We start from the raw sequence: 56420 nt of genomic DNA, 5'->3' as shown, positions 1-56420 counted from the left end.
GCGCTCGCCCATCCGCACCGCCAGTCGCAGCAGCTCACCGCGCTGACGCGGGTCGAGCGAGCGGTCGAAGCCATCGGCGAGGACGGTGAGCGTCTGCATCGCCGCGGGTACCTCGCCGGCGGGGTCCACCTCCAGGACGCCCGGCCCGGTCAGCAGGACCAGCGCGAGCGCCAGATACCGCAACTCGCCGTCGCCCAGGCGCCGTAGAGCCGTGTGGTGGCCGTCGCCGCGGTCCAGCAGGGCCTGGACGGTGCCGTCGCCCAGCGGCCGGGCGAGCACGTCGGCCACCGGCCCCGGGCAGCCGGCACGCACCGCGTCGACGAGCAGGGCGTGCCGTCGCCCGCACTCGGCGCGGGTGCGCCACAGGACGTCGGCGAGGTTGTCGCAGCTCCCCAGGAGCCGGCCGGAGCCGATCGGCACGGGGGCCCGCATCCGGCCGGGGCGCGGGTCGCAGGCGTAGACGGACCGCAGGGCGACGACCATCTGCTCGGCGGCGGCGAGCACCCGGCGCTGTCCGTCGGTCTTGCCGGCCACCCGCAGGGGCAGCAGCGCGGTGCCGAGCCGGTCGTCGGGCAGCGGTCCGCGTGTCACGGACGCCGAACCGGCGGTGTGCCAGACCGCCTGCACCGTACGGCGGGAGGGGTCGCGCAGGGCGGTCTCCAGGAGGACCAGCCCGCCGGACGTCAACCGCTCGCCCACGATGCGCAGTTCGGGCTCGGCCTGCACGGCGACGTCGAGCCGGACCGGCCCCTCGGGTCCGTCGGCGGTGCAGCCGATGCGGAACCCGCGCCGCCGTTGCACGTCGGGGCGCGCCCGGTCCGGCACCCAGGCCCGCGCGTCGGGGAACACCTCCCCGGCCTCTGCGCCCGCGCCGAGCCTGGCCAGTGCCTCGTAGGCGTGCAGGGCGGTCGTCTTCCCGCATCCGCTCCTGCCGGTGAGCAAGGTCACCGCGCCCAGCCCGAACGCCACCCCCCGGTGCCCGGCGAAGGCGGACAGCCGCAGTTCGGTGAGACAGGGGCGGACCGAGCGGGGGCGGTCCGCCCCGATGCGGTCCAGGGACGGCGCTTCAGCAGGTGACAGGGTCATATCCGGACCGTAGGACCGGGTCCGTGCGGCGAACCGTTACGGCTTCGGGAGCTTCCTACGATCGGGGGACCGGGTCAGCCGCCGGACAGGCCGGCGCTCTCCATGAGGTCGGTGACCTCGGTGTCGGCCGGGGTGAGCAGGAAGACATTGCGGTCGACGCGGTGCATCCCGCTCGCCAGGCCGAAGACGACGCCGGTGCTGAAGTCCAGGACGCGCTTGGCGACTTCGCTCTCCGCGCCGGTGAGGTCGAGGAGGACGGGGACGCCGGCCATCAGGGTCTCGGCGACCTCGCGGGCGTCGGCGAAGACATTGACCCGCAGGACCACGAAGCGGCGGCGCAGCTCCGTCTCGGCGTCCGGGAGCGAGCGGTGGTCCACCGCCGACGGCCAGGCGTCGCGTCCACGCAGCGGTACGACCTGGGCCAGGCCCTCCCACTGTTCATCGGTGACGTCGTGGCTGTTCACCGGCTCCCCCCGAACTGACTCGTGACTCCGTGCCTGCATCACTCATGCCTGCATCGGCCATTCTTACGCCACGTCACCCGTTCGGCCCAATCGCGACACGCTCCGCGACCGTCCCGGCCGTTTCCCCGGGCAGCGGACCGCAGCGTCGGACTCGTCGGAAATCACCGGTTCCTGCCCGATCGAGGCTTCTTACTGCCCTCACACCGGACTCTTCACCGCCCGCCACGCCCCGCTCACCGGGCGCGACTAGCGTTCGCGGACGTGCACTTGGCAGAGACCCAGCTGGTGGCACCCGGGCGGCGGACGCAGTCGGTGGTGTCCGCCCCTCCGGAACCGCCCGCCCAGTGGCACCGCGTCCTGACGCTGCTGGCGGACGTGAGTCTTTTCATCGGTACGCGCTCGGTGTGGACGCAGGGGGCGAGCCACCGGCTGCCCGTGGCCGCGGTGGTCTCGCTCTGCTACGCCTCGATCCTGATGTGCGGAGTCCTGACCCTGGTGGTGCGCCGGGCCCGGTCGCTGGCGCGGCTGGACCTGTGCGTCCTGATCACCGCCGTGACGCTGGCGGTGTGCGCCTGGGTCATGAACCACGGCGGCTCCGACGAGGCGGTCCTGACCACCCAGGCGGCCCGGCAGCTGGTCGCGGGGCATCCCGTCTACGGACAGCCGTGGCCCTGGCTGTTCGGGCACGGCGTCGCCCTCACCCCGACGGTGAGCGGCGGCTACGACTTCACGTACGGCTATCCGCCCCTCGTCCCGCTGCTGGCCGCCCCGCTGCTGTGGCTGGGTCACGGCGGCGCCCCGGCGACGGCGGTGAGCACCGGCGCGCTGGTCGTCGGCACGGTGGTGCTGTGGCGGATGCTGCCCACCCCGTGGCGTTCCGCGGCCACCATGGCGTGCCTGGGCTTCGGCCTGCTCCCGATGTACGCGCGGCTCGGCTATCCGGCGATCACGGCGCTGGCCCTGCTGATCCCGGTGGTGGTGCGCTGGCCGCGGATCGGCAGTGGCGGGCGGCTCGGTCCGTCCGGAGTGGCGCGGGCCATGTGCCTGGGCGCCGCCTGCGCCGCGCAGCAACTGCCGTGGTTCCTCGCGCCGTTCCTGCTGGCCGGGATCTACGCGGTGCGCCGGGGCGAGCTGGGCGGGCGCGCGGCGGCGGCGGCGGTGGTCCTGCGGATCACCGGCGTCGCCGCCACCGTGTGGCTGCTGGTCAACACGTACTTCGTGGTGAGCGAACCGGGCACCTGGATCACCGGCATCGCGCTGCCGCTGACGCAGGGGGCCACCCTGCACGGACAGGGTCTCGGGGACGTCTCCCTGTACTTCACCGACGGCAGCGACCGGCTGGACTGGTACGGGTACGCGAGTGTGCTGCTGGCCGCGGCCCTGCTCGCGCTGCTGGTGCTGTTCATGCGCCGTCTGGGACCGGCGGCGACCGTCCTGCCCTGGTGTGCCTTCTATCTGGCGACCCGCTCCCAGGACGGCTACTACCTTCTGATGACCCCGCTGTGGCTGGCGGCCGCGGTCACCGCTCCCCCGTCGGAGTTCGCCCGCGCCTGGCAGCCGCGCCCGCGTGCGCTGTCCGGCCCGCACCGGCGTACGGCGCTGGTCGCGGCGTCCGCGCTGCTGGTCGCCCCGGCGTTGGTGAGCGCCGCCGTGGCGGTCACCGGCACGGCGCCGCTGAAGCTGCGGGTCGCCGCGGTGCGGCGGGTGTCCGCGGACGCCGTGTCCCGGCTGACCGTGCGGGTCACGAACGTGGACGGCACCGCCCTGACGCCCCACTTCATGCTCACCACGAACCAGGGCTCCGGCAGGTACTGGTCGCTGGTGCGGGGTCCGGCCACCGTGCCCGCCCACGGGACCGTACGGATGGAGATCAGACCGGCCTCCGGGACGTACGCCCTGCCCATCAGGCCGGGCACCCGTATACGCCTGCGGGCCTTCACGGCGGCCCCGCAGACGCTGTCGAGCGCGTACGTCCGGCTGGCGGACCGGAACTCCCGCACACAGCAGGCGGGTTGAGCGGCCGTCAGTTCGCCGTGCTGCGTACGAAACGGAGCGTGGCCGTGACCGTGGTCAGGCCGCGGAGCATGCCCAGCTGGTTCCAGCCGAGGCCGAACTCGGCGCGGTCCACGGTGAATTCGGTGTCCAGGGTGAGGGCGTCGGCGTCCGCGGCGGCCAGGCGTGCGGTCAGGTTCTGCGGGCGGCTGACGCCGCGCACGGTCAGCTGACCGGAGACCTCGACGGTGTCGCCGGCCCCGGCCTTGGCGCTGCGCACGGCGAAGGTGATCTCGGGGTGGTTGGCGACGTCGAAGAAGTCGGCGGAGCGCAGGTGGTCGTCGCGCTTCTTGTTCTTGGTGTCGAGGGTGGCGGCGTCCAGGGTCAGGGTGCCGGTGGCGGTGCCGTCGGGCCCGACCTCGCCCTGTCCGCCGACGGCCCCGAAGCTGCCCTTGACGGTGACGAGGCCCCACATCGTCTTGTGACGCACGGAGACGGTGGAGGCGGTGGCGTCGAGCTGCCACACACCGGTGTCGACGGCGACGGTCATGGTCTTCTCCAGGGGGTCCGAGCGGATGGTTCAAATTTGGATGACCACACGCTAGCCCGTTATCCAAATCTGGACAACCGTCTCGTCCAAAAATGGACGACCGTTACACTCGACACCATGGCCGACCCCGAGGAGCACCCCGCCGAGCTGCCCGAATGCCCGTCCGCGCAGGGCGCCGGACTGCTGCCCAAGGAGCTGCGGGCGTGGATGGTGCTGCTCGCGGCCATGGGCGCGGTGGAGCAGGAGCTGCGCTCCGTCGTCAAGGACCGGATGGACGTCTCGCACGACGAGTTCCTGATCCTGTGCCTGCTCGCCGAGCAGCCCGAAGGTCTGCGCATGACCCGCGTCGCGGAGCTCCTCGGCCGCCCCAAGACCCGGCTCACCTACCAGATCGCCTGCCTGCAGCACGCCGGCCTGGTCAACCGGAAGTCGGTCTGCGGCGACCGGCGCGGCATCGAGGTCGCCCTCACCGACAAGGCCCGCCGCCTCCTGGAGGAGGCCTCCGGCACGCTCGCCACGACGGTCACCGGGGCCCTGTCCCGCGTCATGGGCCCGGACCAGCACGAGGCGATGTGTGGCCTGCTGCCGGAGCTCGCCGAGGAGTCCGGGGCGCCGTAGCCGACCGGGCGGATGCCCCTCGCGCACCTGGGTACCCGGCGCTCCCCTGCCCTTGCCGCGTCGGCGACCGAAGGAGAGCTCCATGGGTGCGCTGGATCTGCCCGAACCCGTCGTCCGGGGCGGAACGGCGCCCCCCGTGGACGTGGCGCGCCTGGAGGCCGCGCTGCGCGAACGGGTCGACGGCGAGATCCGTTTCGACGCCGGGAGCCGGGCCGCGTACTCCACCGACGCCTCGAACTTCCGGCAGACCCCGATCGGCGTGGTCGTGCCCCGCACCCCCGAGGCGGCAGCGGAGGCGGTGGCCGTGGCGCGCGAGCACGACGTGCCCGTCCTCTCGCGCGGCGGCGGGACCAGCCTGGCCGGGCAGTGCACCAACGCGGGCGTGGTGATCGACTGGTCGAAGTACTGCCACCGCGTCGAGTCCGTGGACGCACAGGCCCGCACCTGTGTCGTCCAGCCCGGCATCGTCCTCGACGAGCTCAACCGGCAGCTCGCGCCGACCGGCCTGCGCTACGGCCCCGAGCCCGCCACGCACGCCAACTGCTGCATCGGCGGCATGATCGGCAACAACTCCTGCGGCGCCACCGCCCAGGCGCACGGCAAGGTCGTCGACAACATCGCCCGCCTGGAGGTGCTGCTCTACGACGGCACCCGCTTCTGGTGCGGTGAGACCAGCGACGAGGAGTACGCCGAGATCGAGCGGCAGGGCGACCTGCGGGCCGCGCTCTACCGGCAGTTGCGCGCCCTGAGGGACCGCTACGGCGACGAGGTGCGCCGCCGCTACCCCGACATCCCGCGCCGGGTCTCCGGCTACAACCTGGACTCGCTGCTGCCGGAGCACGGCTTCGACGTCGCGGGCCTCCTCGTCGGCAGCGAGTCGACGCTGGTCACCGTGTTGCGGGCGGAGCTGGAGCTGGTGCCCGTGGTGAAGGAGCGGACGCTCGTGGTCCTCGGGTTCCCCGAGATCGCGGTGGCCGCCGACGCCGTACCGGCGATCCTGCCGTACGAGCCGATCGCGCTGGAGGGTCTCGACGCGCGGCTGCTGCGGGACGAGCGGATCAAGGGGCTCAACCCCAAGGCGCGCGAGCAGATGCCCGCGGGGAACGCCTTTTTGATGGTGCAGTTCGGCGGGGACACCCTCGACGAGTCCGACGAGCGGGCGCACCGGATGCTGGCGGGCCTGCGCGAGTCCGAGCACGACGCCGAGGTCGCCTTCCTCGACGAGCCCGCCCACGAGGACGAGTTGTGGCAGGTGCGCGAGGCCGGACTCGGCGCCACCGCGCACATCCCACAGCACGCCGACACCTTCGAGGGCTGGGAGGACTCGGCGGTGGCACCGGAGAGACTCGGCGCCTATCTGCGCCGACTGCGCAAGCTGTACGAGGAGTTCGGGTACCTCGACGACACCGGGCCCAGCCTCTACGGCCACTTCGGGCAGGGCTGTGTGCACACCCGTATCCCCTTCGACCTGTACACGGCCGACGGGGTGAGCGCCTACCGGCGGTTCATGGAGCGGGCGGCGGACCTGGTCGCCGAGTTCGGCGGGTCCTTCTCCGGTGAGCACGGGGACGGGCAGAGCCGGGGCGAGCTGCTGCCGCGCATGTTCGGGGACGAACTCGTCGAGGCCTTCGGGCGGTTGAAGGCGGTCTTCGACCCGCTGGACCGGATGAACCCGGGCAAGGTCGTGGCGCCCTACCGGCTGGACGAGAATCTGCGCCTGGGCGGCGACTGGGCCCCCTACGCTCCGCGTGACCTGCATTTCCAGTTCCCCGACGACGGCGGGTCGTTCGCCGAGGCCGCCAACCGGTGCGTGGGCGTGGGCAAGTGCCGGCAGCTCACCACGGACGGCGGTTCGGTGATGTGCCCCTCGTACCAGGTGACGCGCGAGGAGGAGGACTCCACGCGCGGGCGGGCCCGGCTGCTGTTCGAGATGCTCGACGGGCACGGTGACAGCGCGGTGCGGGACGGCTGGCGGTCCGAGGCGGTGCGCGACGCGCTCGATCTGTGCCTGTCCTGCAAGGGGTGCAAGAAGGACTGCCCGGCCGATGTCGACATGGCCACCTACAAGGCGGAGTTCCTCTCCCACCACTACGAGGGACGGCCCTGGCGCAGGCCCCGTTCCGACTTCTCCATGGGCTGGCTGCCGCTTCTCGCCCAGGCCGTCGGCCGCTCCCGACTCGGCCCGCTCGTCAACACCCTCACGCACACCCCGCCGCTGTCGAGGGCGGCCCGCGCGCTCGCGGGCGTCGAGGACCGCGAGGTGCCGCTGTTCGCCGAGCAGACGCTGCAGCAGTGGTTCGCCGGACGCCGTGAGACCTACGGCGACGGGTCCCGCGGCAGCGTCCTGCTGTGGCCGGACACCTTCACCAACTTCTTCCACCCGCACGTCGGACGCGCCGCCGTGGAGGTCCTTGAACACGCGGGCTGGCGGGTCGAGCTGCCGCAGGAACCGCTGTGCTGCGGTCTCACCTGGCTCTCCACCGGCCAACTGGACGTCGCGGAACGGGTGTTGAGCAGGACCGTGCGCCATCTCGCCGGGCATGTGCGGGCGGGCGGCCTGGTGGTGGGGCTCGAACCGAGCTGCACCACCGTGTTCCGCTCGGACATGGGCGACCTCTTCCCCGGCGACCGCGACGTGCGCAGGCTGGCCGAGCAGACGGTGACGCTCGCGGAGCTGCTCACCGAGCACTCCCCCGGCTACGAGCCGCCGCAGGTGCCGGACCGTTCGGCGCGGGCGCTGGCCCAGGTGCACTGCCATCAGCACGCGGTGCTCGGCTGGAACGCCGATCAGGAACTGCTGAAGCGAGCCGGCGTCGACGCCGAGCAACTGGAGTCCGGGTGCTGCGGCCTGGCCGGGAACTTCGGCTTCGAGCGCGGCCATCTGGAGGTCAGCGAGGCCTGCGCGGAGCGGGTGCTGCTGCCCCGGCTGCGCGAGGAGGACGCGGGCACCGTCCTCCTCGCCGACGGCTTCAGCTGCCGTACCCAGGTCCACGAGTTCGACAGCGGCGGCCACGAGGGAGTCCACCTGGCCGAGTTGCTGGCCTCGGGGCTGCCCAGGGGCGCGCACGGCAGCGCGTACGCCGTGGGTCCGGGTGCGCGGCCCACCCCGCCGGGACGGCGCGCCAGGACACTGGCCCTGGCCGGGGCCGGGCTGAGCGCGGCCGCCGTCGCGGCGGGAGTGGTACGCGGGCTGCGGCGGTGAGCGCCGCCGCGGTCAGGAGGCCTTCTGGGAGCGGCCGTTGCGCAGGAGCGCGAACGCCGCCGCCGCGAGACCCAGCACGCCCACGACGAGCCCGGCGATGCCGAGGCCGCGGGCGGTGCCGTCGGAGGAGGCCGAGTCGGTGCTGCCGGCCGCCTTGGACTCCTTCGCCGGGGCGGCCGGTGCGCTGTCGTCGCCGGCCGCCTTCGCGGTCAGCTTGAGGACCGGTGCCGGGTTCTCCGGCTCCTCCTGGCCGGCCTGCGCCTGCTCGATCCAGCGGACGGTCTTGCCGTCGGAGTAGGTCTGCAGCGTCTTGAAGGCCAACTGGCCGGTGTCGTCCGGCAGTTGACCGAAGGCGACATTGAAGTCCTGGTACTGCCCCGGACCGATCTTGCCGCCGGTCCAGGTGATCTCGGAGACGGCGTCGGTGATGGTGCCGTCGTCGGTCTTGACCGGCTTCTTCAGCTTGGTGTTCGTGACCTTGGCCGTCCAGCCGTCCTGCGGCGGCGAGACGAGCACCCCGAGGACGGGGTGGTCGGTGGGCAGGAAGACCTGCACCTTGGTGGTGTTCGCCGTGTCCTCCTCGTTGGGGACGCGGAAGCTCAGGACGCCGTCCGTGGCGCCCTTGGCGTAGCTGTCGGGGTGGACGGTGACATGCGCGGAGGCGATGCCCGCGGCGGCCAGGACTCCGGCCGCGGCCAGGGCGGTGACGGCCCCGGCACGGCCGAGGTCGGTGCGTGCGATGGACATGACTGGGTGGATCTCCGTACTGGAAAAGGGATGTCGGTCAGTTCGCGTACGACATCCCGTGCGGCGGACCGCGCCGCTGCACCACGTGCCTCAGCAACAGCCGCCGCAGCGGCCGCACGCCCTCGACGCCCGGGCGTACGGGGTCCGGCGCGGCCGGCACCCGCCACGTCCCGGCGCACACCTGCCACCAGGCCGCGAGACCGGGCACGAGCGCGACGGCCCGGCGCAGCAGCGACCACACCGCGGCCTCCCCGCGCCGCAGCCACCCCGTCAGCACCACGGCCGCCGCGACATGGGCGATCGTGGCGTGCGGTGTCAGGGCGTGGGCGTGGGCCATGTGCATGCCGTGCAGGGCGGCCATCCCGGGCAGGGCGCTCATCCCGGGCATGGCGGCCATCCCGTGCAGGGCGGCCGTGACATGTACGGGAGCCGTCCCAGGCATCCCGTGCATGCCCTGCATCCCGTGCATGCCGTGCGCCCCGCCCATGAGCATTCCGGTGTGCGGGTGTACGGCGTCGAAACCGAGGTGCAGTCCGCCCTGGGCCGTGAGCGTCGCCGCGCCGATGGCGGCCAACGACCGCTCCCGGCCGCCCAGCAGGAACCCGGCCACGAAGACCGGCACGAACCCGGCTGCCTGCGTCCAGACGGGCGGCGCCGTGCCGGTCGCCAGGGCGTGGCCCCCGGCGGCGAGCAGCACGCACAGCGCGGCGAACACCGCCGCGCGCAGCGCGCGTACCGAAGGAGCCGCTGTCATGGCGCCCGATCCTGCCACGCCCGCGGACCGCCCCGCCCGGCGGCTGCCCGCGCCCGCGGGTGCACACTGGGGACCGACAGAGCCGGCGGCCGAGGCGGTGAGGGGTTGACGTCCGAGGTGCGCATCCGAATCGACGGCGTGGACCTGCCCGGCCGCGCGTGCGGGCCCGACGACGGCATCCCGTCGTACGCGAACGTCCATGTGGCCGTGCAGCGCCGGGACCGGCCGGCCGAGCTGCTCGACCCGCAGCCCGGCGACGCCGCCCGTGCGAGCTGGACGCTTGAGTGCACGGTCACCGGTACGGACGTCAAGGGGCCCTTTGTTCAAGGGCGTCCGGGAAATCGCTTCGTCTATCTGTCGTGGGGCTCGGTGGACGGCTCCGGTGCCTTCACCATGTTCCGGCGGGCCAAGCTGGTGCTCGACGCGGTACCCACCGACGTGCTCGAAGCCGCCGTGCGCGACGGGCAGTTGACCGGGCGGCTCGCGCTGACCGACGACCGCGGCCACCCGCTGTGCGCCCGGGTGGTGCCGCCGCGCATCACCTGGACCGCCGGGGCCGCCGAATCCGCCGCGTCCGCCGGTCAGTTGTGACGGTCGTGTGCTGCGTCCCGGCGGGCTACTCGTCCGCACCGTCAACACCGTACGCACCGTCAGCGGGTGTGGCTCACCCCTCGGAGCGCGCGTACCCCCCGTCGACCCGGATCGCCCTGATCCCGCTGATGTAGCGGGCCCCGCACCGGTCCTGGGGCAGCACCAGCTGGGAGCCGGCCAGGTCGAGCGGGGTGTCGTCGATGCTCGTGGCCAGCAGCACCGGAGCGTGGGCGAAGTCGGGGTCGATCTCGGCCCAGGACAGCAGGGCGTGGTGGCCGTCCGTGCCGGTGATCGCGATCAGGAAACGCAGCCGGTCCTTGCGCCGGAGGGGATCGAAGCCGGGCCCCGCGTCGGACAGCACGTCGTACAGGAGCGGCCCGGCGAAGCTGTGGTGCTGCACCCCGCTGGTGCGGCACTCGAAGGCGACCCGCACCTCGTGCTGCGGCCAGCCGAGCAGATCGGGCACGGTCAGCCGGGCGGGGCGGGCGAGGTCACCGCTCAGGGCGAACTCGGCGACCGGCGGCGTCAGGGTCTGGCTCACGGGCTACCACCTCCCGCAAGACCGTACCCGGCAGGCCACTTCCAGCAAACGCACATGCACGCCAAAATGAGAGTGTGACCACGCTTGTGCGACGCGGCAGCGGATCAGTGCCTTGCATTTGCCGTCAGCGCACCAGCGAGGTCAGGACCTCCGCGCAGATGGCCATGGCGGTCTCCGCCGGGGTACGGGCGCCGATGTCCAGGCCGATCGGGCCGTGGATGCGCGAGAGCAGCTCCTCGCCGAGGCCCGCCTCGACCAGTCCGGCGGCGCGACGCTCCTGCGTATGGCGCGATCCCAGAGCACCCACATAGGCGGTGCCCGCGGTCAGCGCCGCGCGGAGTGTGGGCACGTCGACGTCGGGCTCATGGCTGAGCAGGACCAGACAGGCGGCCGCGGGGCGTTCGGCGAGCAGCTCGGCGGCGTCCTTCGCGGCCGCTGTGACCGTGGCCTGCCAGCCCAGCAGGGAGGCCTGGGCGACGAGCAGTTCGGCGAGTTCGCCGCCGCCCACGATCACGAGGTGGGGGACGCAGGGACAGGCCTCGATCAGGACGAGCCCGGCGTCGGTGGCCTGCACCTCGCGCCCCGCACGATGACGGGCGAGCAGGTCACGGGCGCGGGCGGCGGCCTGCGGTGGCAGATCCGCGTCGTCCGGCTCCGGGCCCGTGGTCACGACGGTGCTGACGGCGTGGACGCGCCGCTCGTCGAGCCAGGTGATCAGGGCGGCGTCGGCGCCCGCGGCGAGCAGCTCCCACCAGCGGGGCGGGACGGCGAGCAGCGGCTGCAGCAGGACCTCGGCCTGTCCGCCGCAGGTCAGCCCCGCCTCGCTCACCCCGTCGTCGTGGACGGCCACCGGGCACACGCGGGCGGTGTGTCCGGGCGCGAGCAGGGCCGCCTGCTCGGCCAACTGCCGGTCGAAGGCGCCCTGGTAGAGGGTGCCGTGACAGGTCCCGTCCGCGTCGATGAGCAGGGCGTCGGCCGGGTGCCGGGGCCCGAAGCCCCGCTCGGTGACGGGCCGCGCGAGGACCGCCGTACCGCGGCCGTGCGCCGCCCACTGCCGTGCCGTGTCCGCCAGTTCCCTCATGCTTCGACCCTAGGCGCCCTAGCGAGCACGGGGAACCGCGCGACCAGCCACGACATACGGTCCCGCGCCCGCCTGCGACGGGCGCGCCCTCAGCTGCCGACCCCGAGGGCGGCGAGCAGCACCAGTACGAGGGTGGTGGCGCCGAGCAGGCCGTGGGCGGCGACGACGGGGACCGGCAGATGCCGCTCGGCGGGGGTGGACTCGGCGTTTGCCGGTGTCGTGCGTTGCACGGGGATCCAGCGGGCGAACAGGGTGAAGCCGAGCAGGGCGACGACGACGAGCAGCACGAAACTCGTCCAGGCCAGGGCGTCCTTGTCGGCGACGAGATAGATGATCCAGACCACCAGTCCCGCCGCGGCCAGCAGGAAGTGCCCGAAGACGACCGGCGCCGGGAAGCGCGTGGTCCCGGCCTGCTGCTGACGCAGTCCACCGCCGCCGAGCCAGCGGCCGAGCAGGACGAATCCGCCGAGAGCGGTGACGATCCAGGCGACGAGAGCGGCGATGTCCATGGGTCGGCCTCCAGTGGTTCCGGTCAGGTCGTCGTACGGGTGCTGCGGTATCCCTCGGCCTGTACGGACTCGGCGGCCACCCGCACGCCGTAGCGGTAGGCGAGCTTGCCGCCGAGGTACCCGGAGAAGCCGAGGAGGGCCAGGGCGGCGGCGGAGAGCGCCAGCTGCCCGCTGCCGACGCTCTGCCCTCCCGCGTAGCCGCCGCCCTGGCGCCAGGCGAAACCGGCCGCGTACGCGGCGGTCACGGCGAGGTTCAGGGTCATGTGCACCAGTCCGGTGCGGAACGCCGGTGTCCCGGTGGGGATGGCGAACAGGTCGAGGAAGCCGGCGCAGGCCGCGGCCAGCGCGCCGAGCACGCCGATCGCGATCAGCCAGGCGGAGCCGTGGGTCAAAAACCCCGGCCGGGCGACGATCTTCGAGGCGATGTCGAAGACCAGGCTGCACACCCAGGCCCCGATCGGCACGGTGACCAGCATCGGATGGAAGGGATGGCCGTACGGCCCCGCCAGAGCGCCGCTGACCGGTTGTTTCGCCTGCCGCAGATCACCGTCGACCGTCATGCGTCACCTCGCCTGTGAGGTATTTCACCAACGATTGTTAGTCTTATTCGGGGCGTGGGTCAAGCGTCCGGGTCGGAGTTACGGTGACTGCGTGACCTCCGGTTCCGAGACCTCCGGCCCCGATCCGATCGCGGCGCTCGCCGTCCTCGGCGACGAGTCACGGCGTCAACTGCTCGACTTCGTACGGCGGGCCAAGCGGCCGGTGACCCGGGAGGAGGCGTCGGCGGCGGTCGGGATCTCCCGCAAGCTCGCGGCCTTCCACCTCGACAAGCTCGTCGCCTCGGGCCTGCTCGAAGCCCGGCACGGCGGCGCCGGGCCGCGCCGGGTGGGCCGCGCCCCGAAGGTGTACGAGCCGAGCCCCTACTCCCTGTCCGTGAGCCTCCCGCCGCGCCGCCACGATCTGCTGGCCTCGCTGCTGACCGACGCGCTGACGGCACAGAAGCCCGGCGAGGACGCCCGGGAGGCGTCCTTGCGCGTGGCCCGGGAGAGGGGCGAGGCGCTGGGCGCCGGGACCCGCGACGACGACGTCACCTCCACCCTGGAATCGCTCGGCTACGAGCCCGCCGACGCCGGCCCCGGCCGCACGGTGCTGCACAACTGCCCCTTCCATCCGGTCGCCGCCCAGGCCCCGGAGCTGATCTGCGGCATGAACCACGCCTTCCTGTGCGGCTACCTGGAGACCTCGGGCCACCCCGAGACCACGGCCGTACTGACCGCCCACGAGGCCGCCTGCTGCGTAGAGCTGCACACCGGCGAGTAACGGCCCACCGGCCGACCCCGCACTTCAGCGGCCGTAGCGGCCCTTCATCCGCCGTTCAGCGCGACGAGCCAAACCTGTAGAGTTCGTTTTCTTGAACTCTTCGTGTTTATGCCGCTAGGTTGGTCCCCATGACCGCGCCCCGGACCCCGAACACCGCCGACGAGCTGCGCGGTGCCGGCCTGCGGGTGACGGCCGCCCGCGTCGCACTGCTGGAAACCGTCCGCGACGGTGACCACCTCGACGTCGAGACGATCGCCGCAGGAGTGCGCGACCGTGTCGGCCACATATCGCTGCAGGCCGTGTACGAGGCGCTGCACGCGCTCACCACGGCCGGTCTCGTACGCCGTATCGAGCCGCCGGGCAGCCCGGCCCGGTTCGAGGGGCGGGTCGGCGACAACCACCACCACCTCGTCTGCCGGTCGTGCGGCGTCGTGGTCGACGTCGACTGCGCGGTCGGCCACGCCCCCTGTCTGACCGCGTCCGACGACCGTGGCTTCGCGGTCGACGAGGCCGAGGTCATCTTCTGGGGCCTGTGCCCCTCCTGCTCCACCGAAGCCCGCAGTACAGCTGAATGATCCACCCAGGGAAGGACTTCCATGTCTGAGAACCCCGACGCAATCGTCACCGACCCCAAGGCTGAGGGCACCGGTGGCTGCCCGGTCGCGCACCAGCGTGCCGCGCACCCGACGCAGGGTGGCGGCAACCGCCAGTGGTGGCCCGAGCGGCTCAACCTGAAGATCCTCGCCAAGGACCCGGTGGTCGCGAACCCCCTCGGTGAGGAGTTCGACTACGCCGAGGCGTTCCAGGCTCTCGACCTGGACGCCGTGAAACGCGACATCGCCGAGGTGCTGACCTCCTCGCAGGACTGGTGGCCCGCCGACTTCGGCAACTACGGCCCGCTGATGATCCGGATGGCCTGGCACAGTGCCGGCACCTACCGCATCAGCGACGGCCGTGGCGGTGCCGGCCGCGGCCAGCAGCGTTTCGCGCCGCTGAACAGCTGGCCCGACAACGGCAACCTCGACAAGGCGCGCCGGCTGCTGTGGCCGGTGAAGAAGAAGTACGGCCAGTCCATCTCCTGGGCCGACCTGATGATCCTCACCGGCAACGTCGCGCTGGAGACGATGGGCTTCAAGACCTTCGGCTTCGGCGGCGGCCGCGCGGATGTGTGGGAGGCCGACGAGGACGTGTACTGGGGCCCGGAGACGACCTGGCTCGACGACCAGCGCTACAGCGGCGACCGTGAGCTGGAGAACCCGCTCGGCGCCGTCCAGATGGGCCTCATCTACGTCAACCCCGAGGGCCCCAACGGCAACCCGGACCCGCTGGCCGCGGCCCGCGACATCCGTGAGACGTTCCGCCGGATGGCGATGAACGACGAGGAGACCGTCGCTCTGATCGCGGGCGGTCACACCTTCGGCAAGACCCACGGCGCCGGCCCGGCCGACGCGGTCGGCAACGACCCCGAGGCCGCCGACATGGAGCAGATGGGCCTGGGCTGGAAGTCCACCCACGGCACCGGCAAGGGCGGCGACGCCATCACCTCCGGTCTCGAGGTCACCTGGACCACCAAGCCCACCCAGTGGAGCAACGACTTCTTCGACATCCTCTTCGGCTACGAGTGGGAGCTTTCCCAGAGCCCGGCCGGCGCCCACCAGTGGGTCGCCAAGGACTCTCAGGAGATCATCCCCGACGCGCACGATGCGTCGAAGAAGCGCCGGCCCACCATGCTCACCACAGACCTCTCGCTGCGCTTCGACCCGATCTACGGCGAGATCTCCAAGCGCTTCCACGAGAACCCGGACCTGTTCGCGGACGCCTTCGCCCGCGCCTGGTACAAGCTGACCCACCGTGACCTGGGCCCCAAGTCGCTCTACCTCGGCCCCGAGGTGCCGGAGGAGACGCTGCTGTGGCAGGACCCGCTGCCGCAGGCCGAGGGTGAGGTCATCGACGCCGCCGACATCGCCGCCCTCAAGGTCAAACTGCTCGACTCCGGGCTGTCCGTCTCACAGCTGGTCTCCACGGCGTGGGCGTCGGCCTCGACGTTCCGCGGCAGCGACAAGCGCGGCGGCGCCAACGGCGCCCGCATCCGCCTGGAGCCGCAGCGCGGCTGGGAGGTCAACAACCCCGACGAACTCGCCCAGGTCCTGCGCGTCCTGGAAGGCATCCAGGCCGACTTCAACACGGGTGCGAAGAAGGTCTCCCTGGCCGACCTGATCATCCTCGGCGGTGCGGCCGCGGTGGAGAAGGCCGCCCAGGACGCCGGTGTCGCCGTGCAGGTGCCCTTCACACCGGGCCGCGTGGACGCCACCGAGGAGCACACCGACGCGGAATCCTTCGCCGCGCTGGAGCCCACCGCGGACGGCTTCCGCAACTATGTCGGCAAGGGCAACCGGCTGCCCGCCGAGTACCTGCTGCTCGACAAGGCCAACCTGCTCACCCTCAGCGCCCCGGAGATGACCGTCCTGGTCGGCGGCCTGCGTGTGCTCGGCGCCAACCACGCCGGCTCCACCCACGGGGTGCTGACCGAGACGCCGGGCCGGCTGACCAACGACTTCTTCGTCAACCTGCTCGATTTGGGCACGACGTGGAAGGCCACCTCCGAGGACCAGACCACGTTCGAGGGCCGCGACGCCTCCGGCGCGCTGAAGTGGACCGGCACCCGCGCCGACCTCGTCTTCGGCTCCAACTCCGAACTCCGCGCCCTCGCCGAGGTCTACGCCAGCGACGACGCGAAGGAGAAGTTCGTGAAGGACTTCGTCGCCGCGTGGGCCAAGGTCAGCGACCTCGACCGCTTCGACCTCATCTGACCCCACCGCACCACACACCAGGGCCGACCCGATCACGGGCCGGCCCTGGCCGCGTTCGGGGCAGGGGTCCGAGCGGCCGCACACTCGTCGCCGCCCCCCGAATTCCGTCGTGGCGCCGTCGGGCGGGTCTGCCGGTGCAGCTGGTTCGCCCCGTCAGCCAGGCGGAACGCGACGACCAGCGGCAGCCGGACACCGCCCGGCAGATCCCCCTCGCCCTGCGCCCCGGCCTTGCGGCGACCCCCGCCGAACGGCTCTGGGGCGGGGACCCCGGCTGCGGCCTGAAAAGGCGCGGTCGGCACGGGACCGGAGCGTTGCTCAAGAACCTCGTCGCGGCGGCGAACCTCCTCGCGGTCGCGCGGGCGGTGCGTGCACAGTTGTCGGCAGCCGGCGACCCGGCAGCAGATCCCCGATCCGGACGACGACAGGAGCAACGTGACCAGCCGCGTCACCCTCATCTCACCCGCCATGAGCACCTCGCTGCGCCAGGCCCGTTTCTACGACGGCACGGGCTCGCTCGACGACGGCGGCGCGGCGCGGGCCCGTGCGGCGGCCGGGACGCTGCCCCCGGCCGAGCGCGTCGTCGTCTCCCCCGGCGTGCGCTGCCGCGAGACCGCGACGGCGCTCGGACTCGACGCGGGCGAAGCGCCGGCGGAGCTGGCGGGGCTGAACGCGGGCCGCTGGGCGGGTCTCACCCTCGACGAGGTCGCCGGGTCCGAACCGGAGGCGGTGGCGCGGTGGTTGACCGATCCGGACTCAGCGCCGCACGGCGGGGAGTCGGTGCGGGACCTGTGCCTGCGCGTCGGGCGGTGGCTGGACGCCGCGTCGCGGACGGACGGCCGCACACTCGCGGTGGTCGAGCCGGACGTCGTACGGGCCGCGGTGGTGCAGGTGCTGGGAGCGCCCGCGGCGTCCTTCTGGCGCGCGGACGTGCCGCCGCTGACGGCAACGGAGATCAGCGGCCGGGCCGGACGCTGGAACCTGCGGCTGGGCAACCCGCTGCACCCGCGGCAGGACGCCGACTGACACACGCCGCGGTCCTCACATGCGGGGCCATCACAGGCGTGAGGGCCCGCGGAGAGATTCCGTGGGCCCTCACGTTCGCTCGATTCAGGTCACCGTCAGCTGCCGCCCGCGGTGACCGCCGAAGGCGCGGCCGCCCTCGCGGGCCGCGGGTTCAGCACCCGCTCCGCCAGCTCGCCGAAGGCGAGGCCGAAGCCCGTCCACAGCGTGACCTGGATGGCCAGCGCGGAGAGGCGGAACCGCCACAGCACGGAGGCCGGGAAGTGGGCGGGCACCTCGTTGACGACCGGCAGGAACGCGTACGCCAGGCCGATCACCAGGACGAACGCGGCCACCGCGACGACAGTGGCGTACCAGTTGCCCAGCCTCGGGGCGAGCCGCTTGCCCAGGATGGTCGCCGCGATGGCGAGGAGCACACTGAGCACCATCATCAGGAAGTACAGGGTGGTCCGCTTGCCGATGGTGTCGGCGTTGCCGACGGCGGGCGGGTTGGCCGGGTACTTCAGGAACGGGACGACATAGACCGCGAGCAGCGCGCAGCCGGACAGCAGCAGTGCGGTGGCCCGCGGGCTGAAGCGGCCGACGCGGCCGAGCGCGAAGCAGAACGCGAGCGCGGCGATGCCGCCGAAGGCGACGCCGTAGATCAGTACACCGGTGGCCAGGCCGGCGGTGGACTGCACACCGCGCGAGACGACCTCCATCTCGTGCTCGTGGGAGTGCGCCTCCTCGAAGCCGATCGCCTTGTCGACATACGGCTCACCGAGCAAGTAGGCGACGGCCAGGGCGAGCACGCCGGCCGCGAGGCCGGCGAGCATGCCCCGCACGAGCAGGTTTCTTACCGTTGCGGAGTTCATGAGGGTGCGGGTCCCCTTGCGTCAGTGGCAGGGGAAACCGAGCAGATGGCGGGCGTCGTGCACCCACTCGTGGACGTCCGAGCCGGAGACGACGGACGTGGCGCCCTGCTCGGCGCCGACGAAGTAGAGCAGGACCAGCATCAGGATGCCGAAGAAGACCGCCCACGGGACGATCGCGCCGATCGGTAGCTTGGCGGGAAGAGCGGGGGTGGTGGCTGTCGGCTGCGCGACGTGCTGCGCCATGGCAGTGCCTCTCCGGGAGTTCGCGTCCCATGTCGATGGTGCACATGACGAGGGCTACGGGTCTGACTCGCCGCCACTCCTTGCGAAGCGACGGCACACAGTGGCGCGACCGTGCCGGACTCACACCGGCTTCCGTCCTGCCCTCATCGATATCCCACCGACCGTACCGTGTGGCGAGGACCTGGCCAACACCGCGCGACCAGGCGTGATGTATCTCGCGGCCGGGTCAACTGCCCGCCGGAGCACGGAAGACGCACGAGCGAGTCACCCTGTCCCCCGCGCGGTAGCGGCTCACCATGTCCCTCACGCGGCAGCGGCTCAACCGCCCGTGGTGGTCAGCGCCTGCTCGATCTGGCGCACGCGCCACTCCTCGATCGTCTCCTGCTGCCGGCGGGCTCGTTCGATCAGTGTGTCGAGCCGGGCGGCGTCCAGGCGCTCGTCGACCGTGCTGAGTTTGCGCAGGGTCTGCCAGCCGGCCGCCTTGCCCTCGACGCCCAGCCGCAGCGCCTCCAGATCCAGTACGGTCCCGAGCGGCGACCCGCCGATCAGATGGCCGTTGGGCTTCAGCCGCCCCACTCGCTCCCCCGCCCAGCCCGCGCACACCTTGTAGCGACGGACGGGAATCCCGAGATCACGCATGATGTCCAGCAGCGCCGCCCGGTCCAGCGCGATCTCCTTCGCCACGGGCTCGATCGCCCGCCCGAGCGCGGAACCCCGGGCGACACGCACCAGACGGCCGGCGCGCGCGGTGCCGGCGGTGGCGCCGGCGAGGTGGTCGTTGAGATAGATGCCGAGCAGCTTCAGGTCGGCACTTCGTCCGGTCGGGCGGCTCCGGGTCGCACCGGACTGCGGCAGGGCGTTCATCTGCGGCCTCCTAGGGTTGCCTCCACCCACGAGTACCGCGTCGGCCCCCGGGAATGTCGAGACGGCCGAATCTGTGACATTGGCGAGTCCGCCACCCGCAGCAGGTCAAAGACGCTCAGGTCAGCGACCGGACGGCGGTGGTGTCGCCGAACACCGCGTGCCGTGGCGCTGCGGCGTCGAAGCGTGGCCATCGCTCGCCGTCGAGGAAGCAGGGGACGCCGCTGCGGGCGAAACCGCTCCTGGCGTGCTGCATCTCGGCAGACACCGCAGCGTCCGTCGGGTCGTGGGCTCCCGGCTGGAACACGCCGAACAGGTAAGGGAGTTCAGCGGTGTGCATCGCCCGCTCGCCGGACCTCGCGGCGCCGGGCGCGACCCGCTCGAAGTGATAGACGTGGACCTCGCGGCCGAGGGCGGCGAAGCGTTCGGCGGTCGCCAAGGCGGGCTCGAACCAGATCGCCGACGAGTACACCACGTCGAGGGCGATCCCGGTCGTCGGGTCCATGGAGGCCGGAGGGCCGGATGAAGAAGCGTGCCTCGTTCTCGACGCAGCGCAGCATGACCGGTACGCCCCGGGGCCAGCCGGGAAAGGTGTCATCCCCGGCGACGGTCTCGCCGTCGGCCACCGGGTACCAGGTGAGGTTGGCCGGCGTGTGCACCCGGCCCTCCGGCGGGCGGATGCCCGCGAGGGCGAGCGAGGCCTCGCGCACCGCCTCGGCGGGGACGCCGCCGAGTTCGGCGGGGACCCCGGCAACGTCACCGTCTTCGGCCAGTCCGCAGGAGCCGCGGCAGTACGGAGCCTGCTGTGCGCACCCGCGGCCGAAGGGCTGTTCCACCGGGCTGTCCTGCAGAGCGCCGATTTCGGGGTGGGTGAGGAAACCGACGGCCCCGAGCCGGTAATTCAGGGAGACCACGGTGACGCCCTGCCGCGCGAGCGACTCCCCGTCGTATCCGGGGTCGGACGCGGCCCCGTTGATGAATCCGCCTCCGTGGATCCACACCATCAACGGATGGGGGGCCGCTTCGTCCGACGCCGGAAGCCGAGCACGGGACTGGCCTCCTTGTACCAGGACTCGATCACGGCGCTCCCCCAGAAATCGCGGCGCCGGTCGTCGTGGACGTTCCAGCGGTACGTCTGGTGGTCGGGATCTCCGGTGTAGTAGTCCGAGGTGTAGATCTCCACCCGGTGTCCGTCCGGGTCGCGCAGATAGACGTAGAAGGCGTTGGAAACGCCGTGCCGGCCGGGGCCGCGTTCGATGTGCTCCTCCTTGCGGATCGCACCGAAGATGTCCGCGGTGTGCAGGACGTGGTGGGACTCGTGAGTGGCGACGCCCACGTGGTGCAGCCGCGGACCGGCTGCACCGGTGAAGGCCACGTCATGGACGGTCTGTTTGCGGTACATCCAAGCGGCGTACAGCTCATGGGCGTCCCCTCGATGGTCTCCGAGCAACCGAAACCGAGCGCCGTGTAGTGGGCGTAGGCAGCCGGAATGTCCGGGGTGCAGAGATTGAAGTGGTCCAGGCGCGCGACCTGGGCACCGCGGTGCAGGTCGTAGCGTTGAATGAGCCGCTCTGCCTGCTCGATGTCGTGAAAGAACTCCACCGGAAAGCCCAGGGGGTCGATGACGCGCACCGCCTCTCCGACCCCTTGCGTGCCCGCGCCCTTCGGAATCCGGCGCACCGGGCATCCCAGGCGGGTGAAGTAGCTTTCGGCCCTGTCGACATCGTCGGGTGTGCGGACGCGGTAGGCGATGTGGTCCAGAGCAGCGACGTCACCCCGGCGCAACACGAGGGAATGGTGGGTCAGTTCATCCGTGCCGCGCAGACAGAGCGTTCCGGCGTCCTCGTACTGCACGTGGAAGCCGAGCATGTCCACCCAGAACCACCGTGCCTTGACGATGTCGGTGACGACAAGCTGGGCGTAAGCGGCCCGGACGACATCGGGGGCGGGGGCGGTGCTCATGCCAAGACTCCCGTTCCGAACCGCGGGGTGTGCACGTCGCCCAGCGCCACATGCACGATCTTGCTCTCGGTGTAGAAGTCGATGCTGTGCGCGCCGCCCTCTCTGCCGAGACCGCTGGACTTGACGCCGCCGAAGGGGGTGCGCAGGTCACGCACGTTGTGGGAGTTGACCCACACCATGCCGGACTCGACGGCGTGCGCGATCCGGTGACCCCGCTTCAGGTTGGACGTCCAGATGTACGCGGCGAGCCCGTACTGCGTGGCGTTGGCCAGTTCGACCGCCTCCGCCTCGTCCTCGAACGGAGCCACCGCGACGACCGGTCCGAAGATCTCCTCCTGGAAGATGCGGGCGTCCCGGGAGACGTCGGCGAAGACGGTGGGCTGAAGGTAGTTGCCCTCCGGGAGGTGATCGGGCCGTCGGCCACCCGCCACCAGACGTGCCTCCTTCGTGCCGGTCTCCACGTGGTCGAGGACACGGGCGTAGTGCTCGGGGTGGACGAGGGCGCCCACTTCGGTGGCCGGATCGGCGGGGGCGCCGACCTTCACCCGTTCGGCGCGCTCGGCCAGGCGGCGGGTGAACGCCTCGTACACCGGCTGCTGGACCAGCACCCGCGAACCCGCGGTGCAGCGCTCGCCGTTGAGGGAGAAGACGCCGAACACGACCGAGTCCAGGGCGGCTTCGAGGTCCGCGTCCGCGAACACGATCACCGGTGACTTGCCGCCGAGCTCCATCGACGTGCTCTTCAGGTGCGCGGCGGAGCTGCGGACGATGTGCCGGCCCGTGTCGGTGGAGCCGGTGAAGGAGATCAGGGGCACCTCGGGGTGGTCGACCAGCGCCTGGCCGGCCTCCTCGCCGATGCCGTGGACGATGTTGACGGCTCCGTCGGGAAGTCCCGCCGCGGAGAGTATCTGGGGCCACAGCCCGGCCGACAGCGGTGTCCACTCGGCCGGCTTGAGCACCAGGGTGCAGCCCGCGGCCAGTGCGGGGGCGAGCTTCCAGCTCTCCAGCATGAACGACGTGTTCCACGGGGTGATCAGCCCGGCGACACCGACCGGGGACCTCACCACATAGCTGAACTGCTCGTCCCCCTGGCGAAACGCCTCCTCCCCCAGCGACACGATCACGTCGGCGAAGTAGCGGAAGTTCTCCGCGGCCCGCCGCGCCTGCCCGCGTGCCCGGGTGATGGGCAGCCCGGTGTCGAAGGACTCGAACTGTGCCAGTTCCTCACAGCGGGCCTCCACCTCGTCCGCGATGCGGTTCAGCGTGGTGGCCCGCGTTCGGTTCGAGAGCCTGGACCAGATGGGGAAGGCGGCCCGGGCGGCGGCGACCGCTCGGTCGACCTCCGTCCGGCTGCCCGCCGCCGCCCGGGCGTAGACACGGTTCGAGACGGGGTCGGTCACGTCGAAGGTACGGCCGTCGGCGCTGCCTGCGGCCCGGCCGCCGATCCAGTGGGGGATGGTGCCGGGCAGTCCTGAGGGGCGCGTGCCGGACGTGGCTTCTCCTTTGCGTCGCGTCAGAGGGACTGCACGAGGCCGTCACTTGCCTTGAGGTGATCCCGGATGCGGGCGATGCCCTGCTGGGTCGGGGTGATGAGCGGAGGCCGCACATGCGCGGAGGCGATACGCCCCTGCTGGTGCAGCACCCACTTGGCAGGAGCCGGGTTGGTCTCGGTGAAGATCAGGTCGACCAACGGGTGCAGGCGGAAGTGCAGTTCGCGGGCGGCCGCCATGTTCTCGGGCTCTCCCGTCTCCCACAACTCGTACATGCGGGCCACCGCGGCCGGTGCCAGGTTCGCCACGGCACTGACGAAGCCCACTCCGCCGAGGGACAGCAGAGGCAGACAGAGCAGCTCGATGCCCGACCACACCAGCAGCTCGGGACCCCAGGCGTGCAGCACCCGGGAGAAGTGCTCGAAGTCCTTGGTGGTCTCCTTGATGCCGACGATGTTGTCGAAGTCGGCAAAGAGCCGCTTGACCGTGTCCGGCGCGATGTCGACCGCGGTGCGGGACGGCACGTTGTAGACGATCAGCGGCAGGTCGGGGAACTCCCGGGCCACGGTCGCATACCACTGGTACAGGGCTTGTTGCGTCGGGCGGGCGTAGTAGGGGGTGATGATCAGTGCCGCGTCGGCACCCAGGTCCCGGGCCGCGGCGGTGATGGCGAGCGTCTCGTCCAGCGTGTGGGAGCCGGTACCGGGCACGAACGGCACCCGGTCCGCGATCTCGTCCACCGCAGTGCGCATGGCGGCGATCCGCTCCTCGGCGCTCTGCGCGCTCGGCTCGCCGGTGGAGCCGCCCAGCGAAATACCGTGCGAGCCGGACTCCAGCTGCCAGCGGACCAGGCCGCGCAGGCTGTCGTGGTCGAGGGTGCCGTCGTCGAGTAACGGCGTGACGACGGGAGCGACGGATCCTTCTTGACCCCGCACTTCGGCACCTCGCTCGGCACGCTGGAGGTGCTCCGCTTCTTCACCGGTCTCGGGCTGGATGCGGCCATCCCCGGCACTGTCTCGATCGCCTCGGAGTACGCGCCCGCCAAGTCGCGGGCGACGATCGTAGGACTGATGTGGTGCGGCTTCCCGCTCGGTGCCGTGTTCGGTGGCGTGCTCGCCGCGTGGCTGATCCCCAGCTACGGCTGGGCCAGCCTGTTCTACGTCGGCGGCGCCGCCCCGCTCCTCATCCTGGTGGTTCTGCTGTTCAAGCTGCCGGAGTCGGCCCGCTTCCTGCAGGTCCGCGGTGACGCGGCCGCTGCTGCACGCATCTACGCACGGCTGGGCCTGTCCCCCGACACCACCGGCACGCAGGATCCCTCCGAGGCCGAGCGGTCTCCCGTCGCGGACCTGTTCCGCCAGGGCAGGGCTGTTGCCACGGTCCTGCTGTGGGCGGCCATGTTCCTCACGCTGCTCATGGCGTACTTCCTGACCACGTGGCTGCCCACCATCGCCGCCGAAGCGGGTGTGCGCAGCGCTCTGCTGGCGGTGGCGACGCTCAATCTCGGCGGCGTGATCGGCTGCGTACTGATCGGCAGGCTGGCCGACCGCTACGACCCAGCCATGGTGATCGGCGCCGCCTATGGCCTGGGCGCATGCGCCATCACCCTGATCGGCGCCGGGCGGCTCGGCGGCATCATCGGGCCGGTGCTGGGCGGAGCCCTCATCGGTGCCGGACTCGGTGTGCCGATCCTCTTCCTCCTGGCCGGGGTGATCTCCCTGTGCACGGCAGTGGTGCTCTTCTGCCTCAGCGTGTCCCGCAAACGCCCGGCCGAAGCCCCCGTCCTGGCCTCCGACGAGCGCAAAGCCGTCGCTTCCTGAAACCCCTGGGAGGGAAAAGCCATGAAGATCGTTCCCTACGACGAGACCAACTGGAAGAAGGACCACCCGACCGGAGCGGTGGCCTTTCAGCACATGCTCAAGGGAGATCCGGACTCCCGCGACAACTTCATGTACATCCTGGGCCGGCAGGATGCCGACTTCGCGATGCCCCGGCACCGGCACAATTTCGACCAGATCAGGCTGCCGATCTCAGGCGCGATGAACCTCGGCCGCGGTCTGATCCTCGAGGAGGGCCAGGTCGGCTACTTCCCCGAGGGCCTGTCCTATGGCCCCCAGGACGACCCGCTCGGCGAGGCGGCCCCCGGCGAACGTCTGCAGCTGGTCCTGCAGTTCGGGGGTGCCTCGGGGTACGGCTTCATGAGTATCGAACAGCGCCGCAAGGCCTGGGACGAACTGCTGGAGCACGGCAAATTCGTCGGACCCTACTACCACCGCGAGGACGGCAAGGTGCAGTGGGGCCTGAACACCATCTGGGAGCACGTTTTCGGCGAGCGGCTGAAGTACCCGAGTCCTCGGTACAAGAACGTCCAGATCGCCGACCCCAAGCGGTTCAACTGGCTGCCCCTGGACGACAACGAGAGGGTGGAGCACAAGTTCATGGGGGCGTTCTCCGAGCGAGGCGTCTGGATCGAGATGATCCGGCTGTCCGAAGGAGCCACCTGGGCCGGCCTCGACGAGCGGGCCCGCCGGCTGCTCGTCGTCCTGTCCGGCTCCGGGACGGCTGAGAGCAAGGACATCACGCGGCTGACGGCCATACAGGCCGATCCCGGGGAGACGCTGCGCCTGACCGCCTCCTCCGAGCTCGGGGTGTTCCTCATCGGTCTGCCCGAGATCGTGCTGCCGCGGACGGAGTCCGACGAGTACGACCTCGAGGAGATGCCCGGGCAGACGGAGAGCGCGCAGCAGCCGCAGCCCGCTGCCTGATCCTCGGGCCCACCGTGGAGCGTGCGCACGGCTGCGTCGATGACGCGGGCCGTGCGCACGCTCCACGTACACCGGACGCCCACACATCCATCGCCCACGCACCGAACGCCCGCACACAGAACACCTACGCCACCGGACCCGGAAGCGAAGACCCATGCACCCTGGTCTCCTCAAGGAAGCCTCCCTCATCGTCGACCACGCGCTGGCGCGCGGACGTGAGCTCGGCTGTCAGCCGTTGACCGTCGCCGTCCTCGACGCGGGCGGACACCTGGTGGCCCTCAATCGCGAGGACTGGAGCGGCATCATGCGGCCGGACATCGCCCAGGCCAAGGCGTGGGGCGCGCTCGGCATGGGCGTCGGCGGACGCGGCCTCGCGCAGAAGGCCACCGAGGCACCGGCGTTCCTGCAGTCCCTCACGGCGATCTCCCAGGGCCGCATCGCCCCGGTTCCCGGCGGCGTCCTGATCCGCGACACCGCGAGCCATGTCGTGGGCGCGGTGGGCATCAGCGGCGACCGTCCGGACCGGGACGAGGAATACGCCGTACACGGCATCGAAAGCGCCGGCTACACGGCCGACGCCGGCTGATCACACCCGTCAGACCTGTGGCGCAGCCGCGCCGACATCGTGGCCCGCCGGATCGAGTACGTCTACGACTCACTCGCCGTGGGAGCCGGCGGCGGCCCGCAAACCGTCCGTCATCAGCGCCAGGTCCGGGCCGTCCTGGAGGTGGCGGCCGAGAGGTGCCGTGGTCATGCTCAGAAGTACCCCTCGCGTTTGCGGTCCTCCATGGCGGCCTCGGAGAGCCTGTCGTCGGCGCGCGTCGCGCCGCGCTCGGTGAGCCGAGAGACGGCGATCTCGGTGATGACCTGCTTCGGGGTCACCGCGTCGGAGTCGACCGCACCGGTGCAGGACATGTCGCCGACGGTGCGGTAGCGCACCAGCCGCTTCTCCACGGTCTCGCCGTCCTCGGGGCCACCCCACTCGCCGGCCGTCAGCCACATGCCGGCCCGCCGGAACACCTCGCGCTCGTGGGCGAAGTAGATCTGCGGCAGCTCGATGCCCTCCCGGGCGATGTACTGCCACACGTCCAGCTCGGTCCAGTTGCTGAGCGGGAAGACGCGCACGTGCTCGCCGGGTGCGTGGCGGCCGTTGTAGAGCTGCCACAGCTCGGGGCGCTGTCGACGTGGGTCCCACTGCGAGAACTCGTCGCGCAGCGAGAAGACGCGCTCCTTCGCGCGCGCCTTGTCCTCGTCGCGGCGTCCGCCGCCGAACACGGCGTCGAACCGCTCGCTCTGGATCTTCTCGGTCAGCGGCAGCGTCTGCAGCGGGTTGCGGGTGCCGTCCGGGCGTTCCTTGAGCACACCGCGGTCGATGTAGTCCTGGACGGAGGCGACGTGCAGCCGCAGGTGGTGCTTCGCCACCGTGCGGTCGCGGTACTCGATGACCTCGGGGAAGTTGTGTCCGGTGTCCACGTGCAGCAGTGCGAACGGCACCGGCGCGGGAGCGAACGCCTTCAGCGCCAGGTGCAGCATGACGATGGAGTCCTTGCCGCCGGAAAACAGCATCACCGGGTTCTCGAACTCGCCCGCTGCCTCGCGCAAGATATGCACCGCCTCCGACTCGAGCGCGTCCAGGTGGGAGACGGTACGGGACCCGTCGATCCGCCCGGCCTCGGTGTCGGCATTCCTCTCCATCAGTTCACACGCCACTCATAGTGCTGTTTTGGCGACTGGGCGTGACATCCGTACTGTAGGTCTGTGACGTGGTCGTGTTCCCCGGAGGCCTCATGAGCGATATCGCGAAACTGCTGTCCGCCCTGGAGGAGGAGCTCTGGCGGGCGAACCGCGCCGGGGACGGGACGACCTACGAACGTCTGCTGCGCAAGGACGCGCTTCTGGTGAGCCGTTTCGGAACGGCCGACAAGGAGCGGATCGTTCCGCTGATCGAGGCCAACCGCAACCCGTTCGTGCGCAGCGAGTTGAGCGACCGGCAGGTCCGGGTGCTGTCGCCGGACAGCGCTCTGGTCACCTACCGGGTCCAGTACACGGCCCGGACGGACCAGGGCGACGTCGACCACACCGCCCTCGCCACCACCGTCTACAGCCGTGAGGATGACGCCTGGCGTGTCGTCCTGCACCAGCAGACGCCCCTCTAGTCCGCGCCCGGCCGGCCCGCGAGCACCGCGCGCAGCGCTCGGGCGAACGCCCTGGGGTGGGTGACGAACCCCGCGTGACCGCCGGGGAAGACGGCGGGCTCCCTCCCCAGCCGAGCGGCCAGCGCCCGCCCGGTCGCGTGGGCGAGTTGGCCCTCGGAGGCGTCCCCGACCGCCACGGTGAGCGGTGCCGGCGCCGACGACAGGGCGTCGACGTCCGGTACGAAGTCGGCCGCAGGCCCCACGATGTGGGAGAGGAAATACTCCAGGTTGCGCTCCATGCGAACGAGCCGTTTCTGTGTGTTCAGCGCGGCCTGGGGGCTCTCGGGCGCATGGCGCTCGGGGTGCTTCACCCTGTCCAGGCCGGCCGCCGCGACGAACGCCGCCATACCCGCCCTGACGCCCTCGCGGGCGTGGACCGCACGGGCCTCGGCGAGCACGGTGCGGCGCGGGTCGCCGTGGGGGAGGAGGGCGACGGCGGGCGGCTCGTGGGCCACCACGCCGCGGACCAGTTCCGGGTGACGGGCGGTCAGGGACAGAGCGACCTGGCCACCGCTGCTGCTGCCGAACACATGGGCCGGTCTGTCCCCGACCGCGCGGAGCAGCCGCCGGGCGTCATCGGCGTGGACCTCGACCGGGACATCCGCCGGATCGCCGTCGAGACGGCTGCGGGAGAGCCCGCGGCAGTCGTAGGCGACGACGGTGAAGGCGTCCTGGAGCAACGGGACGACTCCCTCGAAGTCGTCCGCATCGTCCGTTCCTCCGGAGATCAGCAGCAGCACCGGCCCGGTCCCGGACATTTCGTAGTACAGCTTCGCCCCCGGTACACCGAGGTAACTCATCGTGGTCTCCTCCCCGTTGGCACGGCTCGATCAGCGGCGGCCCGACCGCGCCGCCGGCCGGCGGTCCGGGCAGGGGACGCCGTACCCCCTGCCCGGTGGAGCCGGCCGTCAGACCGGCACCGCCGCCTCCTCCACGGCACCGGCCTCGTCCTCGTCCGTGTCCTGGCCCCTCACCTCGCCGACCAGGAAGTCGGCGAGAGCCCGCACCGTCGGACTGCTCCACAGGATCGTGGGAGGCAGGTCGATGCCGAAGCGCCGATGCAGCCGGACCCTGAGCCCGACTGTCAACACCGAGTCGACCCCCAGCTCGACCAGCGGGCGGTCGACCGCGATGTCGGCGGTGGCCAGGCTGAGCTCGGCGGCCACGCTTTCGTGCACCTCGGCCAGGACCCGCTCCGCGATCTCCTCCTCGGACAGCGCCGCCCAGTCGACCGTCTCGGCACCGGCCCCGGACTCCTCCGCCTCGGCGGCCTGCAGCCTCGAGAACACCGGGAGCGACCGTTCCGGCATCACGCGCAGGATCGCGGCGTACGGCGAGCGGAGCTGGTCGGCGAACGACCAGGCGCGGAACGCCTCGGCCGCGGAGATGCCGCCCAGGCCCCGTGACTCGGCCTCCAGGATGGTGGTGCCGGCCGTGGTCTCGCCCATACCCGTCCCCCGCCACTGCGTCCATCCGAGGCTGGTCGTCTCGGTGTGGCCGCCCGCGTGGCGGAGCGCCGCGAGCGCGTCCAGGAAGGAGTTGGCCGCCGCGTAACTGGCCTGCCCGGTGAGCCGGGCGAGCTGCCCGCACGACGAGAACATCGTGAAGAAGTCCAGCGTGCCCTCGGGGAACAACCGGTGCAACGCCATCGCGCCCCCGGCCTTCGGGGCCAGCGTCGTACGAAGGCCCTGACGGTCCGTCTTGTCCACCAGCGCGTCGGAGACGACACCCGCGGCGTGCACCACACCGCGGATCGGCGGCAGGTCCAACGCCGACGGCGACAGGGCGGCGGCCACCGCGTCGGCGTCCGAGATGTCCAGTGCGAGCACCCGGACGGTCACGCCCATCGCCTCCAGTGCGAGTGCCGCGTCGATCCGGGCCCGCACCGCGGGCTCCCGCACCCGCTCCCACTCCGACCGGGGCGGCAGTCCGCGCCGGCCCGCCAGCACCAGACGGCGGGCGCCTCGGTCCGCCAGGTAGCGGGCGACCTCCAGACCGATCCCGCCCAGCCCACCGGTGATCAGGTAGGTGCCGTTGGGCCGCAGTTCCAGGGCCTGGCTCTCGGCCGGCCGCTCCACCTGCGTCAGCCGCGCGGCGAACGCACCGTCCGGCGTGACCGACACGATGTCCTCGGTGCCGTCCAGGCCGCGGAACAGGTCGAGCAGCAGATCGGCCGTGTTGGCGCCGATCGGAGCCGCCTCGGCCGCGATGTCGACCACACCGCCCCACAAATCCGAACGCTCACCGGCGATGATCCTCGACACCCCCCACAGCGGGGCGTGGGACAGGTCCGACTCGCGCCGGGGCGCGCGTACGCCCGTGGTCACGCACCACAGTTTGAGCGGCTGTCCGGTGCCGTCGGCCGTGCGCGCCGGGCGGCGGCCCAGGTGCTGGGCGGCGTCGATCAGCGTCCAGGCGCACCTCTCGGCCGCCTGTTCCGGCGTTTCCCCGGCGCGCTGCGGTTCCGGGGCCACCACCAGGACCCCGTGGCCGCCCCCGGGCACGTGGGGCAGGTCCTGTGCCCGCTCCAGTCGCAGGTACGGCACGCCGCGCGCGGCGAACCGCTCGGCCAGCGGCGCGGTGACCGCCTCGTCGCCGAGCAGCACCGCGTGCTCGACGGGGAGGCCGGCATCCGTCGACGGCTCGACCGGTTCCCAGGCGATCTCGTGCACCAGCCGACGCGGCGGCAGGGCGCTGCCCGGCTTGTCGTGCACCTGAGTGAAGCGCAGGCCGGTCGCCTCGCACACGACGTTGCCGTCCATGTCGGAGACCAGCACGTCGATGGTGGTCTCCGGCGACGCCGCGGACCGCGTCGTGTGCACGACGATCCGCCCGGGCGGATCGCCCCGGAAGGCGATCGCGTCGAGGTGGGAGGACGTTCGCAGCGTCCGCGAGTCCTCCTTGGTCACCAGGACGCCGCTCACCGTCAGCGCGCCGTCGATCACGGCCGTCCAGCTGCTCGGATGCAGCTTCGGCGTGTGGTCGATGGTCACGACGGCGAGTTGCTCCACCTCGTTGCGCCTCAGCTCCTCGACGACCCACGGGAACGTGTAGCCGTCCACTCCCATGTTCCGGAAGATCTGATCGACGCGGGTCCAGGTCCACTCCTCCGGGCACCGGGCGCGGATCGCCTCGACGTCCTCCATCGGGCGCGACCCCACGACGGCGCCCCGGTCCACGTTCGCCGTGGCGTGGGTGATCCACTCCTGGTCCTGGTCCTCGTCGCCTCCCGCGCCGTCGGCGCGCCGGATGCGGCTGGCGAGCCGCACCTGGTTCTGGTCGAGCACGACCTGCACCACGCGGGGCGGGGTGGCCGCGAGCGGGGTGCGCAGCACGATGTCGGTCAGCCCCGGGGTGCCGCCGTCGCGGGCCGCCGCCGTGACGAACGAGTTGATCACCACGGAGGCGGGCACCGTCTCGACGCCCACCACCTTGTGGTCCTGGTGATACGGGCGGCTCGACATGTCCAGGTGGGTCTGCCACACCCGTTGCGCGGGAGCGCTCGCCACCGTGCTGAGCCCGCCCAGGAGAGTGTGGGTGTCGGGGTCATGGCCCCGGCCGCGGCTCTCGGCCGACGTCCCGGGGAAGATCCAGTAGGGGCGGTGCTGCCAGTGCACGGCGGGCAGCGCGGCCAGCTCGCCCTCGTACCGCCAGTCCACCTCGACGCCCGCACAGTGCAGCTGTGCGAGGTTCACCAGCAGCGTGCCCAGCTCGGGCTGGTCGCGGCGGAGGGTCACCGCCGCCAGCACGTTCTCCGCACCGGCCGCGTGCGCCGTCTCCGTCACCGAGTGCGCCACGAGGGGGTGCGCGGACACCTCCAGGAAGACGCGGAAGCCGTCCTCGAGCGCCGCCGCCACCGCTTCGGCGAAGCGCACCGGCGCACGCAGGTTCGTCTCCCAGTACGCCCCCTCCCGCGGCCGCGCGGAGCGCGGGTCCGTCAGGGCCGTGCTGTACAGCGGCACCCGGGGCTCCCGGGCGGTCAGTTCCCGCGCGGCGGCCGACACCTGCGGCAGCACGGCGTCCATGTGCGGGCTGTGGAAGGCCACGTCGCTGTTGACCCGCCGCACGTCCACGCCCTCCGCCTGAAGGCGGCGTGCCAGCTCCTCGACGGCGTCCGTGTCACCGGAGACGACGGCGGACCGGGCGCCGGCGGAGATGGCGGCGACCACGTCGTCACGTCCCGCGAGACGTTCGGCGGCCTCCGCGAAGGGCAGGCCCACCAGCGCCATGGCACCTCGCCCGGCCACCGCCTCCAGCGCCTTGGCCCGGCGGCAGGCGAACCGGGCTGCGTCCGTCAGGTCGAGCGCGCCCGCCACCACGGCTGCCGCGATCTCGCCCACCGAGTGCCCGATCACCGCCGCCGGTCGTGCGCCCTGCGCGTACCAGGTCTCGGCGAGCGCCACCTGCATGGCGAACGTCATGGCCTGGACGGTGGTGACGGTCCACGGGCCGCCCTCGTCGATCACTTCGCGGGGCGTCCACCCCAGCTCGGCCCGGAAGACCTCGGCCAGCTCGTCGATGGTCCTGGCGAAGGCCGGGGCGTCGCGCAGCAGACCTCGGCCCATGCCGGTCCACTGGGCTCCGTGCCCGGAGAACACCCAGACCGCTCCGGGCGACGAAGCGGCCACCGCCCGCCCGAAGGCCACCTGGGGCGACCTGTCGCCCGCCGCCAGGATGTCCCATTGCTCGGCCAGTTCCGTCCTGGAGGAGGCGACGACCGCGCCCCGCACCGCCAGGTGCGAACGCCGGCGGGTCAGCGTGTGCGCGACGGAGGAGAGCGACGTGCCGGTGTCCGTACGGAGCCACTCGGCGACCGACCCGGCCAGCGAGCGCACTCCCGCCTCGGCGACGGCGGAGAGGGGGAAGACGCGCGGGGTCTCCTCGGGCCGGGCGTCCGGGACGCGGCCGGTCTGCGCCTCGGGCGCCTCCTCGAGGATCAGGTGCGCGACCGTGCCGCCCACGCCGTAACTGGACACCCCCGCGCGACGCGGGCCGCCGTCACGGCGCGGCCACTGCGTCGTCTCGCCCACCAGGCGGAGCCCGTGCGCCGCCAGATCGAGATCGGGGTTGACCTCGTCGTGCGGGCTCGCCGGGATCAGGCCGTGCTCCATCGACAGCACGACCTTGATCGCGCCCGCGATGCCCGAGGCGGCCTCCACGTGCCCGATGTTGGGCTTCAGGGTGCCGAACAGCAGGGGATCGCCGGCCGGGCGTACCGCGCCCAGCACGCTGCCGATGGCCCGACTCTCCGCGAGGTCCCCGAGGGGCGTTCCGGTGCCGTGCGCCTCGACGTAGTCGACGGAGCCCGGCTCGACGCCCGCCCGCTCGTAGACCTGGCGCAGCATGTGTTCCTGGGCGTCCCCGTTGGGCGCCATCATGCCGTCGGACCGGCCGTCCTGGAAGACGCCGCTGCCCACGATGACCGCTCGGATCCGGTCACCGTCGCGGCGGGCGTCGGCCAGGCGCTTGAGCACCATCACTCCGGCGCCCTCGCCGCGGCCGTAGCCGTTGGCGGCCTTGTCGAACGCCTTGCTGCGCCCGTCGGGCGCGGTGGCGCCCGCGGAGTCCAGAGCCACCACCAGGGCGGGCGTCGCCATGATGTTGATGCCGCCGACGATCGCCAGCGGTGTCTCGCCGAGCCGCAGACTCTGCGCGGCGACGTGGAGGGCGGTCAGCGAGCCGGCGCACGCGGTGTCGACGGCGATGCTCGGACCGCGCAGATCCAGGAAGTACGAGATGCGGTTGGCCATCCCGTAGTACGTCGTTCCGTTGACGGCCCAGGCACCCGTCCGCGGTATGTCCTCCAGCAGCCGGCGGCCGTAGTCGTTGGAGTTGGCGGACATGTACACGCCCGCCTCGGTACCGGACAGGGAGAGCGGCGGCACGCCCGCGTCACCGAGCGCCTCCCAGGCCAGTTCGAGGCAGATGCGCTGCTGCGGGTCGAGGAACTCCGCCTCGCGCGGCGTGATCTGGAAGAACTCCGCGTCGAAGCCCTCGATGTCGTCCAGGAAGGCCCCCTTGCGGGTGGCCTTGCGCAGGATCGCGGTCGCCTCGGGGCTGCCGGAGGTGTAGGGCTCCCACCGTTTGTCCGGCATCTCGCTGATCCTGCTGGCGCCGTCGGCCAGGAAAGACCAGAGCTTCTCCGGCGTGGTGAGGTCCGGGGCGAACCGGCAGCTCATCCCGATGACCGCGATGGCGTCGTCGGCCGCGTCGCGCTGTGTCAACGTCGGTTCCCCCCTTCGGCGGTCGACTGCGCCAGCCGTCGCCGCAGGCTCAGCGGCCGCAGGTCCGTCCACACCTCGGCGATGTGCGACAGACACTCGTCCTTCGTTCCGCCGAAGCCCGTGGCCGTCCAGCCCTCCGGGATGTCCCGGTCGGCCTGCCAGATCGAATACTGTTCCTCGTGGTTGACCACCACGAGGTAGTTCCGGTTGTCCGTGCTCAATGTCGCTCCTGAATCCGTTCCTTGTGCCGGGAGAACCGCAGGGCTGTACACGTGCGTCAGCGGGCGAGGTGCTCCGCCGTGGAACCACCGGACCCGGTCAGCGATCCGATGTAGCCGGCCATGTCGGCCGGCGACCGGATGGCGTGGGCGTCGACGAGGCGCGCGACGTCCGGGTCCGGAGCCGGTGAGAAGCGGTGGAGTCGCCGCCGGGGCGCTCCGGTGTCGGGACGTCGTGCGAGGTGGGCGGCGATGCCCGCGACCCAGATCTCACGGGCGTCGAGTCGGCCGACCAGGCTGTACCACTCCCGGTCGGGCATGGGCTGCGGGTCGTGTCCGACGGCACGCAGCCCGTCGAGCAGCAGCCGGGTGCCGCCGACCGTTCGGGGGACGGCGTTGACGATCCGGCAGCCGGGCTCGTCCGTGCCCCGGCCGGCGACGGCGATCGCGCGCGCGGCGATGTCCGCGGGCAGCGCCTGGAAGAGCTCGTTGCCCGGATCGTCGAAGCTGCGTGGGTAGCGGCCGGTGACCAGCATGGCCCTGGTCCAGTTCCATATCGCGTCGGAGGTGTTGATCTGGAACAGGCGCCGGTCACCGAAGACACTGGGAATGCGCACCACGACGGCCGGGACCCCGAAGTCACCCGCGTGCTCCGCGTACAGTTCGGCGACCGCTTTCGAGCGCACGTAGCCGCTGCTCTCCCCCGGCAGACAACGCACCGGAACCGCCCCGATCTCGCTGCCCTCGGGCTGGTCGGCGGCCTCGAACACGGCGCTGGTGGAGACCAGCGTGAGGCTCTTGCGCCGTGTGGTTGCGGCGAAGGCCAGCAGAGCGGCGGTACTGTGCGCGTTCACCTCGGCCAGCCGGTCGTACGGATAGATGTGGTTGACCCAGGCGGCGGCGTGCACGACACGTCCCACCCGGTCGCACAGGTCCCGGTACGCGTCCGGGGCGAGGCCGAGCAGTGGTCGGCCGATGTCACCGCCCACGACCTCGATGCGCGACGCGTACCGGTCCCGCCACAGTCCCAGTTCCCGCAGCCGTGCCAGGAGTCCGTCCCGGCGATCAGCCCCGCCACGCAGCAGGCAGACCACGTGCGCGCCGCTCTCGGCGAGTTCGGCGAGGACGAAGGCGCCGACGAACCCGGTCGCCCCCGTGAGCAGGACCGTGCCGGGCTCCCCCGCGGGGAGTCCCACGGCGCCGGCCGGTGGCCGCACGGCCGCCAGCCGGGAGTCGATCTCGGCCCGCACCGCCCGCAGATCGGCCGACGAGGACAGCAATCCGCCACCGACGGGCCCGGGCGCGGCCGGCACTGCGGACTGCACTGCCGCACCGCCGCCGTCCGGGGCCGCAGGCCCGGATCCGGCCGTGAGACGGTCCACCTCGTCTGCCATCGCCTGGAGTTCGGGACGCCGGAAGAGGGTGTCCAGCGGGACCTCGACACCGAGCCGGGCCCGGATCGTCGACACCAGGTGCACGACCATCAGCGAATGGCCGCCCAGTTCGAAGAAGTCGTCCTGCGCGCCGACGTGGTCGACACCGAGCAGCTCCGCCCAGATCGCGGCCAGAGCGACCGCCGTGGGGCCTTGCGGCGCGGCGGCCCGGGTGCGCTCCCGGCCGGCGTCGCGCCGCCGGGCCGCGAGCGCCTGCCGGTCCAGCTTGCCGTTGCGGGTCAGCGGCAGCGAGTCCAGGAGCACCACCGAGGACGGGGCGAGCCAGTCCGGCAGGGTGCGCAGCAGCGCACGGCGGATCCGGGTCGGGGTGACGTCCCTGCTGGGCTCGGGCACCACGTAGGCGACGAGAGTCTTCCCGCGGACGCGGTCGTCGACGACCAGCACCGCGCTCTCCGCGACCTCGTCGAGCCGGCCGAGTGCGGCCTGCACCTCTCCGGTCTCGACCCGGTGACCACGGATCTTGTACTGGTGGTCGAGCCGGCCGAGATACGCCAGCTCTCCGTCTTTGAGCCGCACGGCCAGGTCTCCGCTCCGGTACATCCGGGCGCCGGGCTGCGGACTGTAGGGGTCGGGCAGCATCCGCTGCGCGGTCAGGGCCGCCGCGCCGTGGTAGCCCAGGGCGACACCCGCGCCGCCGACGAAGATCTCTCCGGGGATTCCGGGGGGCACCGGCCGCAGTTCGTCGTCCAGCAGGTACATCGTGAGATCCGGGAGCGGACGGCCGATCAGGGAGCGGGTGCTGGTGCTCGCGGTGTCCGCCCGGGTGATCCGCCGGAAGGTGACGTGCACCGTCGTCTCGGTGATCCCGTACATGTTGACCAGCCGGGGCGCCTCGTCGCCGTACACATCCGTCCAGTCGCGCAGGGACGGCAGGTCCAGTGCCTCGCCCCCGAACACCACATACCGCAGCGCGAGCGGCCGTGGCGCGTCCAGCAGGACCCGGGACAACTGCCCGAACGCGGACGGAGTCTGGCTGAGCACGGTGACGTTCTCCCGCTGAAGCAGCTCGGCGAAGGCGTCCGGTGCCCTGGTGACCCACTGCGGCACCACGACCAGACGGCCGCCGTGCGCCAGCGCCCCCCACAGCTCCCACACCGAGAAGTCGAAGGAGCAGGAGTGGAAGAGCGTCCATACGTCGTCCTCGCCCAGGTCGAACAGCCGCCACGCCGCGGTGAACAGCCGCAGCGCGTTGGCGTGCGAGACGACGACGCCCTTGGGGGCGCCGGTCGATCCGGAGGTGTGGATGATGTACGCCGGCGAGGCCGCGGGCACATCGGCGTCGGCCGGCCTGGCGGGTGCGTCCGCGAACTCGGGCGCTGCGGTGTCCAGCACCACGGGTTCCGGCAGATCCGCCGGGAGCCGGTCCAGCAGGTCCCCGGTGACCAGCACGGTCGTCACGGCGCAGTCCGCGAGTTGCGCGGCGGTGCGCTCGACGGGGCTGTCGGGGTCGACGGGCAGATAGGCGGCGCCCGTCTTGAGGACTCCCAGGACCGCGGCCGGCAGGTCCACCGTCCGGCCGAGGACCACTCCGACGACCGTGCCGGGGCCGACGCCGCGCCGCCGCAGGACATGTGCGATCCGGCCGGCCCGCTCGTTCAGCTCCCGGTAGGTCAGGTCGGTGGTGTCGTCCGAGACCGCGGGCGCCTGGGGCCGGCGCCGCACCTGTTCGGCGAAGCGGGCGTGCAGCGTCTGCCCGGTTCCCTCCGGCGGGAGGGGGCCGGGTCCGATCAGCTCCGCCTGCTCCGCCTCGGTGAGCAGGGACACGGTGGCGACTGGACGGTCCGGCTCGAACGCCGCGGCCTCCGCCAGCCGCGTCAGCCACTCGGCGTACGAAGCCACCGTCGACGCGTCGAACAGTTCGTCGTCGTAAGGGAGGTAGCCGACGACGCGGTCGTCCTCGCACCACAGCTCGGCCATGAGGTCGAAGTGCGTCGCACCGCCGTCCAGGTCGGCGAAGGCGACGTCGACCCCCGGCAGGCCCGGTGGGGTCGGCGCACCGTCGCGCAGGCTGAACGACGTCTGGAAGACCGGCGTCACCCCGGGCCGACGGGCCGGCTGCAGCTCGCTCACCAGCATGTCGAACGGTACGTCCTGGTGGGCCATCGCCTCGGTGAGCGCCTCGGCCGTGCGCCGCACCAGCATCCTCAGCGACGGACGGTCGCCCACGTCGACCCGGATGGCCAGCCAGTTGAGGAAGTAGCCCACCATGCGCTGCAGTTCGGGCCGGGAGCGCCCGGCGACGGGAACGCCGACCACGATCACGTCCTGTCTGGCCAGCCGCGACAGCAGCGCGAAGTACGCCGCCAGGACGACCACGTTCAGCGTCGTGAACTCCTCCTTGGCCAGGTCGCGCAGCCGGGCGACGAGGTCACCCGGGAACTGGATGTGGTGGAAGGCCCCCTGGCTGGAGCGGATCGCGGGCCGGGGGCGGTCGGTGGGCAGTTCCAGCAGTTCCGGGGCGTCGGCGAGCCGGTCCCGCCAGTACCCGAGGTGCCGGTCGATGGTCGCGGGGTCCAGGGTGGTGCGCTGCCAGTGGGCGAAGTCCGGGTAGTGCAGCTCCTGCGGCGGCAGTCCGGTGGGCCGGCCGGTCTCGTCGGCGTAGAGGGCGCCGAGGTCGTTGAGCAGGATGCCCAGGGACCAGTAGTCGGAGACGATGTGGTGCTGCGTGAGCAGGAACAGGTGATCGTCCGGTGCGATCCGGTACAGCACGCACCGCAGCAGCGGTCCGGTCCGCAGGTCGAACGGTGCGCCGACGGACGCAGAGGCCCGCGTGCGGGCCTCCTGTCCGGGATCGGCGGCCCCGGAGCAGTCCTCGACGGGCAGCGGCACCTCGACCGCGTCGCGGACCATCTGGCGGGGGCCGGCGGACGTGTCGCGGAACACGGTCCGCAGCGTCTCGTGCCGCGCCACGAGACGGGCGAGCGCACGCCGCAGGGCCGGCACGTCGAGTCCTCCGCGCAACCGCAGCGCCACCGGTACGTGGAAGATCGCGCGGTAGGAGACCAGCTCGTTCATGAACCACAGCCGCTCCTGCTCGAAGGAGAGCGGCACGCCGTCGTCGGTGTCCGGCCGCCGCCGGACACCGGGGGCGGCGCCGTCGCGCGCCAGGACGCGTTCCAGAAGGGTGCGTTGTGCGGGGGTCAGTGCGGCCAGCCGCCGCTCCAGGGCGTCGTCGGACACCGGCCCGGTGCGCTGCTCGGACATTCCACTCCTCTCCGTGCGGGGGCGGTGGTAGCAGGGGTCGGCGGCCGGTCAGCGTGCGGTGAAGCCGCCGTCGACGAGCAGTTCGGTGCCCGTGGTGCCGCCGGACTCCGGGCCGGCCAGCCACAGGCAGGCGGCGGAGACCTCCTGTGCGGTCACGAGGCGCCCGATCGCGTGGTACGACGACGAACTGCGCTCGTAGTCCTCCAGGGAGGAGCCCATCGTTTGGGCCACCGCCCGCGTGCTGCGGCTGCCGAGGTCGTCGTCGGCGGCCACCGTGCTCGGGCAGACCGCGTTGACGCGGATGCCGTATCGGCCGTACTCCAGGGCCAGCGCCTTGGTCAGCCCCACCACGGCGTGCTTGGAGGCGACGTAGCTGGAGTACATCTCGAACGCGACCCTGCCCCCGGTGGACGCCGTGTTCACGATCGTCCCGGAGCGCTGCGCCACCATGTGCGGCAGCACCGCGCGGCAGCACCGCCAGGTGCCGTTGAGGTTGACGTCGATGACGAGGTTCCAGTCGTCCTCGCTCAGCTCGTGCGAGCGGACACCGCCGGGGGCGAGCAGGCCGGCGTTGTTCACCAGCACGTCGATCCGCCCGAACTCGTCCAGGCCCGCCGCCACCGCCGCCTGAACGGCCGACTGTTCGCGCACGTCGGCGACCGCCGTCACGACCCTGCTGCCGGTGCGCCGGCACGCGGCCGCGGTCTCCTCCAGCTCCCTGCGCTCCGCCAGCGGGTACGGGCCGTCCTGCCGGCAGCGGTCGACCAGCAGCAGGTCGGCGCCCTCCCGCGCGAACGTCAGCGCGTGCGAGCGTCCGAGCGAGCGCGCCGCGCCCGTGATCATCGCCACCTGTCCGTCAAGTCGCATGCGGGCCCCCTATCCCACGTTGGCGCAGACGGCGGCGCCCCGGCCGGTCCGCCCGCGCAGCTGTCCGGAGATCCGCCCCAGCGCCGTCGTGAGCACGTCGACGGACCGGATCAGGTCGGTGATCGCGATGTGCTCGTCACTGGTGTGGTCCAGGTGCGCGTCACCGGGACCGTACGCCGCCATCGGCACGCCCCACTCCTCCACCACGTTCATGTCCGACGTACCGGACTTGAGCTTCAGCGCGGGCTGTCCGCCGTTGCTCCGGATCGCCGCCCGCAGTGCGCTGACCACCACGTCGCTGCGCGGGCGGCGGACGGCGGGCACCCGCTCGTCGAACCGGACCCGGCCTCCCGCGGACCGCGTGACGTGCCGCTCGAACGCCTCGAAGTCGAAGCCCGGCGGCACCCGGCAGGTCAGGAACGCCTCCGCCCTGCTGAGGTCGCCCGTGAGCCGCACCAGCGTGCCCGTGGCCGTGCCGAACGAGACGGGATCGGCTGACTCGGAGACCGCGCGCAGATAGTCCTTCACGCGCCGGGAGAACTCGGCCGCCGCCTCGACCGCCGTCGGCACGGGGCTGCTGGTGTGCAGCGGCGGCGTGCTGGTCTCGTACCCGACGCCGACCCGGCCCTTGTAGCCGAGGCAGACGCCGTCCCAGCCGCTGGGCTCGCCGATCAGGACGGCGGCGGGCGGGGCGAGGGTCGACATCAGGTGGCGTGCGCCCCGCGACCCGGCGACCTCTTCGCCGACCGCGCCGACCACGTGCACCCGGACTCCTCTCGCCCGGGCGGCCGCGCAGATCATGGCGGCCATGGGGCCCTTGGCGTCCACGGCGCCCCGGCCGTAGAGCAGGTCGCCCACGTGGCACACCGGAACCCGGCCGGGCACCGTGTCGATGTGGCCGAGCAGCATGATCACCGGCGCGTCCGGCGGGCCGGCCACGCCGTGCGCGTTGCCCGCGGCGTCCACGTGCGCGTCCATGCCGAGCGCCGCCATCTGCTCGGCGAGGAAGGCGGCCAGACGGCCTTCCTGCCCCGACACCGAGGGGATGCACAGCATCGCGCGCAGCAGCCAGGCGGGGTATTCGGGGGAGAACGTCATGCCCGGCCCCCGTCCGTCCCGACGGGCTCGGCGGCGCCGGGCAGCGTGCCCGTGACGACCGTCCCGCCGCCCGTCAGGGCCGCCGTGACGGGCCGGTCGACCAGGCCGGAGGCGACGTGTACGTGCGGGACCCGGGCCCGCGCCCGCAGAGCGGCCCGCACCTTGTGCCGCATCCGTCCGCTGGCGCCCGGCGGTTCCTGTGCCAGCTCCCTGATCACGGATGTGGGGTCTCTTGGATCGGCGAGGACACCCGGCACATCCGTCAGGAGCACCAGAGCCACCGCACCCAGCGCGACCGCGAGGCTCGCGGCGACCTGGTCGGAGTCCACGTTCAGCAGCCGCCCCTCGCCACCGGCGGCGGGCGGGGACACGACCGGGACCAGGCCGGTGCCGAGGAGCGTACGCAGCAGTTCGGGCCGCACCGACGTGATCCGCCCCGACAGGTCGTCGCGGATCAACCGGACCCGGCCGTCCTCGACCGAGCGGATCACCTGCTTGCGCTCGGCCGTGACCAGGCCGTCGTCGGCTCCGCTCAGGCCGACGGCCCGGACGCCCCGCGCCAGCAGCCCCCCGACGAGGGCCGGTTTCACCCGGCCGAGCAGCGCCATGGTCACGACGTCCATGGCGGCGGCATCGGTCCGGCGGCCCCGCGTGCCGTCGGGTGACCGCACCGTCCGCACCGGCAGACCGACCGCCGCGGAGAGCCTGTCCGCCTCGGGTCCCCCACCGTGCACCAGCACCACCGGCACGCCGGTTTCCACCTGGGCGGCCACGTCGTCCAGGACCGGCTCCGGCCGTACGCCGCCGCCGATCTTGACCACGAGCAGGCCGTTCGCCCGCGCTGCGCCGTCGGACTTCATCGTCACCCCCCTCACACCGGATGCAGGCCGGGAAAGTCCAGGCCGGTTTGTTCCTCGAGCCCCTGTGCGACGTTCAGGCTCTGCACCGCGCCGCCGGCCGCGCCCTTCACCAGGTTGTCCAGCGCGGCCACCACGACGACGCGCCGCCCGTCGTCGTCCACGTCGAAACCGAGGTCGACGAAGTTGCCGCCGTACAGGAACTGCGGGTCGGGCAGCCGGTGCAGCCCGCTGCGGTGCGCGACCAGCCGTACGAACGGCTCGTCGGCGTAGGCGTCCCGGAAGGCCGACCACACCTCGGTCCGTGAGACCGGACGCGGTGGACGCAGATGGGCGACCACCTGCACCCCGCGGACGAGTGGCACGGCGGTCACCGTCATCCGCGCCCGTACTCCGCACAGACGGGCGATCTCCCGTTCGTGACGGTGCCCGGTGGCCTTGTAGATCCGCATGGCGTGCTGCCGCTCCGGGTGGTGGGTGGCCCGGCTCGGCTCGCCACCCGCCCCGCTGGAGCCGGTACGGGCGTCGACGACGACGTCGTCCTGCGTCAGGCCCGCCGCGACCAGGGGTCGGATCGCGACCGCCGCGGCCGTGGCCATGCACCCCGGCACGCTGATGCGGGTGGCGCCGGCGAGGGCGCCGCGGTACAGCTCGGGCAGCCCTGTGACGTATGCGGCGCCGCCCGGCCCCTCGGGGTCGCGGAAGTCCGGGCCGAGGTCCACCACGGTCCGTGCCACGGAGGTGATTTGGTCGTGGACGCGGGCCAGTTCACCGCGGGGCAGAGCGGAGAACAGGACGTCTACGGGTTCCAGGACGTCCGGCTCTGTGAAGAGGAGGCCGGCGTGGTGGCGGAGATGAGGGTGGACCAGTCCGACCGGGCGGCCCGCGTGCCGGCGGGAGGTCGCCTGCACGACTTCGAGTCCGGGGTGTCCGAGGGCGAGCCGCAGCAGTTCGCCGCCGACGTACCCGGCGGCACCGAGCACGGTTGCCTTCATGAGGCAGCTCCCGCGGTCGCGTCGAGGAGATGGTCCACGATCAGGTCGGCGACGGGCAGGTCCGGGTGTGCGTCGGCCAGGCCGTGGAACTCCACGGCACCGTTGACCTCCAGTACCCGCAGATCTCCCGCGGCGTCCTCCAGCAGGTCCACGCCGAGGACTCCGCCGCCGACCGCGGCGGCGGACCGCTCGGCCAGGCGGGCGAGTTCCGGACCGAGCGGGTGGGCGGTGGCCCGCGCGCCGCGGGCGGTGTTGCGCACCCAGTGGTCCGCTTCACGGACGACTGCAGCGACCGCCCGCCCGCCGACCACCAGGACGCGCAGGTCGCGCCCGGGCAGGAACTTCTGGGTGTAGCCGAGCTTCTGTACCGGCGAGGGCATTTCGGCGCGCAGCGCGAAGACCGCCTCCGCCGCGTCCGGGTCCCCCACCCGTGCCAGCGCGCGGCCCCATGAGCCGTTGACCGACTTGACCACCGCCGGGTAGCCGACCTCGGCGACGGCCCGGCCGCCGCCCGCCGCGTCCAGGGCGACCACGGTGTCCGGGGTGGGCACGCCCGCGCGGTGCAACGCCAGTGATGTGGCGATCTTGTTGTCGCAACAGGCCAGCGTCACCGCCGAGTTGAGCACCGGGGTGTCCGTCGCCGCACACCACCGGCTCACCTCCAGCCGGCGGATCGCGGACAGCGCGCGGTTGAGCACCGCACGCCAGGGTGGCGGCGGTCCGCCGACCCGGTAGACGATGGAGCGGTCGTCGACGTGCTCGCACGCGGCACCCCGCCGGCGAAAGGCGTCGAACAGCATCCGCTCCTCGACCCGGACGCGGGTCGCGACGAGCGCGAACGGTCGCTCCGCGCGCTCTCCGCCGTCGCTCACTCTCCCCAATCCTCTTCGACCTCCGGGGCCAGGGCGAGCACTGTCGGCGTCACCGCCACCACCTCCAGCTCGCTCGAGCACTCCCCACACACGACGATTTCGGCGGCCATGACGTCGTCGGGCACGGAAACCGCCCCCCGGCATTCAGGGCATACAGTCATAAGTTGCCTCCTGAAGAGTCTGCAACTAGGGTCAGAACTCGACAGAGACTCTACAAAGACGCTAACACAATCGGACCGTCACACACTTCAATCGACGAGAGTGGGAACGTGACTGAATCCGCGTCGACCGAGGCCAAGCGCACACATTCCGTGGTGACCGTCGACTTGACGCCGTATCGGAACAACATCGCACTCACCACGGACAAGACTCTGCATCGCGGCATGCTGAACGTCTGGGGTAACAGCCTGCCCGCCGAGGTGCTGCCCCACGACGGACTCACCGTCGGCGGCATCCCCTTCCGGGGAGTCCCCGGCGGTGGCGCCGAGCCGGACAACGTCCGCTGCGCCGGCCAGTACCTGGAACTGCCGCGGACGACGGCCGACTGGCTGCACCTGCTCGCCACCTCCGAACGCCGCTGCGAGGAGACGGCGTTCGTGCACTACGCCTCCGGCGCGGCCGATCCGGAATGGGTCCGGGTGTCGGACTTCCTGCCCGCACGGGCGCACTTCGGGGAGGTGCTCGCCGCCCGGTCCGACGCGCTGCACTATCCGCACCACCGCCAGGAGAACCTCGGCGGCCGGCTGTGGGCGGTGCGGATCCCGGTCACCCGCCGGGAACCGGTGTGCGGACTGCGCCTTCCCGACAACCCCGCGCTGCACGTCTTCGCCCTGTCGCTGGAGTGTGTGCGGTGACGGCCCCGGTCACCGCACGCGCCGAGTGGTCCGTCGACTGGTACGACGACCTGTGCAGCTGCCTGCAGATCGACATCGGCCACGTGCTGGAGCGGGCGGGCTGGGATCCGGTGCGGGCACTGGGCGCCGGCTGGCGGTTCTGGGCACCCGCCGGGCCGGTCGAGCCGGTGGAGTACTACCACCCCGCGGGCGACGCGCTCGAGGAGTTCCTCTGTCTCCACCACCCGGTGCGGCTGCGCTGGCGCCGCCCCGCAGGGCCGGCCGACGCCCACCGGGAGCTGGTGGCATCGCTGGCCCGGGGCGTGCCGGTGATCGCCGCCGTCAACAACTTCCACCTGCCCTTCCGCCCCGCCTACCACGATGTGCACGCGGCCCACCTGCTGGTGGTCACCGGATACGACGCCGAGCGCGACGCCTACGACGTCACCGACCCCATGCCGCCGGCGTTCCACGGCCCCCTGCCCCGGGGAGTGCTGGAGGAGGCGCGCGGCAGCATCAGCGTCGAGGATGTGAGCGATCCGTTCTTCGCCGGCAGCAGTCCGGCGTGGCGCTGGCTGGAAGTGCGCCCGACCGGTCCGCAGCCACCGCTGACCTGGCCCTGGCTGCGCGAGGTGGTCCACGCCAACACGACCGCGCTGCGCGCGTCCGGGCACGGGCCCTCGGGCCTCGACACACTGCTGCGCGCGCTGCCGGACCGGGTCGCCGAGCAGGGGCCCGGGGTGCTGCGCGAGGTCTACGTGCTCGGCTGGCCCGCGCAGGCCGAGGCGGCCCTGCACGCCGGGTTCCTGACCCGCGCGGCCCGCACGCTCCAGCGGCCGGAGCTCGCCGAGGCCGGTCGGTGGGTGGACCGAGTGGCCCACGGATGGACGGGACTGCGGATGTTGGCGGCCCACGGGACGGCGGAACGGCAGCCGGACCTGCGTCGCCTGCTGACGCTGGGCAGGAACCTGGTAGGGGCCTGGGAACACTGCCTGACGCACCTCGAGCGGCTCGCCGGAGGTCCGCGATGAGCACGCTGGCGATGCTGGGCGGACCGCGCGCGGTCCCGGCGGGCGTGGACGGGGGACCGTGGCCGGTGGTGACGGCGGAGGACGAACAGGCCGTGCTGCGCGTGCTGCGCGGCGGCAGGCTCACCTCCACCGCGGCGGGCGAGACCGAGGTGCCCGCGCTGGAACGGGCGTGGGCGGACCATGTCGGGACCGCCCACTGCGTCGCCGTCTCCTCCGGCACGGCGGCCCTGCAGATCGCGCTGAGCGCCCTCGGGATCGGTCCGGGCGACGAGGTGGTGGTGCCCGCGCTCACCATGAACGCGACCGCCCAGGCGGTCCGTCAGTGCGGTGGCGTCCCGGTGTTCGCGGACATCGAGCCGGACACGTTCACCATGGACCCGGCGCGGGCCGGCGACGCTCTCGGTCCCCGTACCGCCGCCATACTGCCTGTGCACCTGCACGGCCTGCCGGCCGACATGAAGGCGCTGCTGGAGGCGGCCGACCGGCGCGGACTGCCCGTGATCGAGGACGCGGCCCAGGCGCACGGCGCGACCTGGCGGGGCACCGCGGCAGGAGCACTGGGCGCGCTCGGCTGCTTCAGTCTGCACCCCAGCAAGAACCTGCCGACGTGTGGCGAAGGCGGGCTCGTCACGACGGACTCGGCGTCGCTGTACCGAGCGGCGGTGGCGATACGGAACTTCGGAGAGCGGCCACCCGCGCGCACCCGCAGCTACATAGCCCACCGTCCGGGCGTCAACGCCCGGCTCGGCCCGGTGCAGGCCGCCTTCACCCGGTCGCAGCTGGAACGGCTGCCCGCCTACGCCAAGGCCCGCGAGCACGCCGTCGGCACGTTCCTGGACCGTCTGGGCCGGCTGCCCGGACTGCGCGTGCCGTATGTGCCCGCCGACCGCACGCATGCCTGGCACATCGTCAGGCTGCGCATCGTTCCCGGGGAGCTGGACCTCGCCGGCGTACCGCCGTCCGCCGTGCGCCGGACGCTGCACCGCGCGCTGCGCGCGGAGGGTGTGCCCGTGTCGCAGTACCAGGTGGCCCCGCTGCCCGCGCATCCGGCGTTCCGCGGCGAGACCTCACTGGAGGAGGTTGCGGCCGCTCACCCCGTCAGCTGCGCCACCGTGGACGGCACGCTCTGCCTGCAGCGGCGCCACCTCGGCCCGAACGCAGCCGCCGCCCTCGCGGCGTACGCCGACGGGTTCGAGAAGGTCTGGGAGCACCTCGGCCTGGTGCGTCGGATGGCCCGGGCGCAACCCGCCGACCGCGACTGGCGGCACGACGCGGCGGGAGACTGACATGGGAGAGGATCTGCGCGCCGTGGCGCACGGTCTGCGCCGTGAGGTCGTGCGCATGGCCGGCGGCCCGCACGGCGCACACGTGGGCGGAAGCCTGTCCTGCGTGGACATCCTGACCTCGCTCTACTTCGACGTGATGACCGAGCGGGACGCCTTCGTGCTCAGCAAGGGGCACGCGGCACCCGCCCTGTACGCGGCCCTGGCAGCCGCCGGGCGGATCGACGCGGAGGAGCTGGCCGGCTACACGCGGCCGGGTAGCCGCCTGTTCGGGCATCCCCCGCAGGGCCTGCCGGGCGTCGAGTTCGCCACGGGTTCCCTCGGTCATGGTCTGAGTCTCGGCATCGGTCTCGCCCTGGCCGAACGGCTGGGCGGCGGCACGGGCCACGTCTACGTGCTGCTGGGCGACGGCGAACTGCAGGAGGGCAGCGTCTGGGAAGCGGCGATGTACGCCGGGCACCGGGCGCTCGACAACCTGGTCGCCGTCGTGGACCGCAACGAACTGCAGATCACCGGTCCCACGGAAGGCTGCGTCTCGCTCGAACCGCTGGCCGACAAGTTCACCGCGTTCGGCTGGCTGACCCGCACGGTGGACGGACACGACCTCGGCTCCCTGGGGAAGGCACTGGGCGAGCCGGCCGGACGGCCGGTGGCGGTCGTCGCCGGCACGGTCAAGGGCCGTGGCGTGCCCTTCCTGGAGGGGAAGGCCTCGAGCCACTACGCGACCCTGCGTCCCGCGCTGGTACGGCGCGCGCTCGCCGCGCTGGACGCGAAGGCACCGGCGTGACGGCCCCCGCGACCGGCCCGGAGCCGGCGGACCCGCAGCCGGCGGACCCGCGCAGGGTCTACCGGGACGCGCTGCTCGACCTCGCCGCCGTCGACGAGCGGGTGATCTGCCTCGACTCGGACACCGGGGGGCTGGAGTCCACCTTCGGCGCCCGGTTTCCCGACCGGTACGTCAACGTCGGCATCGCCGAGGCCAACATGTTCGGCATCGCGGCGGGTCTCGCCTCGCGCGGCTACCGGCCGTACGCGCACACGATGGCCGCCTTCGCCACCCTGCGCGCGGCCGAACAGCTCAAGGCGGACATCGTGGGCCACCGGTTGCCGGTCCGGATCGTCGCCACACACGGCGGCCTCTCCGCGGCGCACTTCGGCAGCAGCCACTACGCACTGGAGGATCTGGCCGTAACCCGCGCCCTGATGGACCTGGCGGTCGTGGTGCCGGCGGACGCCGCCGAGATCGAGCCCGCCGTGCGAGCCCTGCACGCCGTGGACGGGCCCGCGTACCTGCGGCTGGGCCGTTCGGCCACCCCCTCGGTGCACGGCGGACGGCCGCCGTTCCACCTCGGCCGCGCCGGCCGGCTGCGGCCCGGGACCGACGTGACGGTGATCGCCATGGGGCCACAGCCCGTGCTCATGGCGCTGGAAGCCGCCGATGCCCTGGCCGACGACGGTGTGTCCTGCCAGGTGATCCAGATTCACACGCTCAGCCCGCTGGACTCGCGGGCCGTGCTCGCGGCGGCCCGGACCACCGGGGCGCTGGTCACGGTGGAGGAGCACCGACCGCGGGGCGGACTCGGTGACGCCGTCGCCGAGGCCGTCGGCGCGCACTGCCCGGTGCCGCACCGCCGCGTGGCCGTGAACGGGCCGGTGGGCACGGTGGTGCGCGGCCACCGGGAGGCGCTGGAGGAGTCGGGCGTCAGCGCGGCGGCGATCCGCGCCGCCGCGACGCAGGTGATCGAGATTGGGAAAAGGTGATCGACATGCACGGTCCCGCACAGGCGGGCACCCCTGCGCAGCAGTCCGCCCGCCCCACCGGCGAGCGGATCGCCGAACTGTACGAACGCGTGCTGCGGGTCGGGGACGTCCGGCAGGACGACGACTTCTTCGTCCTCGGCGGGACGTCCCTGTCGGCGATCGAGTTGCTGGACACGATCACCGATGAGCTGGGGGTCCGGGTGCCGGTCGGGGATTTCTACCGCGCCACCGGCGTCGCGGAGCTCGCCGACGTGGTGGACGCCCGGGTCGCCGAGCGGGCGGGAGGAGTCTGAGATGCTGCTGTCCACACCGCCGTTCGCTCCGGTGTCGTTCCGCGACGCCGACCTGCTGGACTCCGCGTACTACGCGTCGGGCGACCCGCACGCCCTGTGGGCGCACCTGCGGGAGAACAGCCCCGCCCACCGCTGCGACCCGGGCGACGGACGCGAGCCGTTCTGGGTGCTGACCCGGTACGACGACGTGCACCGGGTGCTGCGGGACCACCCGACGTTCTCCTCCCGGCGCGGCACCATGCTGTGCATCATCGACCTGAGCATGCCGGACATCGCGTCCGACGACATGATGCCGGACACCGACCCGCCCCGGCACCGGCAGCTGCGGGAGCCGCTGAACCGCGCCCTCACCCCGCGTGCGGTGGCCGGCCAGGAGGGCTCCATCCGGGCGCAGGTGCGCCGGCTGCTGCAGCCGGCCCTAGACGGGTCGGTCTTCGACGTCGCCCAGGCCGCGCTGATGTTCCCGATGGCGTTCACCGGCACGCTGATGGGGCTGCCGAGCGAACACTGGCCGCGCATGGCGGAGCTGACCACGATGACGGTCGCCTACGACGACCCGGACTACTCCACCGGCTCCCCGACCGCCACTGTCCGCCAGGCGCACCACGAGCTGTTCGACTTCTTCCGTACGGAGGTCACCCGGCGCCCGCGCACCGATCCGGGCACCGACCTGATCGGCATTCTGCGGTCGATGGACCTCGACGAGGACCCGCTCAGCGAACGGCAGTTGATGCTGAACTGCTACGCGCTCCTGCTCGGAGCGAACGTCACCACCCCGCATGCGGTGTGCACGATGGTGTCGATGATGGGGGAGCAACCGGAGCAGTTCGCCAAGGTCCGCGACAATCCGGAACTGCGCGAACGGTGCGTGCAGGAGGTGTTGCGCTGGGCGTCGCCGGCCAGCCACTTCATGCGCTACGCCGTGCGCGACGTCGAGTTGCACGGACGGCTGATACGCGCGGGCGAGCCGGTCAGTGTGTGGCTGGGGTCCGCCAACCGCGACGAGCGCGTCTTCACGGATCCGTTCCGCTTCGACGTCACCCGGCACCCCAACCGTCATGTCGCCTTCGGTGTCGGGCCGCACTACTGCATCGGCGCTGGCCTGGCGACCCTGGCCCTGCGCATCCTCCTCGACGAGCTGCTCGACCTCGTCGAGGCCGTGGAGCCGGCGGGCGAGGTCGCCCATCTGGCGTCCAACTTCGTCGCGGGATACAAGCGGATGCCGATGCGGCTGTTGCCCCGCCCGGGGTGTCGTACGGACCGTGCGGAGGCCGGCCGGTGAGCGGCGCCGGCTCCTGGTTCGACCGGAGGTTTCGTTCCTCCACCGCGCGCCACAGCCTGTACTGCTTCCCGTTCGCCGGCGGTTCGGCGAGCTACTACGCCGACTGGGCCGAGTACGTCAACGGCTCCGTCGAGCTGGTGCCCGTCCAGTTGCCGGGGCGGGGCGCCCGCATGACGGAACCCCTGGCGACGTCGCTCGACACCGTCACCGACGAGGTCGCGGGGCTGATCGCGGCCGCGCCGACCGTGCCGCTGCTGTTCGGGCACAGCATGGGGGCCATCCTGGCGTTCGAGACCGCCCGGCGCCTGCGGGCGCGGGGACACAGGGTCGGGCACCTGTTCGTCAGCGGGCGGCCCGCGCCCCCGATCGGGCGGCCGCTGCAGCCGGTGAGCTCCCTGCCCCGGCCGGAGTTCATGGGCGTCCTGCGGGACTACGGCTGCATCGACGAGGAGATCCTCGCGCACGACGAACTGCTGGACCTGCTGCTGCCGATGATGCGCTCGGACTTCTCGCTCATCGAGCGGTACCACTACCGACCCGGGGTGCCGCTGGACTGCCCGATCCTGGCCTGGTGCGGCGACCGCGACCCCGAGGTCCCACCCGAGGCCATGCGGGGCTGGGGGGACGAGACCTGCTCCGGGTTCGAACTGCGTGTACGCCCCGGCGGCCACTTCTTCCTCACCGAGCACCGCGCGGAAGTAGCGCAGGCCGTCCAGCACGCGGTGCACAGCAGGACGACGGGAGAACGCGATGCCGCCCTCTGAGTCCGGACCTCGGCTGCTGGTGCTGTGGAGCCCGCCGCGCTGCCGGTCCACGGCCTTCGCCCGCATGATGCACGAGCGCGGCGACTTCACGGTGCTCCACGAGCCGTTCTCACACCTGAAGGACTTCGGCACCGCCGAGGTCGCAGGCGTGTCCTGCACGGACGAGCGGACGCTGATGGACGAGCTGCTGTCCCTGGCCGAGCGCACACCGGTGTTCGTGAAGGACACCACCGACTTCCACTACCCGGGGGTGCTCGCCGCCGACGACTTCCTGCGGGAGGCCGCTCACACGTTCCTCGTGCGGCATCCGCGCGAGGCCATCGCGTCGCATCACCGACTCAACCCGCAGCTCACCCGGGACGAGATCGGCTTCGCCCGGGTCCGGGAGATCCACGAAGCGGTGCGCGGGGCGGGCGGCGAACCGGTGGTGGTCGACTCCGACGACTTCGTGGACCGCCCGGAAGCCACCGTCCGCGCGTACTGCCGGGCGGTGGGACTGGAGTTCCGGCCTCAGGCGCTGTCCTGGTCCCCCTCGGTGCTGCCCGGCTGGGAGAAGACGCTGCGCTGGCACACCGAGGTGGCCGCGAGCACCGGTGTCACGCGTCGCCCCAGCGCCGGAGCGACGGAGGTCGAGGACCACCCGGTGCTCGGCCCGTACTACCGGTACCACCTGCCGCACTACCAGTGGCTGCGGGAGCGGCGGCTGCGGATCGCGGAGTCCTGAACCGACCGCGACGCCCTCGCGCCGGCCGGCGGTTGGCGGTGGCGGACGGCGGACGGCGGACGGGTGATTGGCCCGGGACCGGCCCGCGTACGACGGCGCGGGCCGGGCGCCGGTTCAGGGACCGTCCGGCAGGCCGAGGGCGTCGGCCAGCTCACGCACCGTCGGGTGGGCGTAGAGGAGTTCCACCAGCACGTCGCGGCCGAAGCGCGCCCCCAGTCGGTCGGCCGCCTGCACCGCCCTGATCGAGTCGCACCCGAGGCTGAAGAAGGAGACGTCCCGGCCGATCCGGTCGGCGCCGAGGAGCTCTCCCAGCACGTCGGCCACCAGGGCCTCCCCCGGCCCCTGTGGAGCGGCGTGGACGACGTGCGCGGTCTCCCGGGAGGCCAGGACCGCCACCGGGTCGACGGCGCCGAGCACGTCCCTCGGAAGCCTCGGCACGACCGTGATCTGAGCGAAGACCCCCTCACGGGCCAGTGCGACGGCGACCTCGCGGCGCACCGTGTCGACGTCCGCCTCCGGCTCCGGCACCACGGCGACAACGACGCTGCCCCCCGCGAACTGGTCGGACGCAAGATGGGGCCGCATGTGCGCGTTCGCGGGGTCGGCACCGATCAGCAGGTGGGGACCGCGGTGGTGCAGCGCGCGGAGCAGTGACGACACGCCCTCGGCGGGGTCGATGAGGCCGAGGCCGCGTCGCCGGGCCGCCTCCGTCAGCGGGTTGCCCTCGTTCATGCCCGGCCCCGCCCACATGCTCCACGCCAGACAGCGCACCCTCCGCCCGCCTGCGGCCCATCGCCGCGCATAGCCGTCGACGGCGGCGTTCGCGGCGGCGTAGGCGCCGAAACCGCTGCCGCCGAGGAAGCCGTTGACGGACGAGAACAACACCACAGCGGTGTCCGGGCGGTCCTCCAGCAGTTCCTCGATGGCCGCGCAGCCGCGGGCCTTGGGGCGCAGCATATGGCGCAGCCAGGTCACCGACTCCCGCGTCAGGTGATGGGCCGCCAGGTCGTCCCACTGCGGTGCGATCGGGCTCCCGGCGAGGTGCACGACCAGGTCGAGCCGCTGCCCCCAGTCGCGTTCCGCGGCGGCGACCGCGGCGGCCAGCTCGTCGGCGTCGGCCACGTCGGCGGACGCGTAGCGGACGTGTCCCAGGTCGCGCAGCGCGGCCAGGACCTCGCCGGCTCCGGTCCGGTCCAGCTCGGCCTCAGGGGTGCGCCCGACGACGACCAGTCGTGCGCCGACGGCGACCAGGAGGTGTTCGCAGACCGCCCGTCCGAGGCCGCCCAGTCCGCCGGTGACCAGAGCGGTGCCTCCCGGCCGCAGGAACTCTCCGGGGACGTCCATGTCCCCCGCCGGTTCCACCACCCGCAGTCCGTACGCGTATCCGGCGCCCTCGCGCACACCGACCACATCGGCGCCGTAGCCGGTGTCGGCCAGCTGCGCCAGGGCCTTGCCGTCGGCGTCGAGGGGCGCGTCGACCAGCCGGACCGACGCGCACACGCCCTCGGTGGCGGCGGTGCGGACCATCCCCGTCAGCGCCGCCCGCCCCGGGACCACCTCGTCCCCCTCGCGCACGTGCAGCGCACTCCGGGTCAGAACGACGAGGTCGGCGCCGGGCACCGCACGGGCGAGGGCGGCCAGGGTGACCAGGAAACGCTCGGGGGCCTCGGGTGCGTCGTCCGTGACGCCGCTCTCCACCGCGTACACGACCCGCTCGGGCGGCCCCGAGACGGCGAGCAGGTGGGCGAGCGCGCGATCCTGCTGCTCCGGGTCGGCCAGGTCCGCCACGACGTGACCGTCCTCTTCGACCCGGAACCGCTCACCGGGCGTGACGACTCCCGTGACGCCGGGCACCCGCCATGCCCAGTCGGCCGTGTCGGACGCGTAGACGACGGTCGGCCGGTCCCCGGGCCCCGTGTCGAGGACGTCCACCGGCGACCAGGTGGACTCCAGCATGCGGCTGCCGCCCTGCTCGGCCCCACCCGGTTCCCCGCCGTACATGCGGTGGTCGAAGCGTCCCTGCCGCAGCGCGTCCACCAGGTGCTTACGCTGGATCTTGCCGCCCGCGGCCCGGGGGAACTCCTCCTCGCTCACCGGCACGATCGCCTTGGGACGCAGCGCGAGTGTGCGGGTCAGGGCCGTGCGGATGCCGAGGACCGTGCGGTCCAGGTCCGCCGAGGCGGCCGGGGTGGGGACGAAGAAGGCGTACACGGCCTCCGTGCCCGTGTCCTCGTCCGGCAGCCCGCACACGGCCGCGCACGCGGGCCGTACCCCTTCGGCCTGCTCGATCACCGCCTCGATCTCGTGCGAGGGGTAGTTGGCGCCGTTGACGATGACCATGCTCTGCCGGCGCCCGGTCAGCGTCAGCCGCCCGTCGCGCACGAAGCCGAGGTCACCGGTGTCGAACCAGCCGTCGTCGGTGAAGCTCGCGGCGTCGGCGGCCTCGTTGCGCAGATAACCCTCCATGACGGTGGTGCCGGTGACGTGCAGGCGGCCCACCCGCCCCTCCGGCAGCACGCGTCCCTCGTCGTTCGTGATCCGCAGCGCCACTCCCGGCACCGGCCTGCCGACCTCGGTCAGCGTCACCGCACCCGGTGTGTCGGGCACGGTCCGGACCAGCTGTCCGTCGAGCGACCCGGAGTCGAGGGTGACAGTGCCCACCGACCGGTCACGGATGTCGAGCCGCCCGTAGGTGACCCCGGAGGAGGTCTCGGACATGCCCCAGCACGGCACCATGGCGTCGGCCGGCAGGCCGTGCGGGGCGAGCGCCTCCAAGAAGGCGAACGCCGTCCGGGCCACGACCGCCTCGCCCGCGTTGCAGATGTTGCGCATGCTGGAGAGGTCCCACCGCCCGGCCGCGATCTCCTCGCGGTGCTTCAGAACGAGCGCGAAGGCGAAGTTCGGCGCCCACGTGGTGGTGGCGCGGAAGCGTTGGATCCAGTCCAGCCAGTTCAGCGGACGCCGGATCATGCTCTCGGTACGGGCGTTGACGTGTTCGCAGCGCAGGAACACGTCGCGCACGTTGCACATCACCATTCCGCCGACATGGTCCAGCGGCATCCAGTTCAGCGAGACGTCGTCCTCCGTGAAGCCGTTGGCGGAGATGGCGGCGTGGGTGCGGGCGACGATCGTGCGGTGGACGTGCCGCACGCACTTCGGTGTCCCCGTGCTGCCCGAGGTCAGCAGGTTGACCACGGGGTGGTCCGGTGTCGCGGCGAACGGCTCGGCCGGCTCCCCCGCCGAGGCCGACTCGGACAGAGAGACGACGCGCAGCCGCCCTTCCGCCTCCCACAGCGGGGCCAGACCGGCCACCCGGTCGTGGAGTTCGGTGTCGGTCAGCACCACCGGGTGGTCCAGCATCTCCCATGCGGCGCGCAGCTTGCGGACGACGGCGTTCTCCGTGCGGTAGTCGGGGGCGGCCCCGACCGGCGTGGGGACGAAGCCGCCCAGGACGCACGCCCAGAACCCGGTGACGAACGTCCGGCTGTCCCCGCACTGCATCAGCACCGAGTCGCCCGGCGCGAGCCCCAGCGCCCGCAGTCCCGTGAGCGCTCGCAGCGCCTCGTCCACCAGTTCCGGGAAGGTCTGCCGGTCGGTGCCGCCGTCGGGGAGCACATAGGTGAGTCCTCGGCCGGGCGCCAGCGACGCGGCCTGCAGCAGGGCCTCACCGAGAGTCCGCGGGGCCTTGGGCGGGACGGCCGGTGCCGGGCCGCGCACCAGCGCCGGACGCCCTCCAGCGATCGGCGTCCCCGGCGGACGGGCCGTGACCGGGCCCTCGTCCGGGCCGTTGTGCGCCCGCAGTCTGCGATCGATGACGGTGACCGCCTCGCGTACCCCCTCGACGCCGGCCGCGGCCCGGTCGATCCTGGCCAGATCCCCGCTGTCGGTCATGTACGCCCTCTTTCTCCTCCGTCGCCCCTCAGTCCGTCAGTCCGTCAGTCCGTGAGCAGGACCTCCGCCAGGGTGCGTGCGGCGTCCAGGGACATGTCCTTGATGAAGTAGTGGCCGCCGTCCACCAGCCGGTCCGAGGCGCCCACCGAGGTGTGCTCGCACCACGCCTGCGCGTCCTGGGGTCCGACGAGCCGGTCGTCCCGGCCGCGCAGCGTCGTGACCGGCACCGGCAGCGGCGGCCGGGCGCGGTACTCGTAGCGCTCCCACAGCCTGAAGTCGGCACGCAGCACGGGCAGCAGGAACTCGAGGAAGGCGGGTTTGTCCAGCAGCGCGTCGGGGATGCCGCCCCTGGCCCGGACGACGCCGAGGAGTTCGGCGTCCGGCAGTTCGTGCAGCACCGGCCCGGACGGGGGCAGGTGTGGGGCGGGCTGCGCGCCGGCCACCAGCGTCCGGGGCCATACGCCGAACCGCTCGCCCATGGTCTGTGCGACCTCGTAGGCGAGCAGGGCGCCCGCGCAGTGTCCGTACAGGGCGTAGGGCACCGTGCAGTACGGGCGCAGTGCCACGGCGCAGGCCCGGATCAGTGCGCCGAGATCGCCGGGCGCGGCCTCCCGTGAGCGGTCCTCGCGGCCGGGCGGCTGCACGGCGACGACTTCCACCGACTCCGGCAGCAGTCCGGGCAGGCCCGCGAACACCGACGCGCCACCGCCCGCGAACGGCAGGCAGACCAGCCGCAGCGCGGCGGACGGCCGGGCCGCCCTCCTGATCCACCGGGATTCCGCCGAGAACGCGGCCGGGCCGGCCGGTGTGCCGTGTGTGCCGGTCACCGACATCGTCACCCGTCCCCCTCGCTCGTCTCCAGAAGCCGGGCGAGTTCGCCGATCTCCTCGTCGGTGCGTCCCTCCACCAGGTCCAGGGCCTCGGCGAGGGCGCCCCGGCGCTCCCGGTCGCGTTCGGTGGCTTCGTCGACCAGACGGGCGAGTCCGCCGACCGTGGGGTCGGCGAAGAAGTCCGCGATCGGCACGTCGACCCCGAAGACGGCCTTGACCCGCGAGGCGATGCGGATCGCCTGCAGGCTGGTCCCTCCGGCCGCGAAGAAGTTGGCGGCGTTGCCGAT

At 72.5% G+C, this 56420-nt stretch carries 51 protein-coding genes and 3 pseudogenes (2 of these 54 only partly in view); 22 read left to right on the top strand and 32 right to left on the bottom strand.

The window, feature by feature from the left end; all coding sequences use genetic code 11:
• A protein-coding gene (locus JYK17_RS02490) for an AAA family ATPase (RefSeq protein ID WP_234548198.1) crosses the window boundary here: on the bottom strand, window positions 1-1086 show its 5' portion. The gene continues 114 nt to the left of window position 1, outside the view; 1086 of the gene's 1200 nt are visible here — the first part of the coding sequence; its start codon is at window positions 1084-1086; the stop codon falls past the left edge of the window.
• A gap of 74 nt (window positions 1087-1160) precedes the next feature.
• Window positions 1161-1589: a cell division protein SepF gene (locus JYK17_RS02485; protein WP_222809655.1), complete on the bottom strand. Its 429-nt coding sequence runs from the start codon at window positions 1587-1589 to the stop codon at window positions 1161-1163.
• 276 nt (window positions 1590-1865) lie between these two features.
• Between JYK17_RS02485 and JYK17_RS02480 the strand changes: the two genes are divergently transcribed.
• Complete coding sequence (locus tag JYK17_RS02480) at window positions 1866-3566, top strand: hypothetical protein (RefSeq protein ID WP_222809691.1); 1701 nt, start codon at window positions 1866-1868, stop codon at window positions 3564-3566.
• A gap of 7 nt (window positions 3567-3573) precedes the next feature.
• Here JYK17_RS02480 and JYK17_RS02475 read toward each other — a convergent pair whose 3' ends face one another.
• On the bottom strand, window positions 3574-4092 hold the full coding sequence (locus JYK17_RS02475) for a YceI family protein (RefSeq protein ID WP_108007089.1): 519 nt from the start codon (window positions 4090-4092) through the stop codon (window positions 3574-3576).
• A 117-nt stretch (window positions 4093-4209) separates the two neighbouring features.
• Between JYK17_RS02475 and JYK17_RS02470 the strand changes: the two genes are divergently transcribed.
• Complete coding sequence (locus JYK17_RS02470; protein WP_108007091.1) at window positions 4210-4710, top strand: MarR family winged helix-turn-helix transcriptional regulator; 501 nt, start codon at window positions 4210-4212, stop codon at window positions 4708-4710.
• Between the two features lie 82 nt (window positions 4711-4792).
• Window positions 4793-7912, top strand: coding sequence for an FAD-binding and (Fe-S)-binding domain-containing protein (locus JYK17_RS02465; protein ID WP_222809654.1), 3120 nt, complete (start codon window positions 4793-4795; stop codon window positions 7910-7912).
• Between the two features lie 12 nt (window positions 7913-7924).
• On the opposite strand, the gene JYK17_RS02460 is transcribed toward JYK17_RS02465, so the two are convergent.
• Window positions 7925-8659, bottom strand: a complete 735-nt coding sequence (locus JYK17_RS02460; protein ID WP_222809653.1) for a YcnI family copper-binding membrane protein — start codon at window positions 8657-8659, stop codon at window positions 7925-7927.
• Between the two features lie 37 nt (window positions 8660-8696).
• Entirely contained in the window at window positions 8697-9413 is a 717-nt protein-coding gene (locus tag JYK17_RS02455) for a hypothetical protein (protein WP_222809652.1), read from the bottom strand.
• A 117-nt stretch (window positions 9414-9530) separates the two neighbouring features.
• On the opposite strand from JYK17_RS02455, the gene JYK17_RS02450 reads away from it, so the two are divergent.
• Window positions 9531-10004, top strand: a complete 474-nt coding sequence (locus JYK17_RS02450) for a DUF5990 family protein (RefSeq protein ID WP_234548197.1) — start codon at window positions 9531-9533, stop codon at window positions 10002-10004.
• A gap of 73 nt (window positions 10005-10077) precedes the next feature.
• Here the strand turns inward: JYK17_RS02450 and JYK17_RS02445 are convergent, their stop codons facing one another.
• From JYK17_RS02445 to JYK17_RS02430, 4 genes are all read right to left on the bottom strand, one after another.
• Window positions 10078-10545 carry a molybdopterin-dependent oxidoreductase gene (locus JYK17_RS02445; RefSeq protein ID WP_222809650.1) on the bottom strand — a complete coding sequence of 156 codons (468 nt, stop codon included), beginning with the start codon at window positions 10543-10545 and terminating at the stop codon, window positions 10078-10080.
• Between the two features lie 124 nt (window positions 10546-10669).
• Complete coding sequence (locus JYK17_RS02440; protein ID WP_128801696.1) at window positions 10670-11626, bottom strand: XdhC family protein; 957 nt, start codon at window positions 11624-11626, stop codon at window positions 10670-10672.
• Between the two features lie 89 nt (window positions 11627-11715).
• Window positions 11716-12135 (bottom strand): hypothetical protein, encoded by a 420-nt coding sequence (locus JYK17_RS02435; protein WP_128801697.1) that lies wholly within the window; start codon window positions 12133-12135, stop codon window positions 11716-11718.
• 23 nt (window positions 12136-12158) lie between these two features.
• The gene (locus JYK17_RS02430; protein ID WP_108007106.1) at window positions 12159-12695 is read right to left on the bottom strand and encodes a DUF2231 domain-containing protein; all 537 of its coding nucleotides are present in this window, start codon (window positions 12693-12695) and stop codon (window positions 12159-12161) included.
• A 91-nt stretch (window positions 12696-12786) separates the two neighbouring features.
• On the opposite strand from JYK17_RS02430, the gene JYK17_RS02425 reads away from it, so the two are divergent.
• The 4 genes from JYK17_RS02425 (at window position 12787) to JYK17_RS02410 (ending at window position 17288) form a co-directional block, all read left to right on the top strand.
• Window positions 12787-13455 (top strand): helix-turn-helix transcriptional regulator, encoded by a 669-nt coding sequence (locus JYK17_RS02425; RefSeq protein ID WP_222809649.1) that lies wholly within the window; start codon window positions 12787-12789, stop codon window positions 13453-13455.
• Between the two features lie 128 nt (window positions 13456-13583).
• Complete coding sequence (locus tag JYK17_RS02420; RefSeq protein WP_108007110.1) at window positions 13584-14030, top strand: Fur family transcriptional regulator; 447 nt, start codon at window positions 13584-13586, stop codon at window positions 14028-14030.
• 21 nt (window positions 14031-14051) lie between these two features.
• Window positions 14052-16265 carry a catalase/peroxidase HPI gene (gene katG, locus JYK17_RS02415; protein WP_222809648.1) on the top strand — a complete coding sequence of 738 codons (2214 nt, stop codon included), beginning with the start codon at window positions 14052-14054 and terminating at the stop codon, window positions 16263-16265.
• A gap of 432 nt (window positions 16266-16697) precedes the next feature.
• Window positions 16698-17288, top strand: a complete 591-nt coding sequence (locus tag JYK17_RS02410; RefSeq protein ID WP_108007114.1) for a histidine phosphatase family protein — start codon at window positions 16698-16700, stop codon at window positions 17286-17288.
• A gap of 95 nt (window positions 17289-17383) precedes the next feature.
• On the opposite strand, the gene JYK17_RS02405 is transcribed toward JYK17_RS02410, so the two are convergent.
• The 4 genes from JYK17_RS02405 to JYK17_RS02390 form a co-directional block, all read right to left on the bottom strand.
• On the bottom strand, window positions 17384-18139 hold the full coding sequence (locus JYK17_RS02405; protein WP_222809647.1) for a CbtA family protein: 756 nt from the start codon (window positions 18137-18139) through the stop codon (window positions 17384-17386).
• A gap of 21 nt (window positions 18140-18160) precedes the next feature.
• On the bottom strand, window positions 18161-18382 hold the full coding sequence (locus tag JYK17_RS02400; RefSeq protein WP_016432160.1) for a CbtB domain-containing protein: 222 nt from the start codon (window positions 18380-18382) through the stop codon (window positions 18161-18163).
• A 318-nt stretch (window positions 18383-18700) separates the two neighbouring features.
• Window positions 18701-19246: a hypothetical protein gene (locus JYK17_RS02395; RefSeq protein WP_222809646.1), complete on the bottom strand. Its 546-nt coding sequence runs from the start codon at window positions 19244-19246 to the stop codon at window positions 18701-18703.
• A 115-nt stretch (window positions 19247-19361) separates the two neighbouring features.
• A complete protein-coding gene (locus JYK17_RS02390; protein WP_219917645.1) occupies window positions 19362-19748 on the bottom strand; it encodes a carboxylesterase family protein in 387 nt (128 codons plus the stop codon).
• A 223-nt stretch (window positions 19749-19971) separates the two neighbouring features.
• Here JYK17_RS02390 and JYK17_RS40395 point away from each other — a divergent pair.
• Window positions 19972-20097 (top strand): annotated as a pseudogene (locus JYK17_RS40395) (carboxylesterase family protein); the annotation flags it as partial.
• Window positions 20098-20169: 72 nt separating this feature from the next.
• Here the strand turns inward: JYK17_RS40395 and JYK17_RS40955 are convergent.
• From JYK17_RS40955 to dapA, 5 genes and pseudogenes are all read right to left on the bottom strand, one after another.
• A pseudogene (locus JYK17_RS40955) lies at window positions 20170-20247 on the bottom strand (hypothetical protein); the annotation flags it as partial.
• A complete protein-coding gene (locus tag JYK17_RS40390; RefSeq protein ID WP_234548505.1) occupies window positions 20247-20645 on the bottom strand; it encodes a VOC family protein in 399 nt (132 codons plus the stop codon). The gene JYK17_RS40390 and the pseudogene JYK17_RS40955, both read right to left, overlap by 1 nt.
• A 248-nt stretch (window positions 20646-20893) precedes the next feature.
• A pseudogene (locus tag JYK17_RS41125) lies at window positions 20894-21205 on the bottom strand (VOC family protein); the annotation flags it as partial.
• A complete protein-coding gene (gene hpaE / locus JYK17_RS02370; protein WP_267974139.1) occupies window positions 21202-22650 on the bottom strand; it encodes a 5-carboxymethyl-2-hydroxymuconate semialdehyde dehydrogenase in 1449 nt (482 codons plus the stop codon). The pseudogene JYK17_RS41125 and the gene hpaE, both read right to left, overlap by 4 nt.
• A gap of 68 nt (window positions 22651-22718) precedes the next feature.
• A complete protein-coding gene (gene dapA, locus JYK17_RS02365) occupies window positions 22719-23630 on the bottom strand; it encodes a 4-hydroxy-tetrahydrodipicolinate synthase (RefSeq protein WP_108007124.1) in 912 nt (303 codons plus the stop codon).
• Between dapA and JYK17_RS02360 the strand changes: the two genes are divergently transcribed.
• The 3 genes from JYK17_RS02360 to JYK17_RS02350 all read left to right on the top strand — a co-directional run bounded on the left by JYK17_RS02360 (window position 23619) and on the right by JYK17_RS02350 (window position 26043).
• Window positions 23619-24512 (top strand): MFS transporter, encoded by an 894-nt coding sequence (locus tag JYK17_RS02360; RefSeq protein WP_108007126.1) that lies wholly within the window; start codon window positions 23619-23621, stop codon window positions 24510-24512. The genes dapA and JYK17_RS02360 overlap by 12 nt on opposite strands.
• A gap of 21 nt (window positions 24513-24533) precedes the next feature.
• On the top strand, window positions 24534-25457 hold the full coding sequence (locus JYK17_RS02355) for a hypothetical protein (protein WP_108007128.1): 924 nt from the start codon (window positions 24534-24536) through the stop codon (window positions 25455-25457).
• 154 nt (window positions 25458-25611) lie between these two features.
• Window positions 25612-26043: a GlcG/HbpS family heme-binding protein gene (locus tag JYK17_RS02350; protein ID WP_128801705.1), complete on the top strand. Its 432-nt coding sequence runs from the start codon at window positions 25612-25614 to the stop codon at window positions 26041-26043.
• Window positions 26044-26213: 170 nt separating this feature from the next.
• Here the strand turns inward: JYK17_RS02350 and cysD are convergent, their stop codons facing one another.
• Entirely contained in the window at window positions 26214-27152 is a 939-nt protein-coding gene (gene cysD, locus JYK17_RS02345; RefSeq protein WP_108007132.1) for a sulfate adenylyltransferase subunit CysD, read from the bottom strand.
• A 92-nt stretch (window positions 27153-27244) separates the two neighbouring features.
• On the opposite strand from cysD, the gene JYK17_RS02340 reads away from it, so the two are divergent.
• The gene (locus JYK17_RS02340; protein WP_108007134.1) at window positions 27245-27613 is read left to right on the top strand and encodes a nuclear transport factor 2 family protein; all 369 of its coding nucleotides are present in this window, start codon (window positions 27245-27247) and stop codon (window positions 27611-27613) included.
• On the opposite strand, the gene JYK17_RS02335 is transcribed toward JYK17_RS02340, so the two are convergent.
• The 10 genes from JYK17_RS02335 to JYK17_RS02290 form a co-directional block, all read right to left on the bottom strand.
• Window positions 27610-28452, bottom strand: a complete 843-nt coding sequence (locus tag JYK17_RS02335; protein WP_128801706.1) for an alpha/beta fold hydrolase — start codon at window positions 28450-28452, stop codon at window positions 27610-27612. The two genes, JYK17_RS02340 and JYK17_RS02335, sit on opposite strands and share 4 nt — an antisense overlap.
• A 108-nt stretch (window positions 28453-28560) precedes the next feature.
• Window positions 28561-33876: a type I polyketide synthase gene (locus JYK17_RS02330; protein ID WP_222809645.1), complete on the bottom strand. Its 5316-nt coding sequence runs from the start codon at window positions 33874-33876 to the stop codon at window positions 28561-28563.
• Window positions 33873-34097 (bottom strand): MbtH family protein, encoded by a 225-nt coding sequence (locus tag JYK17_RS02325; protein ID WP_108007138.1) that lies wholly within the window; start codon window positions 34095-34097, stop codon window positions 33873-33875. Before JYK17_RS02325 ends, JYK17_RS02330 begins: the two co-directional genes overlap by 4 nt.
• A 56-nt stretch (window positions 34098-34153) precedes the next feature.
• Window positions 34154-38752: a non-ribosomal peptide synthetase gene (locus JYK17_RS02320; RefSeq protein ID WP_222809644.1), complete on the bottom strand. Its 4599-nt coding sequence runs from the start codon at window positions 38750-38752 to the stop codon at window positions 34154-34156.
• 48 nt (window positions 38753-38800) lie between these two features.
• Window positions 38801-39619, bottom strand: coding sequence for an SDR family oxidoreductase (locus JYK17_RS02315; protein ID WP_108007143.1), 819 nt, complete (start codon window positions 39617-39619; stop codon window positions 38801-38803).
• A gap of 9 nt (window positions 39620-39628) precedes the next feature.
• Window positions 39629-40717, bottom strand: coding sequence for a M20/M25/M40 family metallo-hydrolase (locus tag JYK17_RS02310; protein WP_108007145.1), 1089 nt, complete (start codon window positions 40715-40717; stop codon window positions 39629-39631).
• A complete protein-coding gene (locus JYK17_RS02305) occupies window positions 40714-41577 on the bottom strand; it encodes a [LysW]-aminoadipate kinase (RefSeq protein WP_108007147.1) in 864 nt (287 codons plus the stop codon). The genes JYK17_RS02310 and JYK17_RS02305 overlap by 4 nt, the downstream gene beginning before the upstream one ends.
• Window positions 41578-41588: 11 nt before the next feature.
• Window positions 41589-42569: an N-acetyl-gamma-glutamyl-phosphate reductase gene (argC, locus tag JYK17_RS02300; protein WP_108007149.1), complete on the bottom strand. Its 981-nt coding sequence runs from the start codon at window positions 42567-42569 to the stop codon at window positions 41589-41591.
• Complete coding sequence (locus JYK17_RS02295) at window positions 42566-43441, bottom strand: RimK family alpha-L-glutamate ligase (protein ID WP_206660145.1); 876 nt, start codon at window positions 43439-43441, stop codon at window positions 42566-42568. Before JYK17_RS02295 ends, argC begins: the two co-directional genes overlap by 4 nt.
• A complete protein-coding gene (locus tag JYK17_RS02290; protein WP_108007151.1) occupies window positions 43438-43602 on the bottom strand; it encodes a lysine biosynthesis protein LysW in 165 nt (54 codons plus the stop codon). Before JYK17_RS02290 ends, JYK17_RS02295 begins: the two co-directional genes overlap by 4 nt.
• Before the next feature lie 108 nt (window positions 43603-43710).
• Between JYK17_RS02290 and JYK17_RS02285 the strand changes: the two genes are divergently transcribed.
• The 9 genes from JYK17_RS02285 to JYK17_RS02245 are packed head-to-tail and all read left to right on the top strand — an operon-like array spanning window position 43711 to window position 51412.
• Window positions 43711-44295 (top strand): beta-sandwich domain-containing protein, encoded by a 585-nt coding sequence (locus JYK17_RS02285; RefSeq protein ID WP_108007154.1) that lies wholly within the window; start codon window positions 43711-43713, stop codon window positions 44293-44295.
• Window positions 44292-45305 (top strand): BtrH N-terminal domain-containing protein, encoded by a 1014-nt coding sequence (locus JYK17_RS02280; protein ID WP_108007156.1) that lies wholly within the window; start codon window positions 44292-44294, stop codon window positions 45303-45305. The genes JYK17_RS02285 and JYK17_RS02280 overlap by 4 nt, the downstream gene beginning before the upstream one ends.
• Window positions 45302-46591, top strand: a complete 1290-nt coding sequence (locus JYK17_RS02275) for a DegT/DnrJ/EryC1/StrS family aminotransferase (protein ID WP_108007158.1) — start codon at window positions 45302-45304, stop codon at window positions 46589-46591. Before JYK17_RS02280 ends, JYK17_RS02275 begins: the two co-directional genes overlap by 4 nt.
• 1 nt (window position 46592) lies before the next feature.
• Complete coding sequence (locus JYK17_RS02270; protein WP_108007160.1) at window positions 46593-47375, top strand: transketolase; 783 nt, start codon at window positions 46593-46595, stop codon at window positions 47373-47375.
• Window positions 47372-48349 carry a transketolase family protein gene (locus JYK17_RS40950; RefSeq protein WP_108007162.1) on the top strand — a complete coding sequence of 326 codons (978 nt, stop codon included), beginning with the start codon at window positions 47372-47374 and terminating at the stop codon, window positions 48347-48349. Before JYK17_RS02270 ends, JYK17_RS40950 begins: the two co-directional genes overlap by 4 nt.
• Before the next feature lie 5 nt (window positions 48350-48354).
• Complete coding sequence (locus tag JYK17_RS02260) at window positions 48355-48642, top strand: acyl carrier protein (RefSeq protein WP_128801711.1); 288 nt, start codon at window positions 48355-48357, stop codon at window positions 48640-48642.
• A 1-nt stretch (window position 48643) separates the two neighbouring features.
• Window positions 48644-49924, top strand: coding sequence for a cytochrome P450 (locus tag JYK17_RS02255; RefSeq protein WP_108007166.1), 1281 nt, complete (start codon window positions 48644-48646; stop codon window positions 49922-49924).
• The gene (locus tag JYK17_RS02250; RefSeq protein WP_108007168.1) at window positions 49921-50688 is read left to right on the top strand and encodes a thioesterase II family protein; all 768 of its coding nucleotides are present in this window, start codon (window positions 49921-49923) and stop codon (window positions 50686-50688) included. The genes JYK17_RS02255 and JYK17_RS02250 overlap by 4 nt, the downstream gene beginning before the upstream one ends.
• Window positions 50675-51412 (top strand): sulfotransferase-like domain-containing protein, encoded by a 738-nt coding sequence (locus JYK17_RS02245; protein ID WP_108007170.1) that lies wholly within the window; start codon window positions 50675-50677, stop codon window positions 51410-51412. The genes JYK17_RS02250 and JYK17_RS02245 overlap by 14 nt, the downstream gene beginning before the upstream one ends.
• Before the next feature lie 114 nt (window positions 51413-51526).
• Here the strand turns inward: JYK17_RS02245 and JYK17_RS02240 are convergent, their stop codons facing one another.
• The 3 genes in view from JYK17_RS02240 to JYK17_RS02230 are tightly spaced (at most 44 nt apart) and all read right to left on the bottom strand, a layout consistent with a single transcriptional unit that may run on beyond the window.
• The gene (locus JYK17_RS02240) at window positions 51527-55303 is read right to left on the bottom strand and encodes an SDR family NAD(P)-dependent oxidoreductase (protein ID WP_128801714.1); all 3777 of its coding nucleotides are present in this window, start codon (window positions 55301-55303) and stop codon (window positions 51527-51529) included.
• 44 nt (window positions 55304-55347) lie between these two features.
• Window positions 55348-56136 carry a thioesterase II family protein gene (locus JYK17_RS02235; RefSeq protein ID WP_108007174.1) on the bottom strand — a complete coding sequence of 263 codons (789 nt, stop codon included), beginning with the start codon at window positions 56134-56136 and terminating at the stop codon, window positions 55348-55350.
• Between the two features lie 2 nt (window positions 56137-56138).
• Window positions 56139-56420, bottom strand: the final stretch of a protein-coding gene (locus JYK17_RS02230) for a non-ribosomal peptide synthetase (protein ID WP_222809643.1). Its footprint extends 3027 nt past the window's final position; the window shows 282 of its 3309 coding nt (coding positions 3028-3309); its start codon lies beyond the right edge, outside the window; the stop codon is at window positions 56139-56141.

Origin of the sequence: Streptomyces plumbidurans (genome assembly GCF_019857225.1) — a bacterium.
Lineage (GTDB): Bacteria > Actinomycetota > Actinomycetes > Streptomycetales > Streptomycetaceae > Streptomyces > Streptomyces plumbidurans.
Note: the sequence above shows the minus strand (reverse complement) of the source record. Positions and strands in the feature narration are given on the sequence as shown.

Coding starts and splice junctions, on each gene's coding strand:
- JYK17_RS02485 (WP_222809655.1), bottom strand. CDS start 1,589: ATGCAGGCACGGAGTCACGAGTCAGTTCGGGGGGAGCCGGTGAACAGC.
- JYK17_RS02475 (WP_108007089.1), bottom strand. CDS start 4,092: ATGACCGTCGCCGTCGACACCGGTGTGTGGCAGCTCGACGCCACCGCC.
- JYK17_RS02470 (WP_108007091.1), top strand. CDS start 4,210: ATGGCCGACCCCGAGGAGCACCCCGCCGAGCTGCCCGAATGCCCGTCC.
- JYK17_RS02465 (WP_222809654.1), top strand. CDS start 4,793: ATGGGTGCGCTGGATCTGCCCGAACCCGTCGTCCGGGGCGGAACGGCG.
- JYK17_RS02460 (WP_222809653.1), bottom strand. CDS start 8,659: ATGTCCATCGCACGCACCGACCTCGGCCGTGCCGGGGCCGTCACCGCC.
- JYK17_RS02455 (WP_222809652.1), bottom strand. CDS start 9,413: ATGACAGCGGCTCCTTCGGTACGCGCGCTGCGCGCGGCGGTGTTCGCC.
- JYK17_RS02440 (WP_128801696.1), bottom strand. CDS start 11,626: ATGAGGGAACTGGCGGACACGGCACGGCAGTGGGCGGCGCACGGCCGC.
- JYK17_RS02435 (WP_128801697.1), bottom strand. CDS start 12,135: ATGGACATCGCCGCTCTCGTCGCCTGGATCGTCACCGCTCTCGGCGGA.
- JYK17_RS02430 (WP_108007106.1), bottom strand. CDS start 12,695: ATGACGGTCGACGGTGATCTGCGGCAGGCGAAACAACCGGTCAGCGGC.
- JYK17_RS02420 (WP_108007110.1), top strand. CDS start 13,584: ATGACCGCGCCCCGGACCCCGAACACCGCCGACGAGCTGCGCGGTGCC.
- katG (WP_222809648.1), top strand. CDS start 14,052: ATGTCTGAGAACCCCGACGCAATCGTCACCGACCCCAAGGCTGAGGGC.
- JYK17_RS02405 (WP_222809647.1), bottom strand. CDS start 18,139: ATGAACTCCGCAACGGTAAGAAACCTGCTCGTGCGGGGCATGCTCGCC.
- JYK17_RS02400 (WP_016432160.1), bottom strand. CDS start 18,382: ATGGCGCAGCACGTCGCGCAGCCGACAGCCACCACCCCCGCTCTTCCC.
- JYK17_RS02395 (WP_222809646.1), bottom strand. CDS start 19,246: ATGAACGCCCTGCCGCAGTCCGGTGCGACCCGGAGCCGCCCGACCGGA.
- JYK17_RS02390 (WP_219917645.1), bottom strand. CDS start 19,748: ATGGACCCGACGACCGGGATCGCCCTCGACGTGGTGTACTCGTCGGCG.
- JYK17_RS40390 (WP_234548505.1), bottom strand. CDS start 20,645: ATGTACCGCAAACAGACCGTCCATGACGTGGCCTTCACCGGTGCAGCC.
- JYK17_RS02355 (WP_108007128.1), top strand. CDS start 24,534: ATGAAGATCGTTCCCTACGACGAGACCAACTGGAAGAAGGACCACCCG.
- JYK17_RS02350 (WP_128801705.1), top strand. CDS start 25,612: ATGCACCCTGGTCTCCTCAAGGAAGCCTCCCTCATCGTCGACCACGCG.
- cysD (WP_108007132.1), bottom strand. CDS start 27,152: ATGGAGAGGAATGCCGACACCGAGGCCGGGCGGATCGACGGGTCCCGT.
- JYK17_RS02340 (WP_108007134.1), top strand. CDS start 27,245: ATGAGCGATATCGCGAAACTGCTGTCCGCCCTGGAGGAGGAGCTCTGG.
- JYK17_RS02335 (WP_128801706.1), bottom strand. CDS start 28,452: ATGAGTTACCTCGGTGTACCGGGGGCGAAGCTGTACTACGAAATGTCC.
- JYK17_RS02320 (WP_222809644.1), bottom strand. CDS start 38,752: ATGTCCGAGCAGCGCACCGGGCCGGTGTCCGACGACGCCCTGGAGCGG.
- JYK17_RS02315 (WP_108007143.1), bottom strand. CDS start 39,619: ATGCGACTTGACGGACAGGTGGCGATGATCACGGGCGCGGCGCGCTCG.
- JYK17_RS02310 (WP_108007145.1), bottom strand. CDS start 40,717: ATGACGTTCTCCCCCGAATACCCCGCCTGGCTGCTGCGCGCGATGCTG.
- JYK17_RS02305 (WP_108007147.1), bottom strand. CDS start 41,577: ATGAAGTCCGACGGCGCAGCGCGGGCGAACGGCCTGCTCGTGGTCAAG.
- argC (WP_108007149.1), bottom strand. CDS start 42,569: ATGAAGGCAACCGTGCTCGGTGCCGCCGGGTACGTCGGCGGCGAACTG.
- JYK17_RS02290 (WP_108007151.1), bottom strand. CDS start 43,602: ATGACTGTATGCCCTGAATGCCGGGGGGCGGTTTCCGTGCCCGACGAC.
- JYK17_RS02275 (WP_108007158.1), top strand. CDS start 45,302: ATGAGCACGCTGGCGATGCTGGGCGGACCGCGCGCGGTCCCGGCGGGC.
- JYK17_RS02270 (WP_108007160.1), top strand. CDS start 46,593: ATGGGAGAGGATCTGCGCGCCGTGGCGCACGGTCTGCGCCGTGAGGTC.
- JYK17_RS02260 (WP_128801711.1), top strand. CDS start 48,355: ATGCACGGTCCCGCACAGGCGGGCACCCCTGCGCAGCAGTCCGCCCGC.
- JYK17_RS02255 (WP_108007166.1), top strand. CDS start 48,644: ATGCTGCTGTCCACACCGCCGTTCGCTCCGGTGTCGTTCCGCGACGCC.
- JYK17_RS02245 (WP_108007170.1), top strand. CDS start 50,675: ATGCCGCCCTCTGAGTCCGGACCTCGGCTGCTGGTGCTGTGGAGCCCG.
- JYK17_RS02240 (WP_128801714.1), bottom strand. CDS start 55,303: ATGACCGACAGCGGGGATCTGGCCAGGATCGACCGGGCCGCGGCCGGC.
- JYK17_RS02235 (WP_108007174.1), bottom strand. CDS start 56,136: ATGTCGGTGACCGGCACACACGGCACACCGGCCGGCCCGGCCGCGTTC.